The following is a 57,671-nucleotide window of genomic DNA, read 5'->3' on the forward strand; positions in this document are numbered from 1 at the left end:
GCTCTGGCCGACTTGCCACTGGTCGGCGATGCCCGCGGTATGGGGCTGGTTGGATGCGTTGAATGCGTTGCGGACGCCGAAGCTAACAATTTATTGGATCTAGATAAATCGGTTGGCGCTATGATTGATCACCATTGCCAGGAAAACGGGCTGATCCTGCGGCCCATCATCAACATGTGTGTGTTCTCCCCTCCGCTGATCATCACGGAGGGCGAGTTGAACGAGATGTTTGACATCCTTGAAAAAGGAATCCGGCTGGCAACCGACGACCTGACGCGCCAAGGCGTATTCAGAACATAGGAGCAACCGCGAAGCCTGCCCTACCTGCAGCAGCGCTTACCCAGCGCGCATTGCATCACGGGGCAATTTGATCGGGAACTTGGACCGAACCTCTTCGTCCGCCTTGCTACCAAAGTAATTCGGGTAGTGATTGGACAGAATGTCATCCACTACGGATCGGCTACGCTCGAACATGTCCTGACGACCCGCTTTCTCCCAAGTATCAGTCAGCTCGCGGTCCATCAGTGTCGGGTAGACATACTCGGTTTCCATGTACTGCAATGTCTGAGTATTACCGAGGAAATGTCCGGGATCGATCGCGCATTCATGGATGACGTCGACTGAAAGCGTTTCATCACTCACCTCAATCCCGCGAAGCGTCCGTGAGATCATGCCCGCAGCTTCGTTGTCGATGACCATCGACTCAAAGCTACAGCCCATCAGGCTGCCGAGCATTCCGCCAAACTCGCAGAGCCGGTTGGCACCGGCATGAGCCGCCAAAGCGAATGTCAGAGCTTTTTCTAGACCATATTGCGCATCGGGGATTTTGGAATCCGTCATACCACATCCGACGCTGGTCGGCAGGTTGTAGAAATTGCCCATTTGGATAGCTGCCGCGGATATCAACGCCTGCTCACCACTGCCGCCTGTAAACGATCCAGTGCGCAGATCGGTAATAAACGGCCAAGCTGCAAAGACAACGGGGGTGCCCGGGTTAATCAGGTTGGCAATGGCGACGCAAGATAGAGTCTCGGCGACGGCTTGCGCCAAAGTCCCGGCCAGAGGCGCAGGCGAGGTCGCCCCAGCTTGCGGTGGAACAGCCAAATCGCAGACAAGCCCCATCTTCGCTGTATCAATCAGGATCTCCAAATTTTCCCGCCCGAACCGGAGCGGGGACACTATGGGACAACCGCCAAAAATGACCGAGGGTTTCTCGAAGAATTTGCCCTCCCCGCCTGATGCCAGATCGAACAGATGAATCGCGTCCTGAATGTGCTCTCGAGTACGGAACGTCAGGCAAGATGGTTTTTCGCTACCCGCCAGAATGGCGTAGAGCATGCTCATGTCATGCTCGTAGTCCTGCGGCACATCCGTTGCCAGAACCGTATCACCGGTCATGTGGATGTTGTCGAGCCGGTCAACCAATCGGGTAAAGTCGTAAATGTCCTTGAGTGTTGATGGCCGGAAACTGCGAGTCTCCGCGTCGAAAGTTGTCACAGCAGTACCGGAGTTTGCGTAATACACCTTGTCCTTGGTGCAGTGCATGTCGTCCTTGCCGGCTCGCGAGCCGCGTGCGTGGACATAGAACTCGCTGGCAGCCTTCGCCAAAAGGTCTTCCATCAACGCGCGAGGGAAGCACAGCCTACCATGCTCGTTCACCGTCGCCCCTTTGGGCAGCACGAGATCAAGAACTTCCTGCGTTGGATCACCGACACCCGTACGCTCCAGAATGCCAAGAGCGGCTTCATGAATGCGCGACATGTCAGCGTCTGAAAGGGGCTTGTACCGCCCACCCGAAATGCCCGGCCAGATTGCTTGCGAGGCGACGTTGCTGGTTCGCACAGCTGCACGTGCTTCACGCCCACCCCCGCGCCGTCTTGATCTGCGCTTCGTCAACTCTGTCATAGTATTTCTCCGAATTCTGAGCGTGTCAGATCATGCTGAAGTAATTGCGATAAAACCCGGGGATGCTCCACTCCATCTCGGACAACGGCCCTGGGACGAAATGGTGCGAGTTCACGCCTTCCTGATTGTGTCGTATGATCCGCTCGTCATCGAGCGACGTGACATGCCAAAGCCACGTCAGAGTATCCTTGTCATAGTCGCGCCCCTCTTCAGCGCCTCCGCGTACGTACCAAACGATCTGAATATCCGTTTCCTGCAGCGCGCGAGGGACGAAGCGATACCCGACCATGTGATCTGCATAGACGAGGAAGTAGTTCAGTGTGCCGATCCCCAGATCAGTTGCTCCGCCATCGTGGGATTTCAGTTCGCCCAAAGGCGGCGCCAGAGGCGCTCCATCCTTGCTGCCGGTCACATAGCCGGGGAACAAAGGGTAGCGCCGCCAATAAACATCTGCGCCCGGCGCGTCCGCATTTTCTCCTGTCAGATCAAGTTCCTCGGTGGGCACTCCGGCTTCTTTCATCCGTTCATTCAATGCCCCGCTAAACTCCAGAACCTGGGCTGGATCTTTCAGGGAATGGCTACGCGAATAGTCCTGATGGGACGGCGCGCAGTGATAGCATTCCAAGTAGTTCTCAAGGGCCAGTTTCCAGTTCGCCGGAACCGGGTATGATGCCTCGTGCGCGACTTTCAGGTTTTCAAAATCGAACGGCTTTGAAAGCGGGGCCAGCCTTTCCAGGGCAGCATCCAGCGGCGGAGCATCTTCTGCCGCGCAGACAAAGATCAGACCCTGAAAAGTCTTCACCTGAACAGGGAACAACCCGTACTGGCTAGGGTCAAAGTCCTGTCCCATCGATCGCCCGTTTCGTAGCTTGCCGTTCAGGTCAAAAGTCCATGCATGATAAGGGCATATGAAGTTGCGCACCTTGCCTTGCTGTTCAATGCAAACCCGCGATCCTCGGTGGCGACATACGTTCAAATGCGCTCGCACCTCGCCCTCACGATCCCGAACGACAATGATGGACTCGGGCCCATAGTCGAACAGGAAATAGTCGCCCGGTTCAGCGACCTGACTAACGTGGCCGACCCAGATCCAGTTACGGTTCCAGAACGCGTCCATATCGTTCTCGTATACTGCTTGAGACGTATAGAAGTGCCGAGGCAAGGCGAACCCCTCCCGTTGCGCGTCCATCAAGTCGCGCATTACTTGCAAGTCATCTTTTGGCATTACGCACCTCATGCAGATTCAAGGGAAACGATTTCCCGGCGGAAGAATTCATGGTCGATGTCGTCCGCGTTACGTTCGAAATTTCGAGCAGCCATGTGACCCGAATATACAGCGTCCGCGATCAAGCCCGGGTTTGCGGCATCTCCGATTAATTCCAACGTACGCAGCGGACTTTCATTCAACCCGCAAAGCTCGTCGTAAAGGGCGGTTTCTCGCATTCGTTGCGTCACCAGAATGACGGAGCCGCATTCAATGAAATTCTCTCGCCCCGTGTAGACGCACTGCAATGTCGCCTGACCTGGCGCGACATCGACCAAGGTCTGGGACAGATTTAGGTGAACGCCTTTTTCCAACAGACTGCGTTGCACTTTAGTCTGCTCCAACGTCAATTCGGTAAACGGCGAGACTATTGAGGCCGGCGTCACAAAGAAAACCTCTCGCCCGGCCTGAGCCAAATGATCCGCCAAGACCCCACCGAGATAGGCTTGATCATCATCGTAGACCACAATCGGGCCGTCCTGCGGGATGACCCCGGCCATAACGTCATCCGGAGTGAAAACCTGAGAACCTGAATCGATTGACACACCGTGGAATGCAGATTTTCCGCGCCCGTCTCGTCGCCATTTTGCGCCCGTTGCAACAAAGATGTTCGGAATACCCAGTTCGACGACCTCACTGGCTGACAGACGGCTGTCGGTGAACAAATGAACGTTCCCGCGTTGTTGCAGGTCGTAAATTCTTTGATCTGTCACGCGCTTCCAGGCGGATAGCCCGATCAGGCTAGCTTCCTGCAGCACACGGCCGCCAAGCTCTTGCTTTGCTTCCGCCAGAGTTACCTCGTAGCCCCGACGCGCCAATTGCATGGCGCATTCAAGCCCGGCTGGTCCACTGCCGACAACGAGCGCAGCTTCCTCTTCTACCCGACGCTCAATGATCTCAGGATGCCATTTCCTCCGCCATTCTTCGCCCATAGTCGGGTTTTGTGTGCAGCGTATGGGGACGCCGAGAGAATCGGATGAAACACAGATATTACAACCGATGCATTCGCGGATTTTTTCGATGCGACCTTCTTTGATCTTGTTGGGCAGAAACGGATCAGCGATGGATGGTCGCGCCGCGCCGATAAAATCAAGGATACCCTTCCTGACCAGTGACGCCATCAAGTCCGGAGACGTTAGACGCCCGACGCCCACAACAGGCTTAGAAGTCACTTGTTTCACGAACTCGATATACGAGGTCTGAAAGCCGTCGCGGGGCTCGAACCGGGTCGTCGCAGAATCGTTGCTCCAATCTGCCACGTTAACATCCCAAAGGTCTGGAAGCTCGGCCAGAAATTCGACTACAGCACGGCCTTCTTCCTGCGCTTGCATGCCGTCTGACCCAAGCATTTCATCAACCGCAAACCGCAGGGCAATGGCGCAATTGTCTCCAACCTCCTCCTTGGTTTCTTCCAGAAGCTCGCGGGTCAGTCGCACCCGGTTCTCCAACGAACCTCCATATTCATCCGTCCGATCATTGAAATGTGGCAGCAGAAAATGATGAGGCAATGTCATGTGATGCCCGGCATAGACATACACAATGTCGAACCCGGCTTCGCGCGAGCGACGAGCCGCAGCGCGATGCCACTTGCGGAACTCACGAATATCCGACTTGTCCATGGCTCTGGCCTGTTTCGGGTATGGGGTCTGCAGGACAAGTTCTGATGGGGCCAGCAAGGGCGCACGGGTCAGGTGGTTTTGGGCATGGTGACCGTTATGCGCCAATTGGATTGCCGCAAGCGAACCCTTTTCATGAATTGAGTCGGTTATTAGACGCAGTGCTGGAATATCCTGATCGTCCCAAATTCGGTTTTCAGAATAAGGAGACAAATCCGAAGTCGGATGAATCTCGGCCTCCTGAGTGGATACAACCGCCCAACCGCCCTCGGCTTTCATCGCCCGCATGGCAGCTTCGGCCTGAGGTCGCAAATGACCCAAACCATTGCAGTGGGGCACTTGGTAGAACCGGTTACGAGCCGTTACTGGCCCGATTTGAACCGGCTCGAAGAGAACAGAATATCCGTCAGCGCCTGACATTACCGCGCTTCCTCCAAGAAAATCGGAATTAGTTTCGTGGGAATGGAAGGTTTCCTACGTCCCCACCCTTCCCGGCTGTGTTGTAAGAGTGCCTTTAGAAGCCAGCTTTGATGCGCTCGAATTCCTTCAACATCTTGGCCTCCAACTCGGGGTTAACAGCGTCAAAGAAAAGGCTGCCTTCAAAGAAGCTGTCCACATCCGAGAACCCGTAGGTTTCGATCAGTTCCGGGTCAGCTTGGGCAAACGCGTCCTCGTTGGCGTGTGCGTATCCCCAGCTTTCGATGATGTATTTACCGCTTGCGGCAGAGCTGAGCGCGTTCAGCATGTCATAGACTTGCTCATCCGACTGTTTTGCAGATTTCAGATGCACATAACCGCAGACCCAAGTTGCGATACCTTTGTCCACATCACGCATCATGACCGCTGGCGTTTCGTTCCAGATCAGGTTCAGTTCCGATTGGTTCCATCCCCAACCCAGCGTGACCTCACCGCTGGCAATTGCCTGATCCAGTTGGCCGGCGTCAGACCAATAAAAGCGTACGTTCGGATGAATCGCGCGCAGGTAGTCCGCCGCTTTTTGGAATTCCTCGTCACTCATATCGGTATAGCTGGAGGCGCCAGTTGCCAATGCCGCCATTGCAAAGGCACTGGAAGCGGCGTCCGGAATGGCGACTTTGCCCTGATATGCAGGATCGGCAAGCAATTGCAGCGAAACATCATCTGCCGAAATCATATCGGTGCGATAGATAAGACCAGTATTGCCCCATTCGAACGGAACCATGTAGGTCTGCCCATCGATGGTGATGCCATCGACTTCTTTGATCTTGGGCATCAGCTTGTCCCAGTTCTCCAGCTTGCTGGTGTCAATCGGCTTGATCATGTCTGCCGCTACCCACTTTCTCAGGGCATCCGTGCAGGGATGGGCCAAATCGGCTTCAAACCCGGACTGAAGCTTGGTAAACGCCTCTTCCACGCTGCCGAAATAAGTATAGCTGGGCGCGCCGCCGTACTTTTCGACATAGTCGCCGTAGAAGCCCTGATCCTCGTATCCGGACCAGTCAAAAACGGTCAGATCAGCGGCATTTGCTAGCGCTTGGCTAGCGGTAAAGATGCCAACTACTGCTGCCGTAAGTGATGCTGTTTTACTCATTTGTCTCCTCCCAAAGACTAGCGTTTGCCCAAGTCGATCACTGAGGCGCTTTGAACGCCAAGCCAGACGGTGTCGCCGCGGTTGTGATCGACTGTGTGAAAATAGTTTGGCACTGCGACGGCGATGCTTTCTTTCAGACGATCTACGCGCACATAGTAGTGGACGCTCTCACCATAGAAGGCGACGTCCGATACCTCGCCTTGAACAAGAGCATCGTACCCATCCGGTTTTTCCGCACTGATTTCCAATTGCTCAGGCCGAACGCCGACAAGAAGTTCTTTGTCATGCACCTGAACATTTGGGTTCACTCCGATCGTCATCTCCCCAAAGCCCTGAACGTTGACTTCCAGCGCTTCAGGGTTCTCTGCCGTTACCTCGGCATCGAGAAAGTTCATTCCGCCGATGAAAGAGGCCACTTCCCGGTTACAAGGTTGGGAATACAGAACCTCAGGCTTATCCACTTGCTTGAGCTGTCCAGCGAACATGACGCCGATCCGATCGGACATGGTCATCGCCTCGTATTGATCATGCGTGACCATCACGAAGGTAATTCCAAGCTTCTGCTGCAGACGGCGCATTTCCAACTGCATCGCTTCGCGCAGATTTTTGTCCAGCGCTGATAAAGGCTCATCCAGCAGCAACACCTTCGGTCGCATGACAAGCGCACGAGCGAGCGCCACACGTTGCCGCTGACCACCGGATAACTCATTGGCCTTGCGGTCCTGCAATCCGCCAAGCTCAACCATGTCAAGCGCCTCGGCCACGTGTTCTTTGATTTCCTTCCGCGAGAGCTTTGTCTTGCGTAATCCAAACCCAACATTGTCGCCGACATTCAGGTGCGGAAAGATCGCGTAGCTTTGGAACACCATATTGGTGGGGCGCTTGTTGGCAGGCACCTCTCCCATCGTTCGACCATCGATTCGGATCTCGCCTTCTTCGTGATCTTGAAAACCTGCAATAATGCGCAACGCTGTTGTCTTACCGCAGCCCGAAGGCCCAAGCAGCGAAAAGAACTCACCCTCTTTCAAGGTCAGGTTCAGATCAGACACAGCCACAAAGGAACCAAAGCGTTTTTCGACGCCCTGAATTTCGATGATGTTCTGTTCGCTCATCTTACTCTTTTCCTTTGGCTTCAATCAGAGGATTGGATGGAACGGCGGCGGAAGTATTCGGCAATCAACAGCAGCAGGACTGAAGACAGTAAAAGCAGCGACCCCAGCGCCAACGTGTTGGGCAATTTTGCCGGAAAGCGGATCTGGCTCCAGATATAGACCGGCAATGTCGGGCTGTTCCCGGATAGGAAAAAGGCCAGGACAAATTCATCAAACGACACGGTGAACGTCACCAGCAGGCTGGCGATGATGCCGGGCGCGACGATTGGCAAGGTAACACGCCGAAACGTACCCACGACGCTTTCACCAAGGTCGAACGCGGCCTCCTCCAAAGACTGGTCGAAATCGTCAAATGCAGATTTCATGATCGACACGGAGAAGGGCAGTGCCACGAACACATGCCCAAGGATCACCGTTGTCAGCGATGGCTTCAAACCGATACTGATGAACAGAACCAGCATCGAGCTGGCGACAATGATACCGGGCACGACCAACGGGAGCATGACCAGACCTTCGGAGAACTCCCGTCCTTTGAAACGGTACCGGACATAGGCGCGCGCGGCGAACAGGCCCAGAGACGTCGCCATCAAGGCAGTCACACTGCCGACGATCAGCGAATTGACCATCGCCTGCAGCAACGTGTCTTGCTGACCCAACTGCGCGTACCACTTCAACGTGAACCCCTTTAGCGGGAAAGCCACGATGGTTCCGTCATTAAATGAAAACAGCGGCAAGAGCAGAACTGGCAGGTACAGAAACACCAGATAGGCGATCGCATAAACAAGCAACCATGGGATACGAATAGCCTTGGTCATCTGATCCTCCGCCCCAGTGCGGTGACGACCACCACAAACAGGATTGCGACGCAACCGACCGAAAGCATGGCAAGCAGGGACAGGGTTGCACCCAATGGCCAATTATTGGCCGCGCCAAACTGAACCTGGATCAAATTGGCCACCATTTTTCCCTGCGAACCGCCGACCAGGGCTGGCGTGACATAGTCGCCAACCGTGGGGATGAATATGATCAAGCAAGCGGCGATGATCCCTGGCACCGTCAGGGGCAAAGTTACGCGCACAAACCGCTCCAACTTGCTGCACCCTAAATCGGTTGCGGCCTCCAAGAGGCTGCGGTCGATCTTTTGCAGCGACACATAAATCGGCAGGATCGCAAACGGCGCCCAGGCATGTGCAAGTGTAAGGACAACGGCGAATTCATTGTAGAGCAGGAATGTAAGCGGCTCCTCTATCAGCCCCAGCGAAATCAATGCTGAGTTCATCACCCCATTGAAGCCAAGGATCAATTTCCAACTGAACACCCGCAGCAGGTAGCTGCTCCAAAACGGGATGGTAATCAGCAATAGCCAGAGGGTTTTTTTCTGCGTCCGAAATGCGATGAAGTAGGCAATCGGATAGGCCAGACCGACCGTCGCCAATGTCACTGCCCCCGCAATCGCGACCGACCGGACCATCAGATGTCGAACCAGCGGGTCGGTAAACGCCTCTTGGTAATTCGCCCAGGTCAGTGTGCGGTCAATCTCGACATAGGTCTGGGTCCAAAAGCTGTAGGCGACAAGAATACAAAGCGGAACAGCCACGAGCAGGCCGACATAGAGCGTCGCAGGCGCGCTCAGTGCCAGGCCCTTGCCCGTTTCACCTCGTAGTACTCCGGCCATGCTTCCCTGCTGAGCTTCGTTTTCGGTGGCACGACAATGTCGATCACAAAATGGACAATCGTCCATTTAAATCTGGAATTTTTGGACTAGTTGTGTCAACTGATAATTTCGCAACCGGGGATGGCCAATTTCACACTGGCCGCTAGAAGGCACCGCAAGAGACTGAAAACAAACAGAGCCGCCTGATCCAATGACTCGAAGACGACAAGAAATACGCGAGCGAAATCGCCTTTCTCTGATCGAGGCAGTACTCGACTCGGTCGCAGAAAAAGGGATTTCCGAGACCTCGGTCAGCGAAATCATTCAACGCGCCGAGCTGTCCCGCGGAATGATTCACCTTCATTTTGGCGGCAAGGACAATTTGGTTGACGAAGCCGCCCGCTACTCATCCGAACAATACTACAATGGAATTTATGACTTGTTGGAAACGACCGGGCAAACCGGACAGGAACATATTGAGATGATTGTTCGGGGCGACTTGAGTGAAACCATTCTCAATAAGAAAAACGTTTCCATTTGGTACGCGTTTCGAGGCGAGGCCCGAAACAGAGCAGCAATCGCAGCGTTTTCAGATACCCGCGATGCTAAGCTTCGTAATCTGGTTTTCAACGCTTTCGCTCGAATTGCGAAAGAAGCTGGAACCGAACACCCTAATCAAGTTGCTAGGGATGCTACGCACGGCACACTCGCAATGCTGGAAGGCATGTGGACAGATTACCTACTCCACCCGGATTCATTCGATCGCGACGAAGCAATGAGAATTGTTTTTCGATTTCTGCACGCAATGTTCCCGAAACACTTTGACCTACAAGGGGCCCTTTTGTTTGAGTAAAACTTGCGACAAGCTTTCTTTCTGGCCACTTTAGAAGTGGATAGTATCAGTCTTTCAACCAGAGAGATGGATACATGGAAGTGGCACATAATGTTCATTCGAACAGGCTGCAACATTCAGCAAAAAAGCCGCGTACGATCTTCCGGCCATGGCCTTGACGTTGACCTAACTGCCATCACCAACAGCGGTCTCAGGAACACGGTCGTCTCGAACCAACTAACGTGGCGGTTAGCCAAATTGAGTTTCTGAGAAGGTTCATGGCACAAAACGACGAAATTCTTGCTGCGTCTGAAGAAATTTGTTCGGCGCTGAATAGCGTGTTCAACAAGAATCCGAGACCAATGAGCAGCGTATGGTTACTTAGCCATGGCGTTACAGCGATGCGCCCCAATGGTAGGAGCGAAGTGGGCTTGGATGCTATTTGGATTGCATAGAAGAATGCCGCAGAATTTTTTGAATGTGGGATGGTTGAAATGAAGGAACGCATCATCTTCACATTTGGTGACTTTGTTTATGAAGTTGGATTAGAAAAAGGGACTTTCCTCCCTTGAAGCAAACGGGTCGAAGTCGCACACAGAGCCACAAACGTATTTCGCCGTATTGGGGGCAGTTGGACGATTGCCCATCACCACACAGACAAATCAGATGGCGCCATCAAAGTTTTTGAGAGCTTGTAAACTTGACTCTAATAGACTTTCGGTGATTGGAAGAGCCAAGACAACTCACCGCCTTTTGTCAAATGACTGGTCAGGTTGTCCGACCAAACAGTTCAGCACCCATGGATAGCTTGTAGTGACATAGTATCCATACTCACCATCCACAGTCATGCCATTGCACTCATCCAGGTCGCCAGCCCCGGTGAACTCGTAGTCGTCGATGTATGTCCCGTCCGGAGTGCCACCCGGCCCTTTAGGCGGAGCAGGTCTCGGCGTGGTTTTAAGTTCATAGCCAGAGATCGCCGGTCTAATTTTGCCATCGCTGTCTTTGAATATCGTCCCGTAGATCGGAAAGCCGTCAGCTGCGAAGCCAATAACTGGTGACGGCTTATCAAGGTCGTGATCCAAAAACAGAGCATTTGGATTGGAATGGTAATGATACCTTCCGTCGGGCTGGGCGTGGGCATTGTGAAGATCCACACCAAAATACTGATCGTAGGACGGGGGATCGAGCAACCAAGGATCCGTGTCTCGACACCCCGCCAAAACGTTGCCATTCTTGTCTGCTCGCGGCCCGCTTGGGCGATAACACCCGGCCGAGAGCAAATCGACCGGCACGCCATTCAACAAAATGGCATCATAACTCCGTTGCGACAGTGCGGTTTGGTAGGGGGCTTTTTCTGGATTTCTGGGAACCCGAAAAGTGCCTGACAATTCCCTTACATCGTTGGCGAAGTTGGCTGTAGGCCCGTTGAAATCATGATTAGGAATGCCATTGGTCTTAAGAGTACACTGCTGACTATCTGCCGAGATTTCGAGTTCGGAGTTAAAATGTTGCTGGCGGGTGACGTCTTCCACTGAAGCGGAATACACGCCAGCATAGTCTGCACAATCTGCTGATCGGTTACTGAGCAAGAGATTGGTAATGTCCCGAGATGCGTTTTGCGCATGAGCCTGAACCGCCGTAAATCCTGTCAGAAGCGCACTGATTGTCAGAACTTTCAATCGCATGGCTCAAACTCCTTGGGCTTTCGTAAACTCCAAAAAAATGTTGGTCGAAGAGAGTAGTCATTGGTCATCCTACCTTCAGAAAGCGACGCGGTCTCCGCCTTTCAAGTCCAGAATTTCCCTTGCTTCATCTGGGGTCGCGACCTGACTGCCCAGATCTTCTATAATACGTCGGATTTTAACGACTTGCTGAGCGTTGCATTCGGCCAGTTTTCCACGAGAGATAAATAGGCTGTCTTCAAGACCGACCCGAAGGTTACCACCCATCTGGCTTGCCGTCGTGGCAAGAGACATCTGTGCTCCACCTGCTCCCAAGACCGACCACCGATAGTCGTCACCGAACAGCCGGTCAGCAGTACGTTTCATGAAGATCAGATTGTCGACTTCGGGTCCAATGCCGCCGAGGATGCCAAAGATGAACTGAATGAAGATCGGCGCTTTGAACAGCCCAATGTCCATGCAGAATTTCAGATTGTACAAGTGGCCGACATCATAGCATTCGTGTTCGAATTTTATATCATGCGGCGCAAGCGTTTCCGCCGCCTCGCAAATGTCCCGGAACGTATTGCGAAAGATGTTCTGATCGGAGTTCGCCACATAGTCCTTCTCCCAATCAAATTTCCAATCGTCATCGCCATACCGGTTGGCCAATGGGTGAAACGAGAAGTTCATCGAGCCCATGTTCATTGAGCACATTTCGGGGCTGAAGGTCTTAGCCGGATTGATCCGGTCCTGAATGGACAGCGTCAGCGATCCTCCAGTCGATAGGTTAACAACGGCGTCTGTCGCCTGTTTTATGCGCGGCAGGAATGGCGCAAAGTCACTAGGTTCAACCGATGGCGACCCGTCCTCAGGGTTTCGGGCATGCAGGTGTAGGATCGACGCACCGGCCTCGGCGGCCTCGATCGCCTGCCTCGCAATGTCATCATAAGTGTATGGCAGCGCCTCTGACATGGTGGGCGTGTGGATTGCTCCTGTTACAGCGCATGTGATGATCGTTTTTTTCTGACGAGCCATGGGTTCAGTTTTCCTTGGATTGTCCGATGTGCTTTACGCGATAGCCCAGCGGGAAAAGTTGCAGATCATAGCGGCTACGGATCACGCCCCAGATGCCTTTCGGCGCCTTGAGCATCACGACAATTGCGACCACGCCCAGAACGATCAGGTAGGTTGTTCCGAGGTCGGCCAGCGTTTCGCGCAGCGCAAAGAAAACGAGTGTGCCGATGATTGGTCCTTCGATGGTACCGATGCCGCCTATTACGACGATGAAGATGACGAAGGCGGTCCAGTCATTGACGCTGAACGCGGCATCCGGTGATATGCGCAGCTTTTGCAAGAAGATCAGCGCGCCGATCATTGCCGTGAATGACGACGTGACGACGTACACTATGAACTTCGTTCGCCAGATATCGATGCCGAGGCTACCGGCAGCCAGTTCGTTGTCGCGAATTGCTGTCAACGCCAAACCTTGGCGCGAGCGCAGGAAGAGATACACGGCGGTTACCACCAGCACGGCGGCCCCGAGTGCCAGCCAATAGCTCAGCGCCTCACGCATCGCGCGCCCGGACGCCAGTGATTTCACGATGGCAACGGGCAGCGAAGATCCTGACCCTCCGCCAAGCGTTGAGATTTGCGCGAAGCTCAGCCGGAAGACTTCAGCGATGACCCAGGTGCCTATTGCAAAATATGCCCCCCGAAGCCTGAAGATCAGGACGGCGACCGGGATCGAGATCAACGCTCCCAGGACCCCTGCGGCTGCGATAGCAACCAATGGATGCAAACCGCCCAGCATCGTCAGTGCAAACAACATATAGCCACCGAAGCCGACATAGGCCTGCTGACCGACCGACACGAGACCAGCGTAACCCGCCATGAGGTTCCAAAGGGTGGCGAGGGATAGGTAGAGGAAAAGTTCACCCATCAGGCGCATGTCCGCGCGACCTGCCCACCATGGGGCTGCAATTAAAACAAGCAAGCTGATTGCGGCCAGGATCGCAGCAACGCGGGCTGGTTTCGAAGAACGGGAAACCGAATATTCTTGGAAGTTCATCCGGAAACCCTCGGGAACAGGCCGTTTGGGCGCACGGCGAGAATGACAAGAAAGGCGATATGGCCGGCTAGCAGTTGCCAACCCGGATCGATCTTGGCTCCAATGGTTTGCGCGACACCAAGAATGACGCCACCAATGAGCGTGCCCCAGAGGTTGCCGAGCCCACCGATGATGACCGCTTCAAAACCAAAGATCAGGCGACCGCCACCAATGGACGGATCAAAGCTGGTCCTAATGCCAAGCAGAATACCGGCGATTGCTGTCACTCCGAGGGCCAGCGCCATGGCCAGTCCAAAGATGTGCCGACGATTGAGGCCCATAAGCTGTGCGATGTCTTGGTTGTCGGACACAGCTCGAAATGCACGACCAAGTGCGGTGTGATAGAAAGTCCATTGCAGCCCCCAGATCACCGCGATAGCGATCCCAAACGTCAGAAGCGGAAGGATTCCAAGTGTAAGCCCTCCGACGGCGACGCTTGCCGTTTCCAATGCGCCGGCATCAAGGTCCTGCGGGTCGGCGGTGTAGACCTCAAGCAACCCGTTCTGGATGATTACGCTCAGTCCGAAGGTGACAAGCAGGGGTGGAAGAATATCATCGCCCAGAGTTTGGTTCAGCAGGCCCCGTTGAAGGGCGTACCCGATCAACGCCATGGCGGGTACGACGATCACCAGCGCCGCCATCGGATGCATCCCCGTTGCGATTGTGACGGTCAGGCCAAGGTAAGCGGCCAACACAATCAGATCGCCATGGGCAATATTGACGAGCCGCATTACTCCAAAGATCAACGACAGACCCGCAGCAAACAGCGCGTATAGCCCACCCAGCAAAGTTCCCTGCACGATAGCGTTCAGCCATTCCATATTATTCGATCCCGAAATACGCGCGCGAAATGTCTTCGCGCGAAACGGTGTCAGACGCGCTTTCCAGCGAAACGCGGCCCTCTTGCAGGCAATAGACCCGGCTTGAAACCGACAGTGCCTTGGTTATGTCCTGTTCGACGATGATTGCACTCATGCCCTCGCCGATGATGCCGGGCAGCGCTTCGTAGATGTCTTTGATGATGATCGGTGCCAGTCCGAGGCTGATTTCGTCGAAGAGGATCAGATCGGGGTTGGCCATCAGCGCACGCCCAATTGCAACCATCTGTTGCTGGCCACCCGAAAGCGATGTTGAGGCCTGATCTTTGCGCTCATCCAGGATCGGAAACAGGTCGTAGACAGCTTGCAGATCCCAGGGACCTTTGCGCCCAACCTGAGCACCGATCATTAGGTTTTCTTTGACCGATAAAGACGGAAACAGCTGACGACCTTCGGGCACCATCGCCAGACCTAATTCGGCGACTTCATCTGCGCGTAGGCAGCTGATGTCCCTGCCCCTGTATTGGATCTGCTCCGGTTGGTTCGCAAGCAACCCGGTGATGGAACGCATCAGGGTTGTCTTGCCTGCACCGTTCGCACCGATGATGGCCAGAACCTCGCCCTCGCCGACGTCCAGATCGACCTCATAAAGCGCTTGGAAATCACCATAGTAAGAATTCAAACCGCGTGTCTGGAGGATCGGATCAGGCATCAGCTTCGATCCCCAGATAGATTTCTTTGACTTCGGCGCTTTCCATGATTGCCTGCGGCTCTCCCTCGGCGATCTTCTTGCCAAAGTCGATAACGATCAGGCGGTCAACAACGGCCAGCAGCGCATGAACGACATGTTCGATCCAAATGATGGTAACGCCAGAGGCATGGATATCTTTGATGGTCTGAACCAGTGACTTGCACTCGGCTTCGGTCAAACCACCTGCAATCTCATCGAGCAACAGCAGTTTGGGCTTGGCACACAAAGCGCGTGTCAGTTCCAGGCGTTTCCGTTCCAGCAATGTCAAGCTTCCGGCAAGAACGTTTGCCTTGGGCAGCAGCTCTGTCTGGTCCAGAACTTCCACACAAAACCGTTCTGCCTGATGCCCACGCATGCCAGCTGATTGCGTGGCGGCGATCATCGCGTTCTCAAAAACGGTCATTCCCGAAAATGGCTGCGGGACCTGAAAAGAACGTGCAATACCAGCATGGCTGCGCTTTGCCGCGCTCCATTTCGTAACGTTCTGCCCACTGAATTCTATCACCCCGGAATTTGATTTGAGCGTCCCAGTGATCAGATTGAACATCGAGGTTTTGCCGGCACCATTGGGGCCGATTACCCCAAGCGCTTCGCCTTGTTGGACTTCATAGCTCATAGCATCGGCGACAGTGACTGCGCCAAATGCCTTGCTCAGGTCCTGGAGTTTCAAGATCGTCGTCATGCGTCTCTCGGATAGAGGGTTCGGCATCAAGTTTGGTGCCGAATTCCTGGTCAACCCAGCAGTTTCATGTCTGCTGTCACCGGCACTTCGGGCGCGGTGCTGTTTGCTACGATTTGCAGCTCATAGGCGTCTCCGGACTTCTGCCACTGGCCACCGACCAACGGAGTTTTGGTGACGTTGTTCATCGGCCCATCACCCCAGTTCACCGGCCCCACAATTGTGTTCAGGTTGGTGGATGTGATTGCCGAAATGATCGAAGACGGGTCTTCCAGATCATCAGCCCGTTTGATGACGTCCGCGACGACCTCGAACAGAGCGTGTTTAAATCCAAGGGGTTGAGTCCAAGGACGGCCCGACTTTGCCGTATAACCTTCGGCAAGGTCCTTCGCAGAAATACCTGTGAGTGAGGACGAGAACGGATGATGCGGTGACCACCAGACCTCGGTCGATAGCCCGTCACCACGGTCACCCAGCGACTCAATGACGGATGGGAACAGAAGTGCCTTGCCAATGGTCACGACCTTGGGGTTGAAGCCTTGCTGGGCGGCCTGGCTCCAGAACGTTGCGAAATCGGGGGGGATCATGTTGCCAGTGACGATTTCGCAGCCAGCAGCCTTGAACGCTGCGATCTGGTTTGAGAAGTCATCGGACAGAGGCTGATAGCGACCGGGATCGGTGAGCGTGTAACCGGCGGCGGCGAGCGGTTTAGGCAGGCCCAGTTCCGCATCGCCCCAAGCATTACCGTCGGCATCGTTGGGGAAAAGACCACCAACTGTCTTGTTCACGCCAGTTTTGTCCCACATATCAAGGAATGCGGCGATCACATCCTCAAGGCCCCAGAAGAAGTGATAGGTGGTTTCAAAACCCTCACCGGGAACGCCGTTGCGACCAAAGAAATACGGCTGCCACGGACAGTCGGTAGTGATGCAGGGAACTTCGTTGATCTCTGCCTGGTCGGCGACAGGGTTCACTGTGTCCGGAGTTGACGCCGCCACGATGATATCAACTTCATCACCTAGGATCAGGTCTGCGGCGACTTCTGCTGCTCGGTTCGGGTTGGACTGGCTGTCTTTCGAGATGATCTCGACATTCCAAGTTTTTCCGTTGTTGTCCAACCCGGCTGAGAACACTTGTTGGATGGCCTGAAGCACGTATTCATCAGCCTCGGCAAAACCAGCCAGCGGTCCGGTGCGCGGGCTGACATTGCCGACACGCAAGGTCGGGTTCGCAGCATAAGCACGCGTCGCCCTCAGGATTGCCGGTGCCGCAATTGCTGCCGTTGCCCCGGCGATGAAACTACGCCTGGTGGCCGTTTTGAATGTCCTTGTCATTGCGTCCTCCCTTCACCGGCCTCCCGCCAGTGTTTGATTGATCTAACAAAGTCTTTTCGAGATTTTTCAGATGTTTCGCGACACGTTGGCGAACCTGATCTGCCTCGCCCTCGGCCCATGTCCTGAACCCTTCGCCGGATTTCATGCCCAGCTTGCCCGCTTCGACAAGCGACTTAAGATAGGATGAAGGGCCCCTTTGTGCCTCAAGATCGTGCAGCACGTTTTCGTGGATATCGAGCGTCAGGTCAGTGCCGACCAGATCCGCGTTCTCCAGCGGACCAAGAACAGCAAGCCTGCGCCCGAAGCTGGACTTGATCACGGTATCGACGGCTTCGGCGTCACAAATACCGTTTTCCACCAGACTGACCGCTTCGCGCCACAACGCATGTTGAAGGCGATTGCCGATAAAGCCGGGCACATCTTTTTCGACCATAACCGGCGTTTTCCCGGCATCTTTCAGCAGATCGAACATCGTCTGTGCGATCTCAGGGTCTGTCCACTGGGTCTTGATGACCTCGACCAAAGGGATCATGTGCGGCGGGTTCCACCAATGGGTTCCCAATGCTCGGTTTTTCAGCCGCAAACCGGACATGATCTGGGTGATTGGCATGACCGAGGTATTCGACGCGAGTATGCAAGTTTCTGGTGCATGCGCCTCGATCTCTGCAAAGATCGCTTGCTTGAGCTCGAGCTTTTCGGGTGCGGCTTCGAACACAGCATCAGCGTTTCGCACAGTACCTTCCGTCGTCGCAAAAATCTCAATCATCTTGAGGGTTTTCGTGATTGTAACCTCATCATCCCCCATTGCGGCCATACTGGCGCGAATGCGGTTGGGCACGGTGACGCGCGCTTCTTCCACGGGATCGGTAATGGCGACATATTGGCCCGCCTTCGCCAAGGTAAGGGCAATGCCGTGACCCATCAGGCCAGCACCAATCACTGCCATTTGCTGTTTCTTACGCACCATCCCTTAGCCCGCCGTATATCCGCCATCGGCATGCAGGATATGCCCGGTGTAAAAATCCGATGCGCGCGACGCGAGAAACAGGAGCGGACCCGCAAGATCTTCTGGCTCACCCAGCCGCCCCTTAGGAACACGGGTCAGGAAGCCATCGCGCACTGCCTTCGCTTGGTTGGTGTCTTCAAACATCCAAGCCGTCAAAGGCGAACGGAACACTGTCGGTGCGATCGCGTTGACAGTGATCCCTGTCGGACCCAGCTCACATCCCAAGGCTTTTGTTATCCCGTTCACGGCGGCCTTTGACGCGCAATACGCCGTGTATCCGGCAGGGTGTCCAAGGGTGCTGCGCGCGGAACTGACGAATATGATCTTGCCATATTCGCTTTGCTTCATGTGCGCTGCCGCTGCGCGCGCCAAAAGCCAGCTTTGGTTCACGTTGGCGTCCATCACTGCACCAAAGGTTTCCGGCGCCATGTCATTGATCAGAGCAACTTTGTTCATACCGGACGCGACAACGAGAATATCGAGCTTGCCAAAGGTGTTGACGGCCTCATCAACCAATGCGTCACACGATGCTTCATCGGTCGGTCGGGTATTGATGGTCACGACCGTTGCACCAAGTGCCTCGCACTCTTTGGCAATGCTATCGAGCGCCTCATGGTTTCCCGCCGCCAAAAGAAGGTTGCAACCAGCCCCGGCCAAGACGCGTGCCGCAACCATTCCAAATGCGCCCGAAGCTCCGGTGATCAATGCGACGTTGTCTCTGACGTCAAACATCTTGAGTGGATCAGACATTTTTTTCGTCCTTAGCTTTCTGGCGGATACGGAATGACAACCAGCATTTTGCAGGTGTGGTTGGCACGGTTTTCAATTTTACGCACTTCGCCCGGTGCGATCGTGCAGCTGTCCATGGGCCCAAGGATGGTTTCTGTGCCGTCAACGATAACGGTCATTTCACCCTCCAGAACGATGTAGACTTTCTCAAAAGGCGTAGAGTCCGGCCCTGCGCCACCGCCCGGAAGGAACTGACTGAAGCCGACCCACTGATTTGTCGGCCCGCCTTCCTCAAACCCTTGTAAGCGCAGCCCATGACATCCAAAATGGTTCGGTGCTTCGTAGGGCTGGGCATCTTTAAACCGCTTCAGATGCATGTCCATCTCCGCTCAGGTTTAGTGGCGGCCGCCGGTGAACCGGCGACCGGTCCGTGAGTGTTCAGAAATCTTCACCAGCCTCGATGCGGTAGGACTGGTTCTTGTCGATCATCGCAACCAATCGGATGATACATCCGTCGCCACGGTCCCAATTCCAGGGGAAGAATGCGAAGGTACACCGCTTGCCGGTCACTGCATCCAGATCGCCGCCGACGTTTTCAATTCCGAGAATGCCTTTGGAAAACAGCATATTGTGAACCGGTTCCCACTCAGGGAAATCAACCTCCCACGGCGTGCCGCCTGACCACTCAAGATACTCTTTTTCGAGGTGTGGCATGATCGGACCGTTTCGCTGCGGACCGATGGCAGTTGCCAGCGGGTGATCGTTCGCCTGGGTATCGTGGCCAACGACTTTCACACCTTTCTCGATCATCCACTCGGCAGCAGAAGGAACGAGGCCTGGGCAATAAGCAAAGTAGTCGCCATCTTCATACTGCTTGTGCCAGCCGGTGTTGATGATCAGCACATCGCCTTTGCGGATTGCGTGACCACAAGCCTTCTCCAGATCATCTCCGGTGATTTGCTCCCACTTCTTCTTGGGAACCGAGGCGACCAATCCCGAACCGAAGAAATGCGGCAGCGGCACCTCGTCGATGAACGGCGTTCCCTGAACAACATGGGCCGGTGCATCAATATGAGTGGTCACGTGCATCGTCGTCGTAATTGTCTGAGACAACACGCCTGACTTGGCCATGTAGTGCTTTCGGTCGATCTGGACGTCCTTGAAATACGGCCAGTTGGGGCACTGAAACCCGTATCTGTGGCTCAGGTTGTAAAACTCAAGCCCCATGTCGTTGTCGGTGTTTGCCTGAAACTCAATGCCACGGATATTGACCATTGGGCACATCTCCTCTGTTCGCCGACAACGCGGCGGTGTTCGCTTTTCAATTGTCTGGGTGGCCTCCCCACCTGTCCCGTATGATGATGCATACGCACCGCATTATGGTCAACCAAAAAACTCACTATACGGTTGACTTGCACCGCATTGTGATACAACACTAAAAAATCGCTAGGTATCCAGAGCTACGATACCAAGACAGGGTGAGGTAGGTTAAATGTCTGAAAAAGCGGATAAAGGTGGCATTCAGGTTATTTCCAGAGCGGCCTCGATTTTGCGTGTTCTGAAAGAAAACCAATCCGGAATGAGCTTGGGAAAAATCGCCGAGCGTGTTGACCTGCCCCGCTCTACGGTACAGAGAATCACAAGCGCTCTTGCCGAGGAAAACCTTGTCATAGCGGATGCAAATGGGGGTGGTTTGAGGCTCGGTCCCGAACTAAGCGCTCTCGCGGTCGCGGCGCAGTACAGCATCGTCGAACACTGCCGTCTGCTTTTGACGGAACTGACCCAAAAGACCGGGGAAACCACAGACCTAGCCGTCATGCGCGGTATCGGCATGGTTTTCTTAGATCAGGTCCCAGGCGTCTATCGATTGACGACCGTTTCGCAAGTGGGTGAGGTTTTTCCGCTGACCACCACTGCAAATGGGAAAGCTTGTCTCGCTCAACTCGATGAAGGAGATGCGACAAAGCTTATTCAGAACGAATGGGAACGGAACGGTATCCAAAGGAATTTGGATGAGTTCCTTTCCGAACTGAATACAGTCCGCGAACAGGGCCTTGCCTATGATTTGGAAGAACATTCTGCTGGTGTATCGGCTATCGGGTTTTCTTTTGTCGACTGGGTGGGAGACCTGCACGCGATCTCAATTCCAGTACCAACGACGCGATTTGCACGGCAAAGAGCAACCATCGAACAAGCGCTAATTGAGACGTCCACAAACATTCATCAAACCTTCCAGTGAGCTTAAGAGGCCCACTTGAAGCAGGTTGGGTTCGGCGACCAGCCATTTCTAGCAGTCCGCACTTCTGTCGGGAAACGTCCACACTTTCCGCAAACCGAATGACTGTTAGTTCCACATGACCGCCAAGGTTGATACTCGCCTCGAATTGCGAGTTTCACAAACATTGGGTGATTGTGGGCGCGATGACGAACTGCGAACATCGCTGAACCGGTATTACGTTAAGTGATCTCCGGTTGAGTAGTCACCATACAGGGGGATCAATGCGAGTGGCTATCCTACAGACGAAGCGCCATTTCGCTTCACAAGGCTTCAAAGTCAGATGAAGACGCATCATGACCGCCGTATCCTGCACCTGGGGCAGAAAACGGTCAATTTCTGCCGGCGCGGGACCGTATGATTATAGCTGCCGAAAGCGGACCTTCAAACTTGAACCGTTGATTGAAGTGCATTTACCCACCCAAAACCAAAGAGTGGTGCAAACAAAAACTAAAGATCGATGCGATGCGCTCCGTAGAGTTCACGGCAGAATTCTTTGATGGCATGTAGAAAAACTGTGCAGGTATTCCGCTAAGTGTGAAATCAAGCTGAAAAATTGGGCGAACGGCAGCCTGATGAAGCATTAAATGGCGCTGGAATTGCTACCAATGCGCCTTGGCCTCACTTGTGACCCTATGAACCAACATCTAACTGTCGTTGTAGTCGAGCAGAACCAAGAACGAGCCTTTGCGATTGTAGATGCTCTTAAAGAAGCCGGAGACGTAGACGTTTCTGTAATCGGCAATGTCTCCGGGCTGGCAAGGAAAATTGCTACTCATAGCCCAGATATTGTCCTGATTGATATCGACAACCCCTCTCGAGATATGTTGGAAGAACTTACCGTTGCTTCGGGCCCATTGGAACGACCCGTGGCTATGTTCGTCTCAGGCGCCGCAGGCGGATTGGCAAAAGCTGCTGTTGAGGCCGGTGTATCGGCCTATGTTGTCGATGGATTGCAAGCTGAGCGAATTAAACCTGTTATCGATACCGCCATCGCTCGGTTTCAGGTGTTGCGCCAGATGCGGACTGAACTTGCAGAAACCCGCCGTGCGCTTGAAGAGCGTAAAGTGATCGACCGCGCAAAAGGTTTGCTGATGAAAGCCAAGGGCATTTCGGAAGACGAAGCCTATGCGCTACTCCGAAATACCGCGATGAACCAAAACCGCCGTGTCGCCGAGGTGGCAGAAGCCTTGGTCACTGCTTCGGGGTTGTTGTCATGAGAACCGTAACACTGCCCGTCGCGTATATGCCGCTTGTCGACGCGGCCCCGTTGATCGTTGCGCGCGAAATGGGGTTCGACCATGCTGAAGGCATCTCGCTGGACCTGCGTCCGGCGCCATCGTGGTCCTCTTTGCGCGATATGCTGGCCTTTGGGCATGTGGACGCGGCGCATTTACTATCGCCTGTCCCCGTTGCGATGGCTTTGGGTCTTGGTGGAATCGCGACACCGCTATCTGCGGTATCTGTCCTGTCTTTGAACGGCAATGTTATAGGTGTTGGAACGCAATTGGCCGAGCGACTGATCGACCAGGGCTATGGTTTTGATTTCACCGATGCCGCTGCGGCTGGGGCTGCACTGGCAAAAGCTGCCGATGAAGTCTTGGTGTTTGGCGTGCCTTTCCCATTTTCAATGCATGTCGAGCTGCTGCGCTATTGGATTGCGGGAACCAAACTGGCCTCAAAACAGGTCGATATCCGCACCGTCCCGCCGCCACTCATGGCGCAGGCGCTTGCGGGAGGCGAGATCGATGCCTTTTGCGTGGGCGAGCCTTGGGGCTCCTTTGCAGTGGACGACAGTGTTGGCGCACTGCTGTTGCCCGGAAAGGCGATCTGGACTTGTGCACCTGAAAAGGTGTTAGCAGTCAGAAACGACTGGGCCGAGACGGAACCGCATTTGCTGGGAAGTCTCATGCGGACCGTATGGCGTGCGGGACGCTGGCTGTCAAACACGGGCAGCCGAACAACCGCGTCCGAGATGCTGTCACGCAAAACCTACCTCAATGTCTCACCCGAGCTGATCGACCGAGCGTTAATGGGTGAGTTCGCCATATCTGCACGCGGCGAGCAACGCAGTGTGGAAGGGTTTGTCGAGTTTTTTGACGGTGCTGCCACCTTCCCGTGGCGTAGTCAGGCAAAATGGGTCGCGCATCAATTGGCGCTAAGAAACGGGCTGGACGTCGGTACAGCGGAACGACAAGCAGCCAAGGTCTTTCGAAGTGATCTCTATCGTCGCGAGTTGCAAGGGCTTGGTGTGGAAACACCCGGCGCATCCGAGAAACTTGAAGGAGCTTTGTCTGAGTCGACGGCAGTTGCCTCAGCCAATGGCAGCCTGATTCTGTCTCGGAACGTCTTCTTCGACCGGCGCATTTTCGAGCCCGCAGGGTGAGATTGCACAATTTTTTTGCAGCGCAGCATCTCTTCTTGCTGCGCTGCAGAATTCTCAAAGTGAAGATGTCAAAAAATGATGACGTCGCACTGCGCGTCTGACTTAATCGGGACATCGGAAGGCAACGACGCCCACCGACGGAATTCGCCCACAATCCAGGGCACCTTAGAAGAGCAAAGCCGCTCGACCATCCGCCACCTCCTCCCGGCGGACTGTGTCGGCGGCTTTTTTGTTTGCCCATGGGGTTGGGCTGAACCGAAAGGGATCGAGATGAAAAAGCTTCTTTTAGGCCTCGCCGCGACGACGGCGCTTGTGTCTCCAGCACTGGCCGAATTGGAACTGGAAAAAGACGAGCTGACCTTTGGCTTTATCAAACTGACCGACATGGCGCCGCTGGCTGTCGCCTATGAGAATGGGTACTTTCTGGACGAAGGCCTGTTCGTGACGCTGGAAGCACAAGCAAACTGGAAGGTGCTGTTGGATGGCGTGATTGACGGACAGCTTGACGGCGCACATATGCTGGCCGGACAACCATTGGCCGCAACCATCGGGTATGGGACCGAAGCCCATATCATCACGCCATTCTCAATGGACCTGAACGGCAACGGCATCACCGTCTCCAACGAGATTTGGGAAGAGATGAAGCCGAACATCCCGGTGATGGACGACGGCCGTCCCCAGCATCCGATCAGCGCCGAGGCTCTGGCCCCGGTCGTCGAGAAGTACAAATCAGAAGGCAAGCCATTTAACATGGGCATGGTCTTCCCGGTTTCGACCCATAACTACGAGCTGCGCTATTGGCTGGCCGCCGGTGGTCTGCATCCGGGTTACTACAGCCCTGAAAACGTGACCGGTCAGATTGGTGCGGATGTGTTCCTGTCGGTGACCCCTCCACCGCAGATGCCTGCCACGTTGGAGGCCGGCACGATCTATGGCTATTGCGTGGGCGAGCCGTGGAATCAGCAGGCTGTGTTCAAGGGTATCGGCGTACCGGTTATTACCGACTACGAGCTGTGGAAGAACAACCCCGAAAAGGTCTTTGGTCTCAATGCCGAGTTCGCAGAACAGTACCCCAACACCACTCTGGCAGTGACCAAGGCCCTGATACGCGCGGCGATGTGGCTGGACGAGAACGAAAATGCCAACCGCCCTGAAGCAGTCGAGATTCTGAGCCGGGCTGAATATGTGGGCGCGGATTATGAGGTTATCGCCAACTCGATGACCGGCACGTTTGAGTATGAGAAGGGCGACAAGCGTGAAGTCCCCGATTTCAACGTGTTTTTCCGCTACAACGCGACCTATCCGTTCTACTCGGACGCCGTTTGGTACCTGACGCAGATGCGCCGCTGGGGGCAGATTGCCGAGTCCAAGCCCGACAGCTGGTATGACGAGGTCGCCAAGTCCGTCTACAAACCCGAGATCTATTTGGAAGCCGCCCGCTTGCTGGTCGACGAAGGTCTGGCGAATGAAGCCGACTTCCCCTGGGACAGCGATGGTTACAAAGCGCCGACCCCGGCCGAGGATATCATTGACGGCATCGCTTACGACGGACGCACACCCAACGCCTATCTCGAAAGCCTGTCCATAGGCCTGAAGGGCGAGCAGAAGATCATCGGCTCGGACGTGCAAGGCTAATTCCCCTAATCCTGCGCCCGGCCCGCGCCGGGCGCAGCCCCCAAAGTGCCCCGCCATCGCAAGGACACATCAGATGACAACGGTCGATCCCGAATTCAACGCAGACGCTGCCCGAGAGGAACGTCGCGCCCGCCTTTTCACCCGCATCAATGCAGCCGACAAATGGTTCCAGGTTCTGGGTCTCAGCTGGGCGACCCCGGTCCTGAAAGCCGCCGCCGGGGACAATCCCCGCGCTCAGATGACCGAGATATGGCGGTTGCTGATCGTGCCACTGTTGTCGATCTGCGCCTTCTTGTTGCTGTGGGGAACGCTGGCCCCCAAGGTGCAGACCTCTCTCGGCGCGGTTCCGGGACCGGCGCAGGTTTGGGAAGAGATGGTCAGCCTGAACCAGGATGCCAAGGCCAAAGCGGCTAAACGCGCGAAGTTCGAGGCCATGGTCGAGAAGCGCAATCAGAAATTCATTGACGCTGGCCAGCCGGAGAAAGTGAAAGAGGTCGCCTTCACGGGTGCTCCGACTTATTACCAGCAAATCTGGACTTCGATCAAAACAGTGTTTTTTGGGTTTCTGATCGCCACCGTCATCGCGGTCCCACTTGGTATCGCGGCCGGCCTGTCTCCGACTGCAAATGCAGCCCTAAACCCGCTAATCCAGATCTTCAAACCGGTCTCGCCTCTGGCCTGGTTGCCGATCGTCACGATGATCGTCTCGGCCGTTTACGTCACCAATGACGGCTGGTTCGCGAAATCCTTCCTGATCTCGGCCATTACCGTGACCCTGTGTTCGCTATGGCCCACATTGATCAATACATCTTTGGGTGTAGCCTCCATCGACAAGGACCTGGTGAATGTCTCCAAAGTCCTGAAAATGAACACCTATACCAAGATCACCAAACTGGTGCTGCCCTCTGCCCTGCCTCTGATCTTCACCGGCCTGCGCCTGTCACTGGGCGTCGGCTGGATGGTTCTGATTGCGGCGGAAATGCTAGCGCAGAACCCCGGTCTGGGCAAATTCGTCTGGGATGAGTTCCAGAACGGTTCCTCCAGTTCGCTCGCCAAGATCATGGTTGCGGTCTTCACCATCGGTATCATCGGCTTCCTGCTGGACCGGGTGATGTACGCGCTGCAATCCCTGTTTACCTTCACAAACAACCGGTGAGCGCGATGAGCATCCTAAGTTTCAAGAACGCCTCGAAATCCTTCGGTGAAGGTACCGCTCGCACGGATGTGCTGAAAGGCATCGATCTTAACGTGCAAGAGGGTGAGTTTCTGGTGATCCTTGGCTTCTCGGGCACTGGCAAGACGACCCTGATCAATCTGATGGCCGGGCTGGATAGCCCAACCAGCGGAGAGGTCACGTTCAAATGTACCCCGATCAAAGGGCCGGGCCCGGAGCGGGGCGTGATCTTCCAGAACTACTCGCTGATGCCGTGGCTGACGGTCAGCGGCAATGTGGGTCTGGCGGTTGATACGGTCTTCCCGGGTCTCAGCAAGACCGAGAAAGCCGAGAAAGTCGCGCATTATGTACAGATGGTGGGCCTCAGCCATGCCGCCACACGCCGTCCGGCGGAGCTGTCGGGTGGGATGCGCCAGCGGGTCAACGTGGCGCGTGCGTTGTCGATGAACCCCGAAGTTTTGTTGCTGGATGAGCCTCTGTCGGCGCTCGACGCGCTGACCCGCGCCAATCTGGCCGATGAGATCGAACATATTTGGGAAGCTGACAAGAAAACTTGTGTCCTCATCACCAATGACGTTGATGAGGCGATCATACTGGCCGACCGTATCATTGCCCTGAACCCGGATGGCACGCTGGGGCAGGAATTCCCTGTCTCAATCCCGCGCCCTCGGGATCGTGGAGCCATGAACAATGACGAGACTTTCAAACGCCTGCGCGCGGACGTCACCAAATACCTGATGGATGTGGGGATCGAGGCCAAGGTCGAAGGCTCGCGTATCCTCCCGGATGTCACCCCAATCCACGGTGTTCCAACGGCGGTGGCCGAGGCGCAAAAGGGGCTGATCGACAACCGCTTCCTCGACTTCTCGCAGCTTCACAAGGTGTATCCGACGCCCAAAGGCCCTCTGACCGTGGTCGAGGATTTCGAACTGAAGATCGATAAGGGCGAGTTCATCTCGCTGATTGGCCACTCAGGCTGTGGCAAGTCCACGGTTCTTACTATGGCGGCTGGGCTCAATGACATCTCGAAAGGCGCGATCAAGCTGGATGGCCGTCACGTCGAAGGGGCCGATCCCGAACGCGCGGTGGTGTTCCAATCCCCCAACCTGTTCCCATGGTTAACCGCCAAGGAGAACGTCGCGATTGGGGTGGACAAGGTCTATCCAAAGGCCAGCATGGCCGAGCGGCAAGATGTTGTTGAATACTATCTGGAACGCGTCGGTTTGGCTGACGCGATGGACAAATCCGCCTCCGACTTGTCGAACGGCATGAAGCAACGCGTCGGTATCGCCCGCGCCTTTGCCCTGTCCCCCAAGCTGCTGTTGCTGGACGAGCCCTTTGGGATGCTCGACAGCCTGACCCGATGGGAATTACAGGAAGTCCTGATGGAGGTCTGGTCCCGCACCAAGGTCACTGCGATCTGCGTTACCCACGACGTGGATGAGGCGATCCTGCTGGCCGATCGCGTGGTGATGATGACCAACGGTCCGCAGGCAACGATCGGCAAGATCACCAAGGTTGAGCTGCCGCGTCCGCGCACGCGCAAAGCGCTGCTGGAGCACCCGGATTACTATGCTTACAGGCAGGAAGTCCTCGATTTCCTCGAAGAATATGAACATGGCGCCAAACCAAAAACACCCGCCCCCAAGGCGATTGCAGCGGAGTGAAATCATGAAGCAAAGACTTGTTGTCATAGGCGCAGGTATGGCCTCAGGCCGGGTGTTGGAACACCTGACCGAAGCCGCGCCGGATACGTTCGACATCACCCTGTTCAACGCCGAGCCGCGCGGGAACTACAACCGCATCATGCTTAGCCCGGTTCTGTCGGGCGAGAAAACCTATGAAGAGATCGTCACCCATGACGACGCGTGGTACGCCGCGCGGGGCATTGCCTGCCGCTTTGGCGAAAAGGTCGCGAAGATCGACCGCGAGATGAAGGTGGTCGAAGGTCAGAACGGCCACGTTCCCTATGACAAGCTGGTGATTGCGACCGGATCTAACCCGTTCATGATCCCTCTGCCAGGGCATGATCTGGAGGGTGTAATTGCCTACCGCGATCTGGAAGACACCATTCAGATGATGGGCATGGGCCCTGACAACAAGGTGGTCGTGATCGGCGGCGGCTTGCTGGGGCTCGAGGCCGCCGCGGGTATGGCTGCCCATGGCGTTGACGTGACGGTGGTGCATATCATGGGCCACCTGATGGAGCGACAGCTGGACGAGGCCGCAGGCTACCTGCTGAAGAAATCGCTGGAAGACAAAGGCATCAGGATTTGCCTGCAGGCGGACTCTAAAGAAATCCTCGGAAAGGACGGAAAGGTCCGCGCGCTGCTTCTGGACGACGGGACCGAATTGCCATGTGATCTGCTTGTCATGGCCGTGGGTATCCGCCCCAACACAGCTCTGGCGCAAGAGGCTGGGCTGACCACCGGGCGCGGTATCCATGTGGATGACCAGATGCTGACTTCGGATTCGGATGTCTTTGCGGTAGGTGAATGCGTCGAACATGACGGGGCGGTCTTCGGTCTTGTCGCGCCGCTTTACGATCAGGCGAAAGTGGCTGCGCAGGCTTTGTTGGGTGAAGAGGCTGCGTTTGCTCAGAAAACCCTATCGACCAAGTTGAAGGTCACCGGCTGCGATCTGTTCAGTGCGGGGGATTTTGCGGATGGGCCGGGGCGCGAGGATATCGTGTTCCGCGACCCCTCGCGCGGGGTCTACAAACGGCTTGTGATTGAAGAGGATCGGCTGGTCGGCGCGGTCATGTATGGTGACACCACTGATGGCAGCTGGTTCTTTGGCCTCATCAAAGACGGCGCCAGCGTAGAAGAAATGCGCGAGACGCTGATCTTCGGACCCGCATATCAGGGGGGCGACACTGCGGACCCTCTCTCAGCCGTTGCAGCATTGCCGCATGAGGCGGAGATTTGCGGCTGCAACGGCGTATGCAAAGGTGACATCGTCGAGGCGATCAATGCGGGGGCGGGTGATCTGGGCGCGGTGCGCACGACCACAAAGGCTAGCGCATCCTGCGGAACTTGCACAGGATTGGTTGAGCAATTGTTGCAGGTCACTCTGGGCGACGCGTTCCAGATGCCTGCCGCGCAGCCGGTCTGCGGATGCACCGAACTGACTCATGAGGATGTGCGACGCCTGATCAAAGGGCAGGAGTTAAAAAGTCAGGCTGCCGTCTGGCAGGAACTGGGTTGGACGACGCCCAATGGCTGCCATGTCTGTCGGCCCGCGATCAACTACTACCTGCTGGCCGACTGGCCGCTGGAATACCAAGACGACCCTCAAAGCCGTTTCGTCAATGAACGCAAACACGCCAACATCCAGAAGGATGGCACGTTCAGCGTTGTACCGCGTATGTGGGGCGGGATCACCACGCCCGACGAACTGCGCGCAATTGCAGATGCGGCGGATAAATACGATGTTCCCACCGTCAAGGTCACGGGCGGTCAGCGGATCGATCTGCTGGGCGTCAAAGGCGAAGATCTGCCCGCCATGTGGTCAGACCTGAACAAAGCCGGGCTGGTCTCTGGCCACGCCTATTCCAAAGGTCTGCGCACGGTCAAAACCTGCGTCGGCACCGATCATTGCCGGTTTGGTACTCAGGACAGCACCGGGCTTGGCATAAAGCTTGAAAGAATCCTGTGGGGGTCGTGGACGCCGCACAAGCTGAAGCTGGCCGTATCTGGCTGCCCTCGAAACTGTGCCGAGGCGACCTGCAAGGACATCGGCGTGGTCTGCGTCGAATCTGGCTATCAGATCAGCATCGGCGGGGCCGCAGGGATGGATGTCAAAGAGACCGAGCTACTCTGTCAGATTCCCACCGAAGAAGAAGCGGTCGAGATCGTGATGGCCGTCACGCAAGCCTATCGCGAAGGCGGCAAGTATCTGGACCGTTTATATAAATGGCTGGGTAAGGTGGGCATGGACTGGGTCAAGGTGCAGGTCGTGGACGACCTTGAAAATCGCGCGGCCCTCGTCGCGCGGTTTGAACTGTCGCAAAACATCTACCGCAAAGACCCGTGGGCCGAACACGTCAAAGAAAAAGCGCAAACCTACGCGCCAATTGCAGATTTCACACTGGAGGCCGCAGAATGAGCTGGATCGACATCGGACATATCGACGAGGTTCCCTTGCGTGGGGCGCGTCTGGTCAAGACGCATATCGGCTGCATCGCTGTCTTCCGTACTGCCGAGGTGGAGGTCTATGCCGCGACCAACAGCTGTCCGCACAAGGGCGGTCCTTTGTCTGAGGGTATCGTGCACGGACAGTCGGTGACCTGTCCTTTGCACAATTGGGTATTTGACCTGAATACGGGCGAGGCGCAAGGCGCGGATGATGGCCGCATCACCATCTATCCCGTGCGCATTGAAGACGACCGTATCCTGTTAGACGACAGCGCAGTTACCCGGCGGAGCGCCGCCTGATGGACGGAAGTGGTCTGCCCGAAGTTCGCTCGACTTGCGCCTATTGCGGGGTCGGCTGCGGTGTGCTTCTGCGGCCCGATGGGGCCGGAGGCTTGACCGTTCGCGGCGATCCGGATCATCCAGCGAATTTTGGGCGTTTGTGCTCGAAAGGATTGGCTTTGGGGGAAACAGTTGGGCTGGAACATCGGTTGCTGGCTCCTCGCGCCTTCGGCCGAGACACAAGCTGGGACAACGCGCTGCAACTGGTCGCAGATCGGTTTTCTGCCGCAATCAAGAACCATGGACCGGACAGCGTGGCATTTTACGTCTCGGGGCAGTTGCTGACAGAGGATTATTACGTCGCCAACAAGCTGATGAAGGGTTTTATGGGGTCGGCCAACATCGACACCAATTCTCGACTGTGTATGGCGTCAACTGTGGCCGGACACAAACGCGCCTTTGGCACAGATACCGTGCCCGGGACTTATGAGGATCTGGATGAGGCTGATTTGGTTGTCTTGGTTGGCTCAAACCTCGCATGGTGTCATCCCGTTCTCTATCAACGCGTCATAGCTGCGCGTCAGGCGCGCGGTACGAAGATTGTGGTTGTCGATCCACGTCGAACAGCAAGCTGCGATCAAGCAGATCTTCACCTGGCGTTGCAACCCGGCAGCGACGTGGCGCTGTTCAATCTTCTGCTGACCAGAATTCACCAATCGGGGCATGTGGCACCGGATTTTCTGGATCGCAGCGTAGGGTACACTGAAGCCCTCGAACTCGCACAGCTTGATGAACCGGATGAGACCGGACTTACCCCAGGTGAAATCGAAGCGTTTTGCGATCTGTGGATTGGAACCGAGCGGGTTGTTACGATTTTCAGTCAAGGCGTAAACCAATCCTCCAGCGGAACAGACAAAGTCAACGTGATCCTGAACTGCCATCTGGCTACGGGACGCATCGGACGCGCAGGGATGGGCCCGTTCTCGGTTACCGGTCAACCAAACGCCATGGGTGGTAGAGAGGTCGGCGGTCTGGCCAACATGCTTGCGTGTCACCTAGATATCGAAAACGAGGCCCACAGAGCAGCCGTCCGGGACTTTTGGAAAGCGCCCATCCTGCCAGAAAAGCAGGGGCTCAAAGCTGTCGACATGTTTCGCGCCGTTAAAGATGGACAGATCAAAGCACTTTGGATCATCCACACCAATCCAGCGGCCACGATGCCGGACGCCGATCGAGTCAATGCGGCGATCAAAAACTGCCCATTCACCGTCGTAAGCGACCTGACTGCCCAAACAGACACCGCGCGTCTCGCAGACGTATTGCTTCCAGCAGCAGGATGGGGCGAAAAAAGCGGCACAGTAACCAATTCCGACCGCATGATCAGCAGGCAACGCGCCGTTCTGACCCCTCCGGGACAGGCACGTGCGGATTGGGATATCTTGGCAGAGGTTGGCCGCCGCATGGGTTGGGCCGAGGCCTTCAGCTATGAGTCTGCAGCGCAGATTTTTAGGGAATATGCGAACATGTCCTCGCTTGCCGTCTCATTTGGCAAAGACTTTGAGATTGCTGGCTTTTCGGACATCAACGACGAAGATTATGATGCGATGTGCCCGACACGATGGCCCACGGCATCGCGGAAAACTGACGGTCGTTTCTTCGGAGACGGGCAGTTTTTTCATCCTGATGGCAAGGCGCGGTTTGTGCCGGTCACCCATCGAACGCCCAAGGCAGAGCCATCAGAACGCTACCCTTTCCTGTTGAACACAGGGAGAAATCGGGATCAGTGGCACACCATGACCCGATCCGGATTGTCGCCTCGTTTATCGGCCCACCTTGCCGAGCCCTATTTGGAAATGAACCCAAAGGACGTTGATCAACTGGGGCTTGGTCCTGCCGATTTGGTCGAAGTTAGTAGTTCAGTCGGAAGCGGCATATTTCGGCTTCGCATTACGGAATCTATTGCGCGTGGCAATGTGTTTGCGCCCATTCATTGGACCGGAGAAACGGCACCGTCGGCCCGTGTAAACGAGATAATTCCTAGTGTAACTGACCCGATTTCTGGTCAGCCGGAAAGCAAATCAACAGCGGTATCTGTTCGACGTATGAGAGCAGCATGGTACGGTTTCGCCGTTTCAGCCGATGCAGCGTTCCCTGAAGCAGAGTATTCGGCGACAGCCAGAACAACCAACGGCTACAGGATGGAGTTGGCAGGGAACCAGATTATTGAAGACTGGGAAAAGACCGCTCGCGTTTGGTTTAGTTTACCGGATGCAACGGCGACTTCAGTAGAAGATCCCAAACGCGGCTCTTATAGAATTGCGCTGTCAGACGGTCAGCGCATTCTGGCAGTGCTCTTCGTCTCGCGCCGACCTATCACCCTGATGCGAGACTATTTGGCAACTTTGCCTGAGGTAACGCCTCAGCAGATTCTGTCTGGCCAGTCATCTGTTGATTCTGAGGACTGCGGCCCAATCGTCTGTTCGTGTTTCGAAGTCGGGCTAAAAACCCTTATCCGCGCCATTCACGACAAGTGTTTGATCAATGTGGACGATATCGGAGGCGCCCTTAGTGCGGGAACGAACTGCGGTTCATGTCGGCCAGAGTTGGCTGACTTGATCGCCGAGCATTCGAAATTGATCCGCGACAAGCCGAAGAAATCTCCGCAAGAACAATCAGCGTAGACTCAGGGTTAGTTTGAACAGGACAGCGGTCCGCATTGATTGGCGCTCAAAGAAAGCGCGGGTTCCAATCACTCTTTAGCACAGATCCAATCGGGTATTCCTAACCGGTTCAAACATTTTGGTCATACGATGCCTTCGCGCTGTGCATCGGATCCACACCCCTGTCCCAGTTTCGTATGACGTTCAACAGGAATGTCGGGCGACACATAGTTTTTCCAGTCTCCGACATCTAAGCCTTTGATTTTGCCTTAGTTGCCATTTCAATAGTGCACACGTTTTTCCATTTGCGTCTCAAAGCCCTTTCATCATGTCGGCTGAACTCTAAGAGAGTTTCCATTCGCCTAAAGTGTGGAATATATCGAGAGAAAACCCAAAGCAAAGATCGCATCCAGAAAGCGATGTCATTCTTTTTGAACTTTATTTGTGTTCTTTTGTCGACTGCCTTCGCCACTACTGCAGTTGTAGAATATCCGGAACGCAAAGTTTTCTTTTTGCCGGCATTTTGTCCGCACCATCCGATCGTTTCAGTCGCTTGGGACCGTCTTTTACCTTGATCTTCGGCTTCGCTAGTGGGCCCTTCAAGGTCACGGGCCAGGGACTCTTCGAAAGCGGTTCGCCAATCTTGCGGGGCTGCAGGTTTAGGTCCAAAACCTTGCCCGCTACATTAACACCGCCAAAGACGACGACTTGGACATGATCTGTCTCCAATGTGGTTTGTTTCGTCGAAATATTTCCATTCGAAATACTAATCGGTGCACGCAAACATATGATCGGAGCAATCTTTTGTTTCTCTTTGGTAAATACCCAAGGTAGCACCCCTAGCCCTGCCAGATCCAAAAGCTGGGTCTCGATCGAGCCGTCACGCATTGAGACCGTGGCATTGCCGTTCATGCTGTTGGCAAAATGCTTAGGTGAATCGGTTCCGCCGGTCACCGAAAAATCTGCATAGATGGTACCGCTTGCACCCTTTTTGAAGTTCAGGTTGTGAAGAATTTCATCAAGCTGCCAGCCGCCTGCTGTGCCGGTCAGCGTGAGCAGATGCGCGTCGTTCGATAGATCCATTTGTCCGCTGACATCGAAATGAGCACCTCCGTATTCAAAATTCAAAGGTCCGGCCTTGAGTTCATTTTCGTTGAGCGTCAGTTCACTCTGCAAACTGCTGATGCCTTTGGCACCCTCTATGTGCCGAAGGTCAACGTCGACATCCATATCCATACCGGACAAGAGAATTGAACGCCCAATAGGTTTAAGTGTTACGTCTCTTAGAGGACTAGTGTCGCCGGATTCCTCAATGACGTCTTCCTCGTCGGGCTCAGGACCGCCTATTTTCCTCAATTGTGCAGCGGCCTGAACGATGGTTCGGATCTGATCTATCTTTATCAAGTCACTCTCTATGGAACCCTGTAGTACAGGATCACTCGTTGCATCATCAAGATCGGCCTCAATTTGCAAGACAGAGTCAGCAACCTTGACTTTGGCATTCGCATCCCAATTGGCTCCTTCGCTGGCAAGGCCAATTTCAAAGTTAGCCTGCCCAGTTTCCACCCGATCAAGCGATAGGGCTTCTAACAGGTCCGCTCCGGAGGGGACTTCTACTTGAATTGCCAAATCCAGGTTCTCGAATTTGAGCACATTTTTTACAGAGCCATGCACCTCAAGGTTCCAAAGTTCCGTTTTGCTTGTCTGGCCATCCAAATTTGTCAGCGAAAGCTGATTGATGTCGCCGTTCAAATGAAAGTTACCAGAAAATCGACCAAGTTGATCATCCGGTCCCAGAAGCTCTGGTGAGATCAAGCTGCTTGCGGGTATATCCATTAACCCGTCGGCCGATATGCCTTGAAATTGCAACGCGTCTTCGACGGAACCGTTCAAAATGATAAATGGATCAGCAGGGTTCCCAATTCTCAAATTGATGTTTCCAACACTCAAGGCGCCTTCGGGTGTTCTGGAAAGCTCGGAAAACTTAATCGGGGGCGGCCCTTCACCAGAGGTATCCAATGTGAACCCGTTGGTTTCAATGACCATTTGCCGCTGCGGGACCTGCCCGGGTACGCTATCGATAACCATGTCAACTGCTATTAGTTTTAGATCATACCGCGACGCGGCTGGGGCGGGTTCAGCATCTTCAGGGTACAACCGAATGCGGGTTGTCAGGGATACGTCTTCTGGGTTTCCCAACTCTCCGATTTGTCCCGTCAGCGAAAGGCTTTGCCCACCATCCAATTCAGTCAATACAGCCAGGTCATCAATCCGGGCTACGCCGTCGACTGATTTGAATGTTGCACTAATGCTTCCTGAACCCTCCAGAACGCGGTTGAGTTTCAGGATATCAAGAAGCTGACCAAGTTCGGCAACCTCTATGGTCGTATTCACTTGTAGCCCGTTCTCTTGAGGGACTTCTTCGGCGGCAATCGCAATCTGTTCGAAGTTCACCGCGACCTGAAACGGGTCGTCCGCGGGAATGCTCGCGTTCAGATCAAACTTCTCTCCATTTAGTGAACCAGCCCCAACCGCGGTCACAACGTCGGTTTCCGTATCACGCTTTAAATTCAGCTCAGGAAGCTGCAGATCCAGACCAAGCCCGTTTAGATCGTTCTGGTAAAAAACGGTGACATCGGTCAGGTCAATTTCGTGGTCCGTTAGAATTCCAGCCACAGACAGGTTTGCAGGTTTGGCCGGATCCCCGGCTTTAGTGCCCATTTGGGAAGCGGACTGCCAGTTTCCGACACCGTCTTTGTCCGTGATCAAGTTGAGGTGAACACCCGAGAGAGAAAGCTCACTCAGCGACAATTTGCTGTTCCAAAGGTCGCGGGCAGAAATATTGAACTCAAGTTTGTCGATTGCCGCCAGATTCGCTTTGGTCTTGATCGCGCCGGGTAGTACCAATCCCGCTGCGGATACCTGCAGTTGCCGACCAAGGCCTAGACGCACTTCATCTTCTATTAACACGTCCTGATCAAGTTTCTTCGAGATCAGGTTTTCAACAAAAGTGGTTCTGACAGAAGAAAACAACGCAGAGGACAGGAAAAGCCATGCCACAACAACCGCGACGAACGCGACAGCGCAACAAACCATTACACCTTTTGTGATGAACCGCACGCTTTTCTCCTAAGGTTCTGATTCCTTTCTTGGGCAGACTAGACCAATAAAGCATCATGTTAATGGAATATGTGGCTTCTTATTTTGCTGAACCCTAAATGACCTTGACCATTTAGCCGACTTCTCTTGCGGAATTGGTCGGGCGGCCAAGAAACGGTTAAAGGACTAAATTTAGGATGTGCTGCTGATCCAGTTTCAAAATAGCTGACTTGAAACGCGTTTAACGTTTCATAAACGAGCACATTGCATTAGCTTTGACGACTGCGCCTGGACGCCCCAATTAAACTAGACGCGGTTAAAATGCTTCAATTTCCCACATCCATCTAATTACTGTTATATGTGAATTCTTCAAACGACGGGGACACAATGAATTCGCTAACTAGAATAACACGTGGGATAGGCGTCGCTTTCAAGGACGGTAGAGTGAAAGGCCTTCTTGCCTTCACAGTCGGAATGATTTTATGGGCCTCGGTCTTCTACCACTTTGTCGAAGGTTGGAGTTGGCTAGACTCGATCTACTTTTCCGTAGTGACAATTTCGACCGTAGGGTTCGGTGACTTCTCACCTGAAACTGCGGCGGGGAAAATCTTCACAATGGTATATATCATTGTAGGCTTGGGTGTTTTCGTGACTGCGGCGACCACAGTGGCAGATACAATCTTGTCCCAAGACGACGAAAAAACGGACAAATAGATTATCCCAAATTAAGGCAATTTGAGTTCATGCGCAGGTATCAGTGCGACCGCGCATCTGAAGCCGTGCCTCGGATTCACTCGTACCTTCAAACTGATAGATGATCGCCGAAAACTCAAAAAATATACATATTACGTTTTTTGAGTGTATTGTTTGGAAAACAGATAGTGGAGGGATGGAATGGAAAAGACCCAGGACGCGAAGATTGTCGACCTCGCGATACGATTGCTCTTTCTCGGATTATTCCTCTACAGCGCCCTGGTCATGGTGGCTCCGCTTGCAAGTGTGGTTATCTGGGCAACGATACTCTGCGTCGCGCTCTACCCGGCATTTGATTGGCTACAATCCAAGCTAGGAGGGCGGAAAAAGCTTGCCACAACGATCTTGGTTTTGTTGGGCCTTGTTCTGACCCTCGGGCCAGTCGCAACTGCGGTATCTGGAGCCGCAGAACTTGGGTCTGAATTCGCGGAACAAGCAGACAAGGGTGAATTGAAAATCCCCCCTGCGCCCGAGGGCCTCAAGGAATTGCCGTTGGTTGGAAATAAAATCTCCGATGTCTGGGGAATGTTTGAGCGCAATCTTGACGGCGCGCTTGCAAAATACGGCGCGCAAATCCTTGAGATAACCAAATCGCTCTTCGGAAAGGTGCTGGGCATTGGTATCGGGCTTCTTGGCTTAGCTCTGTCCGTATTGATTATGGGGGCATTGTTCAGCCCGGGGCCAAATTTGGTCCAGGGTCTTCAGCGCTTTGCCAATCGTGTCTTTGCACCACGCGGCGGTGAATTCGTGACACTGGCAGGTGCAACGATCCGGAACGTTACAAAAGGCGTGATTGGCGTAGCAGCCATTCAGGCTGTTTTCGTTTGGATACTGCTGGCTTTGTTTGGGATTTCTTCGGCCGCCACACTGGCATTTGTCTGCCTCATACTCTCAATTATCCAAATCGGGCCCGGATTGGTTCTTATACCGGTAATTATCTACGCATGGAGCTCCATGTCTGGCGGAACTGCTTTGATCTTCACCATACTGGCCGTTCCAGTCATGATAATGGACAGTTTCCTAAGACCTGTGTTCATCTCAAAAGGCCTTGAGACTCCCATGTTGGTCATCCTCATCGGTGTTCTCGGAGGTATGATGGCGTACGGGTTGATCGGCGTTTTTATGGGGCCGGTTCTCTTTGCTGTCTTCTATGAGCTGTTCAAGGTTTGGATTGATGCATCGCCCGAAGCCGATGACGCTGCTGAAGGTGCGTTGAAATGAGAAAGACAATATGGACAACCCTCGCTGTCATTCTGTTTTTTCTTGTTTGGTACTTGGTCGCTGATCGAAAAACGCCATTTACCGGGAACGCCAGAGTAAAAGCTGTGGCCACCCAAATCGTGCCTCAGGTAACCGGAACGGTAACGGAAGTTTTGGTAGAAAACGGCCAAGTCGTTTCGGCAGGTGATGTTCTGGTTCGAATAGATTCCAGACCCTACGAAATCGAGCGTTCAAAGGCGGAAGCTGATCTTGAAGCGGCGACCCAAGAAGTGGGTGCGTCTTCGGCAGAGGTAAGTGCGGCACAAGCCAAACTCGCAAGGGCGCAGAGCGATCTGGATACGATGCGCATTCAGACGGAACGTGTATTTGCGCTCGAAAAGAAAGGTTTGATTGCCGTCTCAAAGGCCGATGATGCACGAGGACAACTGGCAGAATCTGAGGCAAACTTTGAGAACGCAAAAGCTGATCTGGAAAAAGCGAAGCAAAGGCTTGGTGACGATGGGATTGAAAACCCGAAAATCCAGCGCGCACTGGCGGCCTTGGCGGATGCGGAACTGAACCTTGAATGGACCGAACTGCGTGCTCCGGCGACAGGTGTCATTTCTAATCTGCTGATTGCCCCCGGAACGTATGCGCGATCCGGCCAGGATCTTTTGACGTTTCTGGATGCAACCGACGTCTGGATCGAGGCGTATTTTACCGAAAACAATCTGGGAAGAGCTTCAATAGGGTCTCCGGTTGATGTGGTGTTGGATATGCATCCAGGTAAGATTGTTCCGGGCGTCATTGAGAGCTTTAGTGCTGCTGTTTCTTTGAGTGGCGGTGATGAGCCGGGGCAATTGGCGAGCCCGCCAAGCACCAAGGGATTTTTGCGGGAGCCTGAAAGGTTTCCGGTCAGGATTGTTTTACCCGGCTATGAAGCTGGAAGTGCCGAAGACGATCTTCGCTTTCAACTGAACGGGCAGGCCGATGTGATCATGTATCTAAGCAACAACTCGTTGCTGAACCTCGTGGGCCGCGCCTACATCCGCGTAGTTTCAATCTTCTCCTATGCGTACTGAGGATCAAAGCTCTGTCACCCGGCTTGCGCTGGGTGTTACGGGTGTCTTTGCATTGGGCCTATTTCTTGGATGGCCCCTTGCCGTTGTTGGGGCGGTATTTACTGCCCTTTTCCTTCAAGCACCTGCAGCACTACCTTTGGCAGCATTTGGTAAGCTGTTTGTCTTCTCGATTGGATTGATGTTCATTTCATTCCTTTTGTCGTCAATCTTCTCACCTTATCCTCTTGTGTTTCTCATTCTGGTGGCCATTGGAATAATCCTGTCTTTCATTTGGTCAGTTTCCGGTGCCGGAGTATTGCCGGGTGTCATCGCTCTCATGGGGGCGTTGATGATTCCGAATTTGGTGCTGCAATCACAGGATCTGGCTTTGGTGCTTGTGTATTGGATCCCGTTGAACCTGCTGTTTGCTGGCTTCGTATCGACGCTGATGTTCGTGTTGATACCCGCTGCACCTCAAACGGCACCTCAAAAGAAAGCTGCAGCATCGCCGGACTTCGACTCACATCGCCGAATAGTCAGGATGTCTCTTGTCACAGTGCCCTTTGCTATGGCGTTCTTTATTTCCGGCGCTTCTGCTTTGTTGGTTCTGTTTTTTGTCGCCCTGCTGAGCCAGCAACTTGCGGCAATGCCTGCTGCAGGCAAAGCAGTTGCAAAAGCAATGCTGACGGCAAATCTACTTGGGGCGGCAGTCTCCATCATATGCTATGAAATAAACGTAATAGCTCCGGTTATTCTAACCCCCATTCTGCTGTGTTTTTTCTTTTGCCTAACACTCGGAGCACTTGGAAAGTCAAAAGTCCCGCTCGCCGCCGCCGCCGGTTCCGCTATTACAACAGCTCTGATTGTATATGGCGGTTCGGTTGCGCCGTTTTCAGACGAAGCTGACGTCAAGAGCATCACTCGTGTATTGCAAGTCGCCAGCGCCGCTTTCTTTGTAATTATCGCATATGTCGTGGTGGATGAATTCTGGCCAGAAAAAGAGCGCCAGGCGACTCCATGAAGTTAATTGCGATAAAGCTTGGCGCTGAAACCAGCAGAGTTCCCAGTTTGACCGATTTTTGCAACCATCGCTCGAATTGCAGCGCCATGGCAAACCGCGAACATCGCTGAAGCGGTTTTATGTCAAGCGATCTCTGGTTGAGTGATGGCTGTTCGGTGGAGCGAATACGAAGGGCTGCCTCGCTGACGAAGTCGACATTGCCGCTTTGGGCGCAAACGTCCTCGTTTCATTCTGCGATCAAGCTGCTCTCATCCTTGACGATGCGCAATAGCACATCTAATCAAAATTTATCTGCCAACCGGCACGACCCGGCCATTAGACAGCGTTTCGTCAGGACGACCTGATACAACCGAGGTCGAAGATGACAACCAAAAACAAGCATGCAAAGAAACTGATCGAAGGTAGACCCGCACTGATCGTGATCGACATTCAAAAGAGCACATTCATTGATGATCGCGAAGTGCGCTCGATTGATAGTATGCCCGGCTACAGGGAACGCATGATCGCAGCGCGCGATCTGGTAGACGCAGCGCAAGAGTACAAGGTGCCCGTCATCTTCATTCAGGAGGTGCATCGTTCCGATCACATCGACTTTGGCAGGGAGCTGGATGGCGATGAGGACATACACTGTCTCGAAGGCGATCCGCGGACGGAAGTTGCCAAAGAAGAATTGGGACATCGCGTCGGCGACTATCTGGTTCCGAAAAGACGTTATTCTGCGTTTTTCGGAACCGACTTCGAAATTCTATTGCGCGGCCTGAAGGTGGATACTCTGATACTATGCGGAGGGCTGACTGATGTCTGTGTGCACTACACGTTCGTAGATGGCCGCCAATCAGATTACTTCTGCCGCGTTGTAGAGTATGGCGTCAGCGGGTCATCCATCCAAGCCCATGAAGCTGCACTCAGAGCAATGGAATATTTGCAAACCGGCGCTGTTCAGAACCGTAAAACAGTGATCAAGGCAATCTCGTTGCTCTAACTTGCCATTGAGCTTTCCAACAGCAAAGTTGTTAGAAACTAAACCCGATCTGACCATTCGCCATACGCTGGGAAGTTGGTAGGGTTGAGCTTGGTGAAGCCGCTCGGAAGAATTTCGAGAGGGCCGGTTTGCGTAGCAACCAGCTGCTCAGTTTTTGGGTGGTTCGTAGGGATCGGGCGTTCCCGGTGGAATCGGAGGGTATTCCTCGAAGGTAGCGATGTGCTCTTGCAGCTGCGGAAGCGCCTTTTCGACCGCCCACGTGTAAGGGAAAAGTACACTTTCGCGCTCGTGTGGATCGTTCAATAGATTGTAGACCCTTGGTGTGTCGAAAGACTCCGTTGCACCAAAAGCCGTCGTATTCTCTTTGAAAAGAACTTTCCAATCCTTCCATTTTACGCCGAATATTTGCTCTCCCATGTAAACGATCACGCCTTCTCGGTTTGAATTTGGCTGGACACCAAGAAAGAACTTCGACTGGTCGATACCATCAAAGGCCCTGTCATCAGGCACCTTGCCGCCTGCAAATGCCGCAAGTGTCGGATAGAGGTCCATCGAATGGACAACATCGTTGCTTGCTGAACCCGCGGGAATCTTACCCGGCCACTTGATCGCAAAAGGCACCCGCATGCTTCCTTCGAGGCTGGTGAACAGAGTGCCACGCCAGGGCCCGGCGGTGCCATGTACCGCTGGCACGGGCGAGACATTTGCGTTTCCAACCGGAAGAGCTTCGGGGCCATTGTCAGCAGTAAATATCACCACAGTGTCGTCGGAAACACCTGCCGCCTCGATCGCATCAACGATGCGCCCGACATAGGTATCCGTTTGAAGCAGAATATCGGCCCAAACACCATTACCGGTGGCGCCATCAAATTCCTCGGACGCGATATTTGGATAGTGAGTCTGAGTATAGGCAAGATAGATAAAAAACGGCGCTTCTTCGGCACTCTTCGCTTTGATAAACTCGATAGCCTTTTTCGTCAGGTCGCCGTCTATCTCGCCGCGATAGTCGAGATCGTAGTCCCGCGCGATGGTTGCTGGCTCACCTGCAACACCCTGCATCACAACAGGCTCTTCCAAGTTGGCTACAGCAAATCCCGGAAGCGTGCGCCAGACTGTAACGTCAGTGGTCTCAACTCCGAAAAATTCGTCGAATCCTTGATTCGTTGGATATCGTCCTTCGGTCCAGCCAAGGTGCCACTTGCCGTACATGGCCGTTTTGTATCCCACATCCTTTAGCATCTCGGCCATCGTGATTTCCCACTGAGTTAGGCCGTAGACACCGCCGCCTAGTGGGACCGTGTGGTTGCCGCTGCGGATGCCATATCGTCCCGTCATGGTCGCTGCGCGGGACGGCGTGCACTGGCTTTCCACGTTGAAGTTCGTGAGTCGCAGTCCCTCCGCAGCGAGGGCATCCATCTCGGGGGTCGCTGTACCTCGGATTATGCCGCCTCCATTGAACCCGGGTTCACCCCAACCAAAATTATCTAGAAATATGAATACGATGTTTGGTTTATCTTGAGCTGAAGCGCCCGTGGCAAATAGAAGGGATAAGGCCAGCAGGAATGTTCGCGACAACCATTTCATAACAACACCTCCAATCAAGATCACAGGTTCAAGTCTGACGATCCAGGCCACAAGTCGTCAAGAACACCCACTCGTTGCGGTATTTTCTCACAACGGCTGAGCGTTAAAGAATTGGGCGAAGCTGCGGTCCGATTTTGGTCAAACTTCCCCCGGGGTCCTTGTGCAAAACTAAGAAAAACTGTTGTTTTCCTTGACGAACAGCCGGCTCAGATGTTGCCATGGGCTGGCATTCAGCTCGGCTGGGAGGTTCAAATGAAGTTTTTTCTGACGACATCGACAGCAATAGTTTCCGTAGCATTCATAGCAAGTTCTCCAAATGCTCAAGAGGCCGCTCAAGGTGGGCAAGTTGGAGAGATGACCATATCAGTAGATGATATGCGTGAACCCGCGCCTGCTGATTTCTCACCCTATGCGGGTCGAGACTTTCCTACACGCCCGCTGTGGGGTGACACTCACCTGCACACGTCAAATTCGCTCGATGCGCGGGGATTTGGCGTCATTCTTAGCCCCGATGATGCGTATAGGTTTGCACGTGGTGAGGAAGTCACCACCTCGCATGGCCTCCGTGTGCAGTTATCACGCCCGCTCGACTGGCTTGTCGTATCCGATCATTCTGATGCCATGGGTGCAATGAATGAAATCATCGCGGGAAATTCCACGCTGATGCGCGATGCAACGCTCCGAGACTGGAGCGAACGCCTCAACGCTGGTGGGGACGTTGCGCTTGGTGCAACAATGGAAGTTATTGAAACCTTTGCGGGCATCACCGGAGACGCTCTTCCCGAGGCTGTTTCAGATCGCAGGTTCGTACAATCCGTATGGGACGAGTTCACGCAAACTGCAGATCATCACAACGCCCCCGGCACATTCACTGCGTTCATCGGATACGAGTGGACGTCCACCGAAGCTGGCAACAACCTCCACCGCAATGTGATCTACCGGGATGATGCCATTCGCGCGCGGCAAATGCTGCCCTTCACAACCGCTGAAACCTTTAATCCAGAACGGCTATGGGACTGGATGGAAACTTATGAACTAGAGACCGGCGGCCGTGTGCTGGCCCTTGCCCACAACGGTAACGTCTCCAATGGCCTGATGTTTCCTGTCGAGACCAACCCTGAAACGGGTGAACCTTTGACAGAAGATTACGCAGAGCGGCGTGCCAAGTGGGAGCCGATGTACGAGATCACCCAGATCAAGGGCGATGGAGAAACCCACCCGTTTCTCAGCCCGAATGATGAGTTCGCGGACTATGAAACCTGGGATAAGTCAAATCTGGGTCCGACACCCAAAGAAGACTGGATGCTTCAGTACGAATACGCGCGAGAGGCTTTGAAGAATGGTCTTAAACTAGAGGCTCAACTCGGCACCAATCCATACAAGTTCGGAGTAGTGGGCTCGACCGACAGCCATACGGCTTTGGCAACGGCGGAAGAAGACAATTTCTTTGGCAAACACTCCGGTGTCGAACCGGAACCTGGCCGTTGGCAGCATGTCGTTGGCGAGTTCGATACGACAAGGATTCTTGGGTGGGAAATGGCAGCCTCAGGTTACGCTGCAGTCTGGGCAGAAGATAACACGCGCGAAGCGATATTCGATGCCATGGAGAGGAAAGAAGTATATGGGACGACTGGTAGTCGCATCGCAGTTCGCTTCTTTGGTGGCTGGGACTTTACTGAAGCTGATGCAAAATCTCGTTTGCCCGCCGACGTCGGATATGAAAAAGGCGTTCCGATGGGTGGGGACCTCGCAACCGCTACAGAAGGCGCGGACGCCCCGACATTCCTGGTTGCTGCCCTGAAAGACCCGTTTTCCGGCAATCTCGACCGTATTCAGATTGTGAAAGGCTGGTTAAATGCCAACGGCGACACTGAAGAGCGGGTTTATGACGTGGCATGGTCGGGAGACCGCGAACCTGATGCGGACGGCAACCTACCGGCGGTGGGGAATACCGTGGATGTTGCAACGGGTACGTTTACCAATTCGATAGGATCCCCGGAACTGATCACTGTTTGGACGGACCCTGAATTCGATCCTTCTGTGCGGGCTTTCTACTACGCCCGCGTCCTGGAAATTCCCACACCGAGGTGGACAATTCACGATGCCGTTCGGTTCGGAGACGAATTGCCTGCTGAAGTGCCGACCTCAACACAGGAACGCGCTTACACTTCGCCAATTTGGTATACTCCCGGGGGGTGAGGTTAATAAACCGACTTTTTCTACTACAAATAACCAGAGGCAATCGAGGCGCTGACGTTAGGCCAGTTCCATTGTAACTAGTGTCAGCTTTGGGCTCCTTTGAGACATTCGCCGCGTCCCGCATAAGTGTCAGGTTTTGAGTTCTCGGAGCGCAGGCCTTAGATAAAAGCCACAGGACTTTGCTGAACGGGTTTTATGTGAAGCGATCTTTGGTCAAGTGGTCAGTTCCCTGCGGACCAAACGAACCATTACTTCAATCGCCGGATAGCGGTCGATGCCAATCAGGATCAAGGTTGGACGAATGACTTTGGGGCTGATTTTTGAAGTACTTGGCGGAGTTTGGTCTGGTCAACCCCAAACACCACCCCACACTCAAGCGTTATTAATCTGACAAAACCTTTCAGTTGTGCTCTGCTAAGAAAGCCAATGCGTCTCTCTCGAAACGCGGCCACTCTGGGTCGTTGTCCGGCATGGCATGGTTAGAGCTTTCGTAGGCGATGAACTTCGCGTTGGGCAATCCCTTAGCGAACAGTCGCCCCTGATCGACCGGTTGCATCCTGTCTCCCGTCGCATGACAAACTAGGCACGGCACCTCAATCTTTGACAATGTTTTCTGGATATCAATTTGGTCGATCACATCGCGATACCGTCCCATGTTTTCGGGCGAGATCATTTGGCTCATGTCTTTTGCATATTGCCGCCGGGCTTCTTGGCTCGCGCCTGGCACAATGATCTGCGCCATCAAATCGCGTAGAGACGGATACTCGTCGTCCCACCCTGCAGTCATCATGTGTTTCATAGCCAGAGCCCGCTCCACATCCTTCGGAGACTTACGTTTTGCTCGTCCTACTGGGAAACCACCGATCATAACAATTGCCGAGACCCTGTCTGGTCGACGGGCTGCAAAGGCGGCGGCTACAGCAGACCCCTGTGAAATCGCAAGGATTGGCGCGCGCTTTAAACCAGCCGCGTCGTAAACGGTTTCCAAGTCATCGACGAACCTATCGAACGTGCAAGTTTCTGCATCCCAGTCAGAAAGACCGTTGAGCCGTGCATCAAATCGAATTAGTCGGTGATGTTGCGCAACCGAAGTGCAAATCGGAGCCACCGCAGGATTGCGCCAGTCCAGTTCTAGATGTCCAATCCAACTTGGTGCTTTAACAACCGGGGATCCGTCACCCACTACGCTCCAAGCCAGACTAATGCCGTCATCAGTTTGACAGTAGCGGATTTCTTGTGTTTTGGCGAAATCAACTCGTGACTTTGATACACCTTCATCAGTGAAATTAATCGACAATACCTCAATCGGCTGTGCAATACCTTTGAGTGTCCGCAGTCCCTCTCTGTGCAATCGGTTGGCATAATCCGACCCGGCAAGATCGCAGAGTACTTTTGAGACCAGAATGCCACCGGGTTCAGCTGCCGCTTGGAGACGTGCCGCAATGTTTACGCCGTCTCCGAAGATATCTTCACCGTCCACAGTGACATCGCCTACATGCAAGCCTGCTCTAAGCTGAATGCGTTCTGGAACCAAATATGGATGGTCTGGCTCTCTAAGGTGGGATTGAATCGCGATTGCCCCTTCGAGTGCGTGACTCGCTGACGGAAATTCTATTAGTGCCCCATCGCCAAGAAGTTTGACCACCCGGCCATGGTGCTGTCCGACGATTGGTGTCACCAAATCGCGGTACAGCGTGTTCAGTGTTTTGAGCAGTGCCTTTGAGCCACCCTGCATCATCCGACTGAAGCCGACGACGTCGAGAGACAGGATTGCAGCAAGGCGACGTTGGCTCATGGTTATTTCCCGCAAGATTGCTCGAAAACTCTACCACGCCCATAAGATGTTAGAATCGATAACTTGTCAGAAGGCGTGTTTTTTGCTTCGAGATTACCGTTCGCAAGGTCTCTAAAAGTCGGAAAATCGGAGATACAGTCACGTAAAGTGCCTGCAGATACGTCTTTTTGCGAAAGGCCGTTTTGTCCGAGTCTCTGTCCTTGCCTCGATCTTGATGAGCTTACGCAGACGGAAGAACCGGACCTGAAAGACTGAAACCTCGAACCGGAGACAGCCAAGAACCGCATAGCGAAGACAGGCGTCATCAGACAGAAGCGCCCACATGACAACAGTGAGCGCAAATCAGCTAAAAGAATGAGCAGGTACTCCATTTCTCGCCAAATTGCGGCGTCGCTATCGACTCAAGGCGTTCCATGATAAACTTAGCGAATTTAGTGGGGGGAAATCCCGATGGAGTACTACGACCTCGGCGACTACACTCGTAAGATTTCAACGTCGTCAGATAACGCTCAGAGATGGTTTGATCGGGGCTTGGCGTGGACATATGCCTATAATCACGAAGAGGCGATAGTTTGCTTTCAAAAGGCTCTTGCCGCAGACCCCGATTGTGCGATGGCGCATTGGGGCATCGCGTATTGCATCGGACCTAACTACAACAAGCCTTGGGAAACTTTTGAGGACGACGAGAAGCCCGACTGCATCGCATTGGCAAGTGCATCAATCGAAGCCGCTACCGCGCTTTTAGATCGATTGACACCAATTGAACGTGCCTTGATCGAGGCGATCCCATCCCGCTATCCGAGTTCGCCAGACGTAGAGGATTTCAGACCCTGGAATGATGCCTTTGCTACCGCAATGCGCAAAGTCCATGCCGAATTCAGCAATGATCTGGACGTGTGCGCCGTCCTTGCCGAGGCTATCATGAACCGGACGCCTTGGCAGCTTTGGGATTTACCGACCGGGAAGCCAGCCGAAGGCGCAGACACGCTTGAGGCAATTGGCGTGCTCGACACAGCGTTCTCCTCTCTTCCTGGCGCATGGGAACATGCTGGGCTTCTGCACATGTATATCCATCTGATGGAAATGTCCCCACACCCCGAAAGGGCGCTGCGCCATGGTGATGCGCTCAGCACACTGATTCCGGACGCCGGGCACCTACTGCATATGCCTACTCATGTCGACGTTTTGTGCGGTGACTACATGAACGTGGTGCTTCGCAATCAAGCGGCCATCGTTGCCGACAGGAAGTTTCTGAAGCACGAAGGCCCCGACAACTTCTACTCCGTTTATCGCTGCCACAATTACCACTTCAAGATCTACGGAGCGATGTTCCTCGGACAACCGAGTGCAGCGATCGAAGCGGCGGAAGAATTGATTGCGACATTACCTGCGGAGACCCTTCGCCCCATGGCCGACTGGTTCGAAGGTTTCATCCCTATGAAGCAACATGTTCTGATCCGGTTCGGACGCTGGCAAGAGATACTCGATCAGGACCTGCCAGTGGATGAAGAGCTTTTCTGCGTCACTACCGCCATGATGCGGTACGCGCGAACCGTTGCCTTGGCGAACCAGCACAAGATCACTGAAGCCGATGGTGAAAAGGTAAAGTTTTATGAAGATTTGGATCGGGTGCCTGAAACCAGAATGCTGTTCAACAACACGTGCCTCGACATCTTGAAGGTTGCTGAGCAAATGATGCTAGGTGAGCTAGCCTATCACAAGGGAGAGCACGAGAGCGCTTTCGAGCATCTTCGTAGATCGGTCGAGATTGATGATGCGCTGCCCTATGACGAACCCTGGGGTTGGATGCAGCCCACTCGGCATGCGCTCGGCGCTTTATTATTGGAGCAAGGCCATATGGTGGAAGCGGAAAGCGTCTATCGCGCCGACCTTGGTCTGGATGCAACGCTTAGCCGGGCCTGCCAGCACCCAGGCAATGTCTGGAGCTTGCACGGCTTGTACGAATGCCTGACTCGGCGCGGTGAAACGGTTGAAGCGCCCCAAATAAAACTACAACTGGACAAGGCCGCTGCCCGAGCCGAAGTGCCAATCAAAGCATCATGTTATTGCCGGCACAAGGCTTTGGCAGCCGAGTAATCGGCTGCCAGAAGGACAGTCTGAGTCAAAAGCAACATCTACTTTACCCGCAATGCGGGCTTCAAATCGAGTTGGCCGAACGGCCGCATAGAATCCAAAACTCTAAAACGCAGCGCCCTAGCCGATTGCCGCTATGCAGCAATATCGTTGACTCTGCTCTCTCGGGTGTCTTATCGCTGTTGTCATGATGAAATCGTTCTTTGCACTCCAGGACTATTATCCTCAGCTTCGATAGCTGCGGGTGCTTCATCATTAGTTTCCGCTGCCCCTGACAGCGGTCAACAAACAATCGACCTTGTGCCGGGCGGCAAATTTAAAGGTCGAAAAATGAACAACAACAGAAGAAATCAAAACACTTCACTAGGTATCGTGGGGTTTGGTGCGTTCGGACAGCTTGCAGCCCTTCATCTTAGCCAGCACTTCGAAATATCTGCTTACGATCCGTCCCCAGACGTTGCCAAGGCCGCAAAGCAACTCGGAGTACGTCTGTCATCATTATACTCAGTATCGCAGGCTGACGTGGTCCTCATTGCTGCACCAGTGTCCTTATTTGAGCAAGTTGTCAGCGAGATCGCGGCTGCTTGTAAGCCCAGCGCGCTGATTGTTGATGTAGGCTCAGTAAAGGTAGTTCCCTCGGAAATCATGCGGCGGCGGCTACCGAACGATGTAGACATAATCGCGACCCACCCGTTGTTTGGTCCTCAGAGTGCTGCGACAGGTATTAAGGGTTTGAAAATTGCCGTCTGCCCCATTCAGGGAAGGCAACATGCCAGACTTGCTGCGTTTTTGCGCAAGACACTGGGTCTGACTGTCATCATGACAACTCCAGAAGATCACGACCAAGAAGCGGCAGTAGTTCAAGGGCTCACGCACCTCATCGCCAAAGTGCTTCTGCGAATGGGACCGCTGCCAACGCGCATGACCACGAAGAGTTTTGACTTGCTGTCTGAGGCGATTTCCATGGTTCAGCACGATGCGCCAGAAGTATTCGAAGCGATTGAGAAGGCCAATCCCTACGCCGAGACCGTGCGACGACGGTTTTTTGATATGGCCGCAAGTCTGAGTGTAGAGCTGGAGGCAGCATTTGATTACACCGCCAACAACAAAAACGGACATTGATTGAGCGGCATCTGCAGCGAATGGCGACTTTGTGGCCACAAGTATTCTTTGCAGTTCGACAGAATGGCATATTCGCAAATGGCGGCAGGCTTTCGTCCAAATCGTTTTCCGTTTTTGAGCCAGCGGGATTTCGACAAGCCCAACCCCCCTGGTCATCAGGAATAATACGCTGCCTTCCCCCACGGGCAACACTGTTAGACAATACCGTGTCCTCGGCTGTGCCTGCAGGCCGCACTACCATTATCGAATAGCATTGCCTCGCACCCTTCCGCGTTCGCCATTTTGGCAGATCAGCAGGAACAGGCGCTTTCGGCGTCTGATCTGCAATTCAGTCTTGATTCTCTCAAAGGGAAGTCAGGAATAATGAAATCGGTCTAGGTGCTGGATGAAGGAACCGAGGCGAAAATGGTAAGGTTCTTTCGCTGGTGGCAGAACTATGTGTTGCCCGACAAGGAACCTGTGGCGGACCGAGGAGCAACTCAATATTTTTTTGTATCTATCTGTGAAATTTTTGTAAAAATACCCATTACAAGATGCATACCACCAAATATACCACACTGATTATGAGAACTGGCTTGTCGAAGCCTTACGTTCGAGCATGACGGACCGACCGGGAATAACGTAATATAACAGACACTCGCGCAAAGTGCAGCGAACGTCGGCTTCGAGCCCGCTTCGACCAATGCTGCGCGATGCTCCAATGACATCAATGCGCAGAAAGCCGAAGTCGGCCGCTTTCGAGGCGGCCTAAAGCAGTGCACAGTTACCCAATTGGATGGCTACCTGCAGCTGCGTCAGAGCGGCCGTTCTAAGGCCTCCAAATTGAGCAGGAGCGGTTCTTACTTGATTAAGACTGCCCCCCTATGAGTTTCGACTACATCCCAGAAAGCCCAGCATTAGTGTTCAATAGAAACTGTCGGAAAATCGGGCTGCTTGCCGCCCCAATCCCGCGGGCGTTTTCTCCGACAGCCGCAGCTTCTACAACCGGAGGAATCAAACCGCGTTTATCTTGGTTGACTAGGTAACGACGAACCCGTGAGACCAACTCCTCCCGTATTTCAGATGGGAATGCGCCGTCGATAAAAATTGCCTCAAAGTCGATGACTGCGCAAATAGACAGCGCAGCTTTGGCCAGTTCCTGCGCGGTGGTACCGATCCATGGTTCGACATAGCGAGAAATGCTGCTCCAGTCCTGCGGCTTTTTCCACAAAATTCCCGGATCAACACCCGCTTCTATCAACCTGTCCTCGAGCAGGAACAGCGATGCAGTGTCAATCAGTTGCTGGCTTTCACCCAAAGGACCCGTCGTTCGCATGGCACCCAAGGCACCGGCATTGCCTTGGTTGCCCTCAAATACGGTGCCATTCAATGCAACGCCTCCGCCAATCATTGAGCCTATGAAGAAATAAAAATAGTCTCGATACTCAGCCCCGCGGCCATAGAGGTGCTCCGCGTGACACGCGGCAGTAGCATCATTGACCACAAAGACCGGCAGTTCGCTGAACTTGGCCACCTCGGAAAAGAAGTTCACGTTTCTCCAGGACCTGAATTTCTGAGCCGCAAGCCCAGAAAGGTCGTGCCACTTCCACAGCTCGAACGGTGTTCCGATTCCAATCCCGCATACACGGTCCCGAAGTTTCTGGGGTTCATTGGCCAGAAGCTCTTCCAATCCTACCTCCAGAAACCCGAACACTGCTTCGGGTAGCGGGTAGTCATAAGTCGTCGAGAGCTGTTGACGTGGCTTACCGGTGAAGTCGATCAAAAGAAGATCGGCGCTGCGGCGACCGATCTTCATTCCCACCGACAGAATGCCTTCGGGATTGAGCTCCATGGGGATCGAAGGTTTCCCAACTTTGCCCTTCAACGGCGTCCCACGTTTGAGAATCTCGTCCTTTTCGAGCTTACGCAGAATGATCGACACGGTCTGGGGTGACAGGCCCGTCAGCCGCGCGACGTCCGCCCCGGCAGCAGGTCCATGCCGTTGTAAAACCGTCAGAATGAGGCGTTCGTTATGATCACGAACACCGCTTTGGCTTACCCCGCCGGTTAGTATTTTCAACGCCTCTCTTTCCATAACCTTAAACATAAACACCTTGTTTTCTTATGAAAAGATACGTGGGCAAATTAATAAATAAACTTTATTTATTTATTGACACAGAGGCTAGAATCACGGTTTCTTGAACGGGACCTTCATTGGAGGATGGAGGCCCGCCTTGTCGCTATTCCGCGCGGGGCCACAACAATTTTCTGGGAGGACAACATGAGAAATCTACTCAAGCTCGCCGCATCCGCGACTGCGCTAACTTTGGCCGCTGCATCCGCGCAAGCGGCTGGTGAAACCGTCTGCCTGATTACCAAGACCGACACCAACCCCTTTTTCGTTAAGATGAAGGAAGGCGCAACCGCCAAGGCAGAAGAGCTGGGCATGACGCTCAAGGCGTTTGCCGGCAAGGTTGATGGCGACCATGAAACTCAGGTTCAGGCCATTGAAACCTGCATTCTCGATGGCGCAAAAGGCATTCTGCTGACAGCATCCGACACCAGCTCAATCGTTCCTGCGGTCAAACAGGCGCGGGATGCGGGGGTTTTGGTCATTGCGCTGGACACGCCGCTTAGCCCGATTGACTCAGCGGACGCGACATTCGCGACGGACAACTACAAGGCCGGCCTTCTGATCGGTCAATGGGCTAAGGCCAAAATGGGCGACGCCGCAGCCGATGCCAAGATCGCGACGCTGGATCTGAACGTCAGTCAGCCGACAGTGGACGTTCTGCGCAATCAGGGTTTCCTCGACGGATTCGGCGTGGACTTGGCGGACCCGAACGTCATCGGTGACGAAACCGATGCGCGTCTGGTTGGCAGTGACGTGACCGACGGCAACGAAGAAGGCGGCCGCCGCGCCATGGAAAACCTTTTGGCCAAGGATTCATCCATCAACGTTGTTCACACGATCAACGAACCGGCTGCTGCGGGCGCATATGAGGCGCTGAAATCCATCGGGCGTGAAAACGACGTACTGATCGTTTCGGTCGACGGGGGGTGCCCCGGCGTCCAAAACGTCGAAGCCGGTGTGATCGGGGCGACAAGCCAACAGTACCCGCTGTTGATGGCTTCGCTTGGTGTTGAGGCCGTGAAGAAATGGGCCGAAGAGGGCGTGAAGCCCGAAAACACACCCGGCAAGGACTTCTACGACACGGGTGTGGCACTCATCACTGACCAACCGGTTGATGGGGTCGAGTCGCTGTCTGTCGCAGAAGGCCTGGATCTCTGCTGGGGCTAAAGGCAGCCCTACAAGGTGAGGCGCGCCGTAGCGCCTCATCAATCCTTTCACCAGCAAACCTAAACTTCCTGTAAACTGATTTCGTGGACGCGATGCCAGCCACGAAAAGGGGGAGAGATGTCTGAAGCAAACCAAAACGCCCAGGAATTCGAAACCGCCGCCAACGCGTCAGAAACCGTAGCGGAATTTGAAGATCACCGTCGTGGTGTTCTGGGGAAGTTGCAGCATCTTCTCCATGTCAACCCTTCCTTTGTGCCGTTGATCGTTCTGGTCGGCGCCATCGTAATTTTCGGTCTGCTGCTGGGGTCCAAGTTCTTCTCCCCCTTTGCGATGACGCTGATCTTGCAGCAAGTTCAGATCGTGGGCATCGTGGCCGCAGCGCAAAGCCTTGTCATTCTGACCGCCGGCATCGACTTGAGCGTCGGTGCGATCATGGTGTTTTCATCCGTCATCATGGGTCAGTTCACCTTCCGCTACGGTATCCCGGTGCCCATTGCTGTGATGTGCGGGCTGGCAATGGGAACGCTGATCGGGGCTCTCAATGGCTGGCTGGTCAGTCGCGTAAAGCTGCCGCCCTTTATTGTCACGCTCGGCATGTGGCAGATCGTTTTGGCGACAAACTTCCTGTATTCCGCAAACGAAACAATTCGCAGTCAGGATATCGAGGCCAACGCCCCGTTCCTGCAATTCTTTGGTACCAAATTCAGCATCGGTGGCGCGACCTTTACGGTCGGCGTGATATTCATGCTCGTACTGATTTTCGTGTTGGCTTACGCGCTCAAACACACGGCCTGGGGCCGGCATGTCTATGCAGTGGGGGATGACCCTGAGGCGGCTGAACTATCCGGTGTGAACGTGCACAGAACGCTGATGTCCGTTTATATGTTATCCGGTTTGATCTGTGCCTTTGCGGGCTGGGCTTTGATCGGACGCATCGGGTCGGTTTCACCTACATCCGGTCAATTGGCCAATATCGAAAGCATCACCGCGGTTGTGATCGGGGGCATCTCTTTGTTCGGCGGGCGGGGATCCATCCTGGGATCGCTGTTTGGCGCGCTGATTGTTGGCGTGTTCACTTTGGGGCTTAGGCTTCTGGGCGCAGACGCACAATGGACTTTCTTACTTATCGGACTTCTCATTATCGCAGCGGTCGCCGTCGACCAGTGGATTAGAAAGGTATCGGGCTAATGTCAGACTCAACTCCAGTCGTCCAAGGCCGCGGGATCGTAAAGCGCTATGGCCACGTCACCGCCATCGACCATTCCGACTTTGAACTGCGCCAGGGGGAAATCCTGGCAGTGATCGGAGATAACGGCGCGGGCAAATCATCCATCGTGAAGGCGATCTGCGGCGCCACAATCCCGGATGAAGGCGAGATTCTGATCGAAGGCAAAAAGGTTAACTTCACCTCTCCGATCGATGCGCGGAATATGGGGATTGAGATTGTTTATCAGCAGCTCGCCATGTCTCCTGCCCTTTCGATTGCGGACAACATGTTCATGGGGCGCGAAATCCGCAAGCAGGGGTTCATGGGCAAATACATGCGTAAGCTTGACCGTCCAGCGATGGAGAAGTTTGCCCGAGAAAAACTGACCGAGCTTGGGCTGATGACTGTACAGTCGATCAATCAGGCGGTTGAGACTCTCTCTGGTGGCCAACGCCAAGGTGTTGCCGTTGCTCGTGCCGCTGCCTTTGCAACCAAGTTTATCATCATGGACGAACCGACGGCTGCATTGGGCGTCAAGGAAAGCCGTAAGGTGCTCGAACTGATCCAGGACGTGCGTGCGCGTGGCATTCCGATCATCCTGATCAGCCACAACATGCCTCATGTTTTTGAGGTTGCCGACCGCATTCATGTGCATCGGTTGGGCAAAAGGCTCTGCACAATTGATCCCAAGGATTACACGATGTCCGATGCAGTCGCCTTCATGACCGGTGCCAAGGAACCCCCAAAAGAGGACGCAGCGTGATCGAGCAGGACGTACAGCGCGTCTGCGACCTGATCTCCTCCCGGCGGCAAGTTGGAGTCCGGACGATTATCGCAATCGCCGGCCCCCCTGCATCCGGTAAGTCGACCTTAGCGGAAGGCGTTGTGCAATCGCTGAACACACAACAGAGCTCGGCGGTTCCGTCAGCCACACTTGTACCAATGGATGGTTACCATTTGGACAACTGCGTGCTGGAAACGCGTGGATTGCTGGCGAGAAAAGGCGCGCCAGAGACTTTCGACGGGGTCGGGTTTTGCGCTGCAATCAGAGAGCTTCAAGTTACGCGCCACGAGTGCTTTCATCCCAAATTCGATCGCACAATGGACCTAGCTATTGCCAACGCCATTGCGGTTCACCCGGCAACTCCGGTCGTCGTCGTTGAGGGTAACTATCTTCTGATGGACAGCGACCCATGGAGAAACCTGACGGATGTTTATGCCGCGACGGTTTTTATCAGCCCAACTTTGGAAGAGCTTGAAAACAGGCTGCAACACCGCTGGATCAGCCATGGCTTTGACCCGCAAACCGCGCTGCAACGCGCAATAGCGAACGATCTGCCAAACGCTGAACGTGTCATCCGTGATAGCCGGAAAGCCGATCTTATACTGAGCCAGAACTACACTGAATTCGGGATGCGCAACGCATTCTGAATCTGCGCACTGGCTTCAGCCAACCCTTGATGCAGTGCCTCTAGGCAGCCTCAGGTGCAACCCAAGTCACCCCTTACGTAATGAGGAAACCTCATGAAATTCTTCGTGGACACCGCAGAAGTAAACGACATCAAAGACCTGATGGGCTTCGGATTATTGGATGGCGTGACCACCAATCCAAGCTTGATCGTCAAGTCCGGTCGCGATTTCAAAGAGGTCATTGCAGAAATTTGCACTCTGACGGATACGCCGGTATCAGCAGAGGTCGCAGCATTGGATAACTGCGGTCCATTGGAGTAAGAATGCAGATGGCTGCAAAAGCCGCAGACAAGACGTTCGGCTAAACACTTAACGCGGCACTGCAGCGAATGACCGCTCTGAGCCCAAATTGATCGATGCTGCGCGATGCCCCAATCACAGCAATGCGCAGAATGCCGACTTTGCAAAGTCTTGGCTTTGGGTAAAGAGCCGACATCCAATTTGATGTGCGAATACTACTACCGCAGCATTGACGTCGGTCAGCTACCACTTCAGTCCTGCGCGACCTGTGTGGTTGCAGGTAACTGATGGTCTTTTTGTTACTTTGGAATTGGCAAATACTTTTCCGGTGCCAAAAATATATATGAGCCCGACTTTGCAGAGATTGCTTGTAATAATAGTATGCATCATCGCTCTCACTGTGCCTCGTGCCATGCAGGCCTGCACGGTTTGCATTGAGTTGCCTGAAACCTCTATTGCTGATCATATACTGTCTGCAAAAGTGATCGTGTTTGCACGGCCGTCACCAGAAAACCCGTTCAAGTTCTCGGCTCATCGCTTCGTAAAGGGGAGTAATAAAGAGTTCGATTCCTTACCGGAGATACCCTTCTTGGTTGATAGCATCACGCGGCGAGAGTACCGCTCTGATCCAACAACAACTGTTCTGCTGACCTAAGGACTCAAATTCAACGATAAAGCTCGGCGTGGCATTTAATGGGGGGATGGCGACGCATTTTCACTATGAATCGAGATAGAAATATTTTTCTCGAGAGGCTTCAAACAATCGGTCGGTTTTGGGCTCACGGAGAAACCGACAACCCTGAGCGGGTTTTGTTCTTTGATGAGTATTTATGGCGCGCTGATACGGCTCCGCATAACGCAGCATTAGTCGAAGTTGACCGTGCACCATATAAGCTCGTTCGTGCAATCGGTGGCAGTTTTTCAATAAGCCGGATTTTGAGTGAACTGAACGACTTAAATCGCTTTGCTTACAGG

General features: G+C 54.0%; 47 protein-coding genes and 2 pseudogenes (2 of these 49 cut by a window edge). 27 read left to right on the plus strand and 22 right to left on the minus strand.

All coding sequences use genetic code 11. The features are described from left to right. Positions 1-300, plus strand: the 3' end of a protein-coding gene (locus AC2TEM_RS16460) for an aminotransferase (RefSeq protein WP_170424747.1). The gene continues 1,095 nt to the left of window position 1, outside the view; the window shows 300 of its 1,395 coding nt (coding positions 1,096-1,395); its start codon lies beyond the left edge, outside the window; its stop codon occupies positions 298-300. 36 nt (positions 301-336) lie between these two features. Here AC2TEM_RS16460 and AC2TEM_RS16465 read toward each other — a convergent pair whose 3' ends face one another. The 7 genes from AC2TEM_RS16465 to AC2TEM_RS16495 all read right to left on the minus strand — a co-directional run bounded on the left by AC2TEM_RS16465 (position 337) and on the right by AC2TEM_RS16495 (position 9,142). Next, on the minus strand, positions 337-1,905 hold the full coding sequence (locus AC2TEM_RS16465) for a trimethylamine methyltransferase family protein (RefSeq protein WP_170424744.1): 1,569 nt from the start codon (positions 1,903-1,905) through the stop codon (positions 337-339). A 25-nt stretch (positions 1,906-1,930) separates the two neighbouring features. Further along, positions 1,931-3,130 (minus strand): aromatic ring-hydroxylating dioxygenase subunit alpha, encoded by a 1,200-nt coding sequence (locus AC2TEM_RS16470; RefSeq protein WP_170424741.1) that lies wholly within the window; start codon positions 3,128-3,130, stop codon positions 1,931-1,933. 8 nt (positions 3,131-3,138) lie between these two features. After that, positions 3,139-5,205: an oxidoreductase gene (locus AC2TEM_RS16475; protein WP_480856320.1), complete on the minus strand. Its 2,067-nt coding sequence runs from the start codon at positions 5,203-5,205 to the stop codon at positions 3,139-3,141. Between the two features lie 94 nt (positions 5,206-5,299). Further along, positions 5,300-6,355: an extracellular solute-binding protein gene (locus tag AC2TEM_RS16480; RefSeq protein WP_170424735.1), complete on the minus strand. Its 1,056-nt coding sequence runs from the start codon at positions 6,353-6,355 to the stop codon at positions 5,300-5,302. Positions 6,356-6,372: 17 nt separating this feature from the next. Further along, positions 6,373-7,467: an ABC transporter ATP-binding protein gene (locus tag AC2TEM_RS16485; protein WP_170424732.1), complete on the minus strand. Its 1,095-nt coding sequence runs from the start codon at positions 7,465-7,467 to the stop codon at positions 6,373-6,375. A gap of 20 nt (positions 7,468-7,487) precedes the next feature. Further along, positions 7,488-8,282: an ABC transporter permease gene (locus AC2TEM_RS16490; protein WP_170402644.1), complete on the minus strand. Its 795-nt coding sequence runs from the start codon at positions 8,280-8,282 to the stop codon at positions 7,488-7,490. After that, positions 8,279-9,142, minus strand: coding sequence for an ABC transporter permease (locus AC2TEM_RS16495; protein ID WP_170424729.1), 864 nt, complete (start codon positions 9,140-9,142; stop codon positions 8,279-8,281). The genes AC2TEM_RS16490 and AC2TEM_RS16495 overlap by 4 nt, the downstream gene beginning before the upstream one ends. A 190-nt stretch (positions 9,143-9,332) precedes the next feature. On the opposite strand from AC2TEM_RS16495, the gene AC2TEM_RS16500 reads away from it, so the two are divergent. From AC2TEM_RS16500 to AC2TEM_RS16510, 3 genes and pseudogenes are all read left to right on the plus strand, one after another. Beyond that, a complete protein-coding gene (locus AC2TEM_RS16500; RefSeq protein ID WP_170424725.1) occupies positions 9,333-9,974 on the plus strand; it encodes a TetR family transcriptional regulator C-terminal domain-containing protein in 642 nt (213 codons plus the stop codon). A 257-nt stretch (positions 9,975-10,231) separates the two neighbouring features. Beyond that, positions 10,232-10,408, plus strand: coding sequence for a hypothetical protein (locus AC2TEM_RS16505; protein ID WP_170402653.1), 177 nt, complete (start codon positions 10,232-10,234; stop codon positions 10,406-10,408). 138 nt (positions 10,409-10,546) lie between these two features. After that, positions 10,547-10,651: pseudogene (locus AC2TEM_RS16510) on the plus strand (nuclear transport factor 2 family protein); the annotation flags it as partial. Positions 10,652-10,696: 45 nt separating this feature from the next. On the opposite strand, the gene AC2TEM_RS16515 reads toward AC2TEM_RS16510, so the two are convergent. From AC2TEM_RS16515 to AC2TEM_RS16565, 11 genes are all read right to left on the minus strand, one after another. Continuing rightward, positions 10,697-11,641: a YHYH protein gene (locus AC2TEM_RS16515; protein ID WP_170424722.1), complete on the minus strand. Its 945-nt coding sequence runs from the start codon at positions 11,639-11,641 to the stop codon at positions 10,697-10,699. A 75-nt stretch (positions 11,642-11,716) separates the two neighbouring features. Continuing rightward, entirely contained in the window at positions 11,717-12,655 is a 939-nt protein-coding gene (kce, locus tag AC2TEM_RS16520; RefSeq protein ID WP_170424719.1) for a 3,5-dioxohexanoate:acetyl-CoA acetone transferase, read from the minus strand. A 4-nt stretch (positions 12,656-12,659) separates the two neighbouring features. Continuing rightward, a complete protein-coding gene (locus AC2TEM_RS16525; RefSeq protein ID WP_170424716.1) occupies positions 12,660-13,688 on the minus strand; it encodes a branched-chain amino acid ABC transporter permease in 1,029 nt (342 codons plus the stop codon). Next, positions 13,685-14,548: a branched-chain amino acid ABC transporter permease gene (locus AC2TEM_RS16530; protein ID WP_170424712.1), complete on the minus strand. Its 864-nt coding sequence runs from the start codon at positions 14,546-14,548 to the stop codon at positions 13,685-13,687. Before AC2TEM_RS16530 ends, AC2TEM_RS16525 begins: the two co-directional genes overlap by 4 nt. Before the next feature lies 1 nt (position 14,549). After that, complete coding sequence (locus AC2TEM_RS16535; RefSeq protein ID WP_170424709.1) at positions 14,550-15,257, minus strand: branched-chain amino acid ABC transporter ATP-binding protein; 708 nt, start codon at positions 15,255-15,257, stop codon at positions 14,550-14,552. Then, positions 15,250-15,978, minus strand: coding sequence for an ABC transporter ATP-binding protein (locus AC2TEM_RS16540; RefSeq protein WP_170424706.1), 729 nt, complete (start codon positions 15,976-15,978; stop codon positions 15,250-15,252). Before AC2TEM_RS16540 ends, AC2TEM_RS16535 begins: the two co-directional genes overlap by 8 nt. A gap of 50 nt (positions 15,979-16,028) precedes the next feature. After that, positions 16,029-17,309 (minus strand): ABC transporter substrate-binding protein, encoded by a 1,281-nt coding sequence (locus AC2TEM_RS16545; RefSeq protein WP_170424703.1) that lies wholly within the window; start codon positions 17,307-17,309, stop codon positions 16,029-16,031. Then, positions 17,275-18,273 carry a 3-hydroxyacyl-CoA dehydrogenase family protein gene (locus tag AC2TEM_RS16550; RefSeq protein WP_480856321.1) on the minus strand — a complete coding sequence of 333 codons (999 nt, stop codon included), beginning with the start codon at positions 18,271-18,273 and terminating at the stop codon, positions 17,275-17,277. Before AC2TEM_RS16550 ends, AC2TEM_RS16545 begins: the two co-directional genes overlap by 35 nt. Positions 18,274-18,279: 6 nt before the next feature. Continuing rightward, on the minus strand, positions 18,280-19,065 hold the full coding sequence (locus AC2TEM_RS16555; protein ID WP_170424700.1) for an SDR family oxidoreductase: 786 nt from the start codon (positions 19,063-19,065) through the stop codon (positions 18,280-18,282). Between the two features lie 11 nt (positions 19,066-19,076). Continuing rightward, positions 19,077-19,421 carry a cupin domain-containing protein gene (locus AC2TEM_RS16560; RefSeq protein WP_170424697.1) on the minus strand — a complete coding sequence of 115 codons (345 nt, stop codon included), beginning with the start codon at positions 19,419-19,421 and terminating at the stop codon, positions 19,077-19,079. Between the two features lie 61 nt (positions 19,422-19,482). Then, positions 19,483-20,319, minus strand: coding sequence for a cyclase family protein (locus AC2TEM_RS16565; protein WP_480790547.1), 837 nt, complete (start codon positions 20,317-20,319; stop codon positions 19,483-19,485). A 217-nt stretch (positions 20,320-20,536) separates the two neighbouring features. On the opposite strand from AC2TEM_RS16565, the gene AC2TEM_RS16570 reads away from it, so the two are divergent. The 9 genes from AC2TEM_RS16570 to AC2TEM_RS16610 all read left to right on the plus strand — a co-directional run bounded on the left by AC2TEM_RS16570 (position 20,537) and on the right by AC2TEM_RS16610 (position 33,610). Further along, positions 20,537-21,283, plus strand: a complete 747-nt coding sequence (locus tag AC2TEM_RS16570) for an IclR family transcriptional regulator (protein WP_170424694.1) — start codon at positions 20,537-20,539, stop codon at positions 21,281-21,283. A gap of 671 nt (positions 21,284-21,954) precedes the next feature. Next, positions 21,955-22,539, plus strand: a complete 585-nt coding sequence (locus tag AC2TEM_RS16575; protein ID WP_170424691.1) for an ANTAR domain-containing response regulator — start codon at positions 21,955-21,957, stop codon at positions 22,537-22,539. Continuing rightward, complete coding sequence (locus AC2TEM_RS16580; RefSeq protein ID WP_170424688.1) at positions 22,536-23,705, plus strand: ABC transporter substrate-binding protein; 1,170 nt, start codon at positions 22,536-22,538, stop codon at positions 23,703-23,705. Before AC2TEM_RS16575 ends, AC2TEM_RS16580 begins: the two co-directional genes overlap by 4 nt. 270 nt (positions 23,706-23,975) lie before the next feature. Then, on the plus strand, positions 23,976-25,340 hold the full coding sequence (locus tag AC2TEM_RS16585) for a CmpA/NrtA family ABC transporter substrate-binding protein (RefSeq protein WP_170407179.1): 1,365 nt from the start codon (positions 23,976-23,978) through the stop codon (positions 25,338-25,340). A gap of 73 nt (positions 25,341-25,413) precedes the next feature. After that, entirely contained in the window at positions 25,414-26,496 is a 1,083-nt protein-coding gene (locus AC2TEM_RS16590; RefSeq protein WP_170424685.1) for an ABC transporter permease, read from the plus strand. Positions 26,497-26,501: 5 nt separating this feature from the next. Further along, positions 26,502-28,181 (plus strand): ABC transporter ATP-binding protein, encoded by a 1,680-nt coding sequence (locus tag AC2TEM_RS16595; protein WP_480856322.1) that lies wholly within the window; start codon positions 26,502-26,504, stop codon positions 28,179-28,181. Positions 28,182-28,185: 4 nt separating this feature from the next. After that, a complete protein-coding gene (gene nirB / locus AC2TEM_RS16600; RefSeq protein ID WP_170424680.1) occupies positions 28,186-30,621 on the plus strand; it encodes a nitrite reductase large subunit NirB in 2,436 nt (811 codons plus the stop codon). After that, positions 30,618-30,950 (plus strand): nitrite reductase small subunit NirD, encoded by a 333-nt coding sequence (nirD, locus tag AC2TEM_RS16605; RefSeq protein ID WP_170392822.1) that lies wholly within the window; start codon positions 30,618-30,620, stop codon positions 30,948-30,950. The genes nirB and nirD overlap by 4 nt, the downstream gene beginning before the upstream one ends. Further along, a complete protein-coding gene (locus AC2TEM_RS16610) occupies positions 30,950-33,610 on the plus strand; it encodes a nitrate reductase (RefSeq protein WP_170424677.1) in 2,661 nt (886 codons plus the stop codon). Before nirD ends, AC2TEM_RS16610 begins: the two co-directional genes overlap by 1 nt. A 450-nt stretch (positions 33,611-34,060) precedes the next feature. Here the strand turns inward: AC2TEM_RS16610 and AC2TEM_RS16615 are convergent, their stop codons facing one another. After that, positions 34,061-36,709 carry an AsmA family protein gene (locus AC2TEM_RS16615; protein WP_170424675.1) on the minus strand — a complete coding sequence of 883 codons (2,649 nt, stop codon included), beginning with the start codon at positions 36,707-36,709 and terminating at the stop codon, positions 34,061-34,063. A 423-nt stretch (positions 36,710-37,132) separates the two neighbouring features. Between AC2TEM_RS16615 and AC2TEM_RS16620 the strand changes: the two genes are divergently transcribed. The 5 genes from AC2TEM_RS16620 to AC2TEM_RS16640 all read left to right on the plus strand — a co-directional run bounded on the left by AC2TEM_RS16620 (position 37,133) and on the right by AC2TEM_RS16640 (position 41,705). Next, complete coding sequence (locus AC2TEM_RS16620; protein ID WP_480439390.1) at positions 37,133-37,402, plus strand: potassium channel family protein; 270 nt, start codon at positions 37,133-37,135, stop codon at positions 37,400-37,402. Between the two features lie 180 nt (positions 37,403-37,582). After that, positions 37,583-38,662, plus strand: a complete 1,080-nt coding sequence (locus AC2TEM_RS16625; RefSeq protein ID WP_170424673.1) for an AI-2E family transporter — start codon at positions 37,583-37,585, stop codon at positions 38,660-38,662. Then, entirely contained in the window at positions 38,659-39,723 is a 1,065-nt protein-coding gene (locus AC2TEM_RS16630) for an HlyD family secretion protein (RefSeq protein ID WP_170424671.1), read from the plus strand. Before AC2TEM_RS16625 ends, AC2TEM_RS16630 begins: the two co-directional genes overlap by 4 nt. Then, a complete protein-coding gene (locus tag AC2TEM_RS16635; RefSeq protein ID WP_170424669.1) occupies positions 39,713-40,723 on the plus strand; it encodes a DUF2955 domain-containing protein in 1,011 nt (336 codons plus the stop codon). The genes AC2TEM_RS16630 and AC2TEM_RS16635 overlap by 11 nt, the downstream gene beginning before the upstream one ends. Positions 40,724-41,084: 361 nt before the next feature. Then, positions 41,085-41,705, plus strand: a complete 621-nt coding sequence (locus AC2TEM_RS16640; protein ID WP_170424667.1) for a cysteine hydrolase family protein — start codon at positions 41,085-41,087, stop codon at positions 41,703-41,705. A gap of 147 nt (positions 41,706-41,852) precedes the next feature. Here AC2TEM_RS16640 and AC2TEM_RS16645 read toward each other — a convergent pair whose 3' ends face one another. Continuing rightward, a complete protein-coding gene (locus AC2TEM_RS16645; protein ID WP_170425274.1) occupies positions 41,853-43,289 on the minus strand; it encodes an arylsulfatase in 1,437 nt (478 codons plus the stop codon). A 252-nt stretch (positions 43,290-43,541) separates the two neighbouring features. Here AC2TEM_RS16645 and AC2TEM_RS16650 point away from each other — a divergent pair, with 252 nt between their 5' ends. Further along, positions 43,542-45,488 (plus strand): DUF3604 domain-containing protein, encoded by a 1,947-nt coding sequence (locus AC2TEM_RS16650; RefSeq protein ID WP_170424665.1) that lies wholly within the window; start codon positions 43,542-43,544, stop codon positions 45,486-45,488. 400 nt (positions 45,489-45,888) lie between these two features. Here AC2TEM_RS16650 and AC2TEM_RS16655 read toward each other — a convergent pair whose 3' ends face one another. Then, a complete protein-coding gene (locus AC2TEM_RS16655) occupies positions 45,889-47,283 on the minus strand; it encodes an alpha/beta fold hydrolase (RefSeq protein ID WP_170424663.1) in 1,395 nt (464 codons plus the stop codon). Positions 47,284-47,733: 450 nt separating this feature from the next. On the opposite strand from AC2TEM_RS16655, the gene AC2TEM_RS16660 reads away from it, so the two are divergent. Both AC2TEM_RS16660 and AC2TEM_RS16665 read left to right on the plus strand, forming a co-directional pair. After that, positions 47,734-49,380 (plus strand): hypothetical protein, encoded by a 1,647-nt coding sequence (locus AC2TEM_RS16660; protein WP_170424661.1) that lies wholly within the window; start codon positions 47,734-47,736, stop codon positions 49,378-49,380. 147 nt (positions 49,381-49,527) lie between these two features. Continuing rightward, positions 49,528-50,499, plus strand: a complete 972-nt coding sequence (locus AC2TEM_RS16665) for a prephenate dehydrogenase/arogenate dehydrogenase family protein (RefSeq protein WP_480790545.1) — start codon at positions 49,528-49,530, stop codon at positions 50,497-50,499. Between the two features lie 874 nt (positions 50,500-51,373). Here AC2TEM_RS16665 and AC2TEM_RS16670 read toward each other — a convergent pair. After that, positions 51,374-52,573, minus strand: a complete 1,200-nt coding sequence (locus AC2TEM_RS16670) for an ROK family transcriptional regulator (RefSeq protein ID WP_170402926.1) — start codon at positions 52,571-52,573, stop codon at positions 51,374-51,376. Positions 52,574-52,759: 186 nt separating this feature from the next. Between AC2TEM_RS16670 and AC2TEM_RS16675 the strand changes: the two genes are divergently transcribed. From AC2TEM_RS16675 to AC2TEM_RS16700, 6 genes and pseudogenes are all read left to right on the plus strand, one after another. Beyond that, positions 52,760-53,779 carry a sugar ABC transporter substrate-binding protein gene (locus tag AC2TEM_RS16675; protein WP_170392952.1) on the plus strand — a complete coding sequence of 340 codons (1,020 nt, stop codon included), beginning with the start codon at positions 52,760-52,762 and terminating at the stop codon, positions 53,777-53,779. Between the two features lie 117 nt (positions 53,780-53,896). Next, on the plus strand, positions 53,897-54,967 hold the full coding sequence (locus tag AC2TEM_RS16680; protein ID WP_170392953.1) for an ABC transporter permease: 1,071 nt from the start codon (positions 53,897-53,899) through the stop codon (positions 54,965-54,967). Then, on the plus strand, positions 54,967-55,749 hold the full coding sequence (locus tag AC2TEM_RS16685) for an ATP-binding cassette domain-containing protein (RefSeq protein ID WP_170402609.1): 783 nt from the start codon (positions 54,967-54,969) through the stop codon (positions 55,747-55,749). Before AC2TEM_RS16680 ends, AC2TEM_RS16685 begins: the two co-directional genes overlap by 1 nt. Continuing rightward, positions 55,746-56,417, plus strand: a complete 672-nt coding sequence (locus AC2TEM_RS16690) for a nucleoside/nucleotide kinase family protein (protein ID WP_170424659.1) — start codon at positions 55,746-55,748, stop codon at positions 56,415-56,417. The genes AC2TEM_RS16685 and AC2TEM_RS16690 overlap by 4 nt, the downstream gene beginning before the upstream one ends. 93 nt (positions 56,418-56,510) lie before the next feature. Next, positions 56,511-56,696, plus strand: a pseudogene (locus tag AC2TEM_RS16695) (transaldolase family protein); the annotation flags it as partial. A 720-nt stretch (positions 56,697-57,416) separates the two neighbouring features. Continuing rightward, a protein-coding gene (locus tag AC2TEM_RS16700) for a hypothetical protein (protein ID WP_170424657.1) crosses the window boundary here: on the plus strand, positions 57,417-57,671 show its 5' portion. Its footprint extends 144 nt past the window's final position; the window shows 255 of its 399 coding nt (coding positions 1-255); its start codon is at positions 57,417-57,419; the stop codon falls past the right edge of the window.

The organism is Ruegeria sp. HKCCD3925 (assembly GCF_057221175.1).

Excerpts from the sequence above, each read along its gene's own strand:
- AC2TEM_RS16610 (WP_170424677.1), top strand. The coding sequence starts at position 30,950 with ATGGACGGAAGTGGTCTGCCCGAAGTTCGCTCGACTTGCGCCTATTGC.
- AC2TEM_RS16505 (WP_170402653.1), top strand. The coding sequence starts at position 10,232 with ATGGCACAAAACGACGAAATTCTTGCTGCGTCTGAAGAAATTTGTTCG.
- AC2TEM_RS16640 (WP_170424667.1), top strand. The coding sequence starts at position 41,085 with ATGACAACCAAAAACAAGCATGCAAAGAAACTGATCGAAGGTAGACCC.
- AC2TEM_RS16515 (WP_170424722.1), bottom strand. The coding sequence starts at position 11,641 with ATGCGATTGAAAGTTCTGACAATCAGTGCGCTTCTGACAGGATTTACG.
- AC2TEM_RS16635 (WP_170424669.1), top strand. The coding sequence starts at position 39,713 with ATGCGTACTGAGGATCAAAGCTCTGTCACCCGGCTTGCGCTGGGTGTT.
- AC2TEM_RS16670 (WP_170402926.1), bottom strand. The coding sequence starts at position 52,573 with ATGGAAAGAGAGGCGTTGAAAATACTAACCGGCGGGGTAAGCCAAAGC.
- AC2TEM_RS16545 (WP_170424703.1), bottom strand. The coding sequence starts at position 17,309 with ATGACAAGGACATTCAAAACGGCCACCAGGCGTAGTTTCATCGCCGGG.
- AC2TEM_RS16580 (WP_170424688.1), top strand. The coding sequence starts at position 22,536 with ATGAGAACCGTAACACTGCCCGTCGCGTATATGCCGCTTGTCGACGCG.
- AC2TEM_RS16475 (WP_480856320.1), bottom strand. The coding sequence starts at position 5,205 with ATGTCAGGCGCTGACGGATATTCTGTTCTCTTCGAGCCGGTTCAAATC.
- nirB (WP_170424680.1), top strand. The coding sequence starts at position 28,186 with ATGAAGCAAAGACTTGTTGTCATAGGCGCAGGTATGGCCTCAGGCCGG.
- AC2TEM_RS16500 (WP_170424725.1), top strand. The coding sequence starts at position 9,333 with ATGACTCGAAGACGACAAGAAATACGCGAGCGAAATCGCCTTTCTCTG.
- AC2TEM_RS16495 (WP_170424729.1), bottom strand. The coding sequence starts at position 9,142 with ATGGCCGGAGTACTACGAGGTGAAACGGGCAAGGGCCTGGCACTGAGC.
- AC2TEM_RS16680 (WP_170392953.1), top strand. The coding sequence starts at position 53,897 with ATGTCTGAAGCAAACCAAAACGCCCAGGAATTCGAAACCGCCGCCAAC.
- AC2TEM_RS16595 (WP_480856322.1), top strand. The coding sequence starts at position 26,502 with ATGAGCATCCTAAGTTTCAAGAACGCCTCGAAATCCTTCGGTGAAGGT.
- AC2TEM_RS16585 (WP_170407179.1), top strand. The coding sequence starts at position 23,976 with ATGAAAAAGCTTCTTTTAGGCCTCGCCGCGACGACGGCGCTTGTGTCT.
- AC2TEM_RS16660 (WP_170424661.1), top strand. The coding sequence starts at position 47,734 with ATGGAGTACTACGACCTCGGCGACTACACTCGTAAGATTTCAACGTCG.
- AC2TEM_RS16570 (WP_170424694.1), top strand. The coding sequence starts at position 20,537 with ATGTCTGAAAAAGCGGATAAAGGTGGCATTCAGGTTATTTCCAGAGCG.
- AC2TEM_RS16540 (WP_170424706.1), bottom strand. The coding sequence starts at position 15,978 with ATGACGACGATCTTGAAACTCCAGGACCTGAGCAAGGCATTTGGCGCA.
- AC2TEM_RS16555 (WP_170424700.1), bottom strand. The coding sequence starts at position 19,065 with ATGTCTGATCCACTCAAGATGTTTGACGTCAGAGACAACGTCGCATTG.
- AC2TEM_RS16575 (WP_170424691.1), top strand. The coding sequence starts at position 21,955 with ATGAACCAACATCTAACTGTCGTTGTAGTCGAGCAGAACCAAGAACGA.
- AC2TEM_RS16470 (WP_170424741.1), bottom strand. The coding sequence starts at position 3,130 with ATGCCAAAAGATGACTTGCAAGTAATGCGCGACTTGATGGACGCGCAA.
- AC2TEM_RS16625 (WP_170424673.1), top strand. The coding sequence starts at position 37,583 with ATGGAAAAGACCCAGGACGCGAAGATTGTCGACCTCGCGATACGATTG.
- AC2TEM_RS16675 (WP_170392952.1), top strand. The coding sequence starts at position 52,760 with ATGAGAAATCTACTCAAGCTCGCCGCATCCGCGACTGCGCTAACTTTG.
- AC2TEM_RS16590 (WP_170424685.1), top strand. The coding sequence starts at position 25,414 with ATGACAACGGTCGATCCCGAATTCAACGCAGACGCTGCCCGAGAGGAA.
- AC2TEM_RS16655 (WP_170424663.1), bottom strand. The coding sequence starts at position 47,283 with ATGAGCCAACGTCGCCTTGCTGCAATCCTGTCTCTCGACGTCGTCGGC.
- AC2TEM_RS16565 (WP_480790547.1), bottom strand. The coding sequence starts at position 20,319 with ATGGTCAATATCCGTGGCATTGAGTTTCAGGCAAACACCGACAACGAC.
- AC2TEM_RS16535 (WP_170424709.1), bottom strand. The coding sequence starts at position 15,257 with ATGCCTGATCCGATCCTCCAGACACGCGGTTTGAATTCTTACTATGGT.
- AC2TEM_RS16560 (WP_170424697.1), bottom strand. The coding sequence starts at position 19,421 with ATGCATCTGAAGCGGTTTAAAGATGCCCAGCCCTACGAAGCACCGAAC.
- AC2TEM_RS16630 (WP_170424671.1), top strand. The coding sequence starts at position 38,659 with ATGAGAAAGACAATATGGACAACCCTCGCTGTCATTCTGTTTTTTCTT.
- nirD (WP_170392822.1), top strand. The coding sequence starts at position 30,618 with ATGAGCTGGATCGACATCGGACATATCGACGAGGTTCCCTTGCGTGGG.
- AC2TEM_RS16645 (WP_170425274.1), bottom strand. The coding sequence starts at position 43,289 with ATGAAATGGTTGTCGCGAACATTCCTGCTGGCCTTATCCCTTCTATTT.
- AC2TEM_RS16480 (WP_170424735.1), bottom strand. The coding sequence starts at position 6,355 with ATGAGTAAAACAGCATCACTTACGGCAGCAGTAGTTGGCATCTTTACC.
- AC2TEM_RS16525 (WP_170424716.1), bottom strand. The coding sequence starts at position 13,688 with ATGAACTTCCAAGAATATTCGGTTTCCCGTTCTTCGAAACCAGCCCGC.
- AC2TEM_RS16530 (WP_170424712.1), bottom strand. The coding sequence starts at position 14,548 with ATGGAATGGCTGAACGCTATCGTGCAGGGAACTTTGCTGGGTGGGCTA.
- AC2TEM_RS16685 (WP_170402609.1), top strand. The coding sequence starts at position 54,967 with ATGTCAGACTCAACTCCAGTCGTCCAAGGCCGCGGGATCGTAAAGCGC.
- kce (WP_170424719.1), bottom strand. The coding sequence starts at position 12,655 with ATGGCTCGTCAGAAAAAAACGATCATCACATGCGCTGTAACAGGAGCA.
- AC2TEM_RS16465 (WP_170424744.1), bottom strand. The coding sequence starts at position 1,905 with ATGACAGAGTTGACGAAGCGCAGATCAAGACGGCGCGGGGGTGGGCGT.
- AC2TEM_RS16490 (WP_170402644.1), bottom strand. The coding sequence starts at position 8,282 with ATGACCAAGGCTATTCGTATCCCATGGTTGCTTGTTTATGCGATCGCC.
- AC2TEM_RS16485 (WP_170424732.1), bottom strand. The coding sequence starts at position 7,467 with ATGAGCGAACAGAACATCATCGAAATTCAGGGCGTCGAAAAACGCTTT.
- AC2TEM_RS16650 (WP_170424665.1), top strand. The coding sequence starts at position 43,542 with ATGAAGTTTTTTCTGACGACATCGACAGCAATAGTTTCCGTAGCATTC.